The 56137-nt window shown below is 64.7% G+C and carries 53 protein-coding genes and 1 riboswitch (1 of these 54 cut by a window edge); of the genes, 23 read left to right on the forward strand and 30 right to left on the reverse strand.

Annotated elements, in window-relative coordinates; translation table 11 throughout:
• Positions 1-462: 462 nt before the first annotated feature.
• The 8 genes from PQR08_RS21820 to PQR08_RS21855 all read right to left on the reverse strand — a co-directional run bounded on the left by PQR08_RS21820 (position 463) and on the right by PQR08_RS21855 (position 8777).
• A complete protein-coding gene (locus PQR08_RS21820) occupies positions 463-1464 on the reverse strand; it encodes an ABC transporter permease (RefSeq protein ID WP_035502068.1) in 1002 nt (333 codons plus the stop codon).
• The gene (locus tag PQR08_RS21825) at positions 1461-2975 is read right to left on the reverse strand and encodes a sugar ABC transporter ATP-binding protein (RefSeq protein ID WP_313761196.1); all 1515 of its coding nucleotides are present in this window, start codon (positions 2973-2975) and stop codon (positions 1461-1463) included. Before PQR08_RS21825 ends, PQR08_RS21820 begins: the two co-directional genes overlap by 4 nt.
• 59 nt (positions 2976-3034) lie before the next feature.
• Complete coding sequence (locus PQR08_RS21830; protein WP_187608397.1) at positions 3035-4150, reverse strand: sugar ABC transporter substrate-binding protein; 1116 nt, start codon at positions 4148-4150, stop codon at positions 3035-3037.
• Positions 4151-4223: 73 nt separating this feature from the next.
• Positions 4224-4895, reverse strand: a complete 672-nt coding sequence (locus PQR08_RS21835; protein WP_250485820.1) for an L-fuculose-phosphate aldolase — start codon at positions 4893-4895, stop codon at positions 4224-4226.
• Positions 4892-5971 (reverse strand): S-methyl-5-thioribose-1-phosphate isomerase, encoded by a 1080-nt coding sequence (gene mtnA / locus PQR08_RS21840; RefSeq protein WP_250485819.1) that lies wholly within the window; start codon positions 5969-5971, stop codon positions 4892-4894. The genes PQR08_RS21835 and mtnA overlap by 4 nt, the downstream gene beginning before the upstream one ends.
• Before the next feature lie 11 nt (positions 5972-5982).
• Positions 5983-7248, reverse strand: a complete 1266-nt coding sequence (mtnK, locus tag PQR08_RS21845; protein WP_250485818.1) for an S-methyl-5-thioribose kinase — start codon at positions 7246-7248, stop codon at positions 5983-5985.
• 20 nt (positions 7249-7268) lie between these two features.
• A complete protein-coding gene (locus tag PQR08_RS21850) occupies positions 7269-7964 on the reverse strand; it encodes a GntR family transcriptional regulator (protein ID WP_238289916.1) in 696 nt (231 codons plus the stop codon).
• 198 nt (positions 7965-8162) lie between these two features.
• Entirely contained in the window at positions 8163-8777 is a 615-nt protein-coding gene (locus tag PQR08_RS21855; protein WP_250485817.1) for a DJ-1/PfpI family protein, read from the reverse strand.
• 82 nt (positions 8778-8859) lie between these two features.
• Between PQR08_RS21855 and PQR08_RS21860 the strand changes: the two genes are divergently transcribed.
• Positions 8860-10200, forward strand: coding sequence for an aminotransferase-like domain-containing protein (locus PQR08_RS21860; RefSeq protein WP_250485816.1), 1341 nt, complete (start codon positions 8860-8862; stop codon positions 10198-10200).
• Positions 10201-10204: 4 nt separating this feature from the next.
• Here PQR08_RS21860 and PQR08_RS21865 read toward each other — a convergent pair whose 3' ends face one another.
• Entirely contained in the window at positions 10205-11056 is an 852-nt protein-coding gene (locus tag PQR08_RS21865; protein ID WP_250485815.1) for a LysR family transcriptional regulator, read from the reverse strand.
• 107 nt (positions 11057-11163) lie between these two features.
• Between PQR08_RS21865 and PQR08_RS21870 the strand changes: the two genes are divergently transcribed.
• Genes PQR08_RS21870 through PQR08_RS21880 form a run of 3 tightly spaced genes read left to right on the forward strand, consistent with a single transcriptional unit; the run spans position 11164 to position 14846 of the window.
• Positions 11164-12042, forward strand: coding sequence for an SDR family oxidoreductase (locus PQR08_RS21870; RefSeq protein ID WP_250485814.1), 879 nt, complete (start codon positions 11164-11166; stop codon positions 12040-12042).
• Entirely contained in the window at positions 12014-12406 is a 393-nt protein-coding gene (locus PQR08_RS21875) for a hypothetical protein (RefSeq protein WP_250485813.1), read from the forward strand. The genes PQR08_RS21870 and PQR08_RS21875 overlap by 29 nt, the downstream gene beginning before the upstream one ends.
• A complete protein-coding gene (locus PQR08_RS21880) occupies positions 12351-14846 on the forward strand; it encodes a hybrid sensor histidine kinase/response regulator (RefSeq protein ID WP_250485812.1) in 2496 nt (831 codons plus the stop codon). Before PQR08_RS21875 ends, PQR08_RS21880 begins: the two co-directional genes overlap by 56 nt.
• Here PQR08_RS21880 and PQR08_RS21885 read toward each other — a convergent pair.
• The gene (locus PQR08_RS21885) at positions 14788-16728 is read right to left on the reverse strand and encodes a CaiB/BaiF CoA-transferase family protein (protein ID WP_250485811.1); all 1941 of its coding nucleotides are present in this window, start codon (positions 16726-16728) and stop codon (positions 14788-14790) included. The genes PQR08_RS21880 and PQR08_RS21885 overlap by 59 nt on opposite strands.
• 62 nt (positions 16729-16790) lie before the next feature.
• On the opposite strand from PQR08_RS21885, the gene PQR08_RS21890 reads away from it, so the two are divergent.
• On the forward strand, positions 16791-17690 hold the full coding sequence (locus PQR08_RS21890) for a LysR substrate-binding domain-containing protein (RefSeq protein WP_238210651.1): 900 nt from the start codon (positions 16791-16793) through the stop codon (positions 17688-17690).
• A 677-nt stretch (positions 17691-18367) separates the two neighbouring features.
• Here the strand turns inward: PQR08_RS21890 and PQR08_RS21895 are convergent.
• Positions 18368-19171: an enoyl-CoA hydratase/isomerase family protein gene (locus PQR08_RS21895; protein ID WP_250485810.1), complete on the reverse strand. Its 804-nt coding sequence runs from the start codon at positions 19169-19171 to the stop codon at positions 18368-18370.
• A gap of 16 nt (positions 19172-19187) precedes the next feature.
• Positions 19188-19943 carry an SDR family NAD(P)-dependent oxidoreductase gene (locus tag PQR08_RS21900; protein WP_250485809.1) on the reverse strand — a complete coding sequence of 252 codons (756 nt, stop codon included), beginning with the start codon at positions 19941-19943 and terminating at the stop codon, positions 19188-19190.
• Between the two features lie 201 nt (positions 19944-20144).
• Here PQR08_RS21900 and PQR08_RS21905 point away from each other — a divergent pair, with 201 nt between their 5' ends.
• Together PQR08_RS21905 and PQR08_RS21910 are read left to right on the forward strand one after the other, a co-directional pair.
• Positions 20145-21446 (forward strand): MFS transporter, encoded by a 1302-nt coding sequence (locus PQR08_RS21905; RefSeq protein ID WP_250485808.1) that lies wholly within the window; start codon positions 20145-20147, stop codon positions 21444-21446.
• Positions 21447-21479: 33 nt separating this feature from the next.
• On the forward strand, positions 21480-22652 hold the full coding sequence (locus tag PQR08_RS21910) for a thiolase family protein (protein ID WP_250485807.1): 1173 nt from the start codon (positions 21480-21482) through the stop codon (positions 22650-22652).
• Here PQR08_RS21910 and PQR08_RS21915 read toward each other — a convergent pair.
• On the reverse strand, positions 22633-23412 hold the full coding sequence (locus PQR08_RS21915) for a DeoR/GlpR family DNA-binding transcription regulator (RefSeq protein ID WP_238289814.1): 780 nt from the start codon (positions 23410-23412) through the stop codon (positions 22633-22635). The genes PQR08_RS21910 and PQR08_RS21915 overlap by 20 nt on opposite strands.
• Before the next feature lie 233 nt (positions 23413-23645).
• On the opposite strand from PQR08_RS21915, the gene PQR08_RS21920 reads away from it, so the two are divergent.
• From PQR08_RS21920 to PQR08_RS21935, 4 genes are read left to right on the forward strand one after another with little or no spacing between them, the layout of a single operon-like run.
• Entirely contained in the window at positions 23646-24644 is a 999-nt protein-coding gene (locus PQR08_RS21920; protein WP_238289812.1) for a 2-keto-3-deoxygluconate permease, read from the forward strand.
• On the forward strand, positions 24641-25924 hold the full coding sequence (locus PQR08_RS21925) for a four-carbon acid sugar kinase family protein (protein ID WP_250485805.1): 1284 nt from the start codon (positions 24641-24643) through the stop codon (positions 25922-25924). Before PQR08_RS21920 ends, PQR08_RS21925 begins: the two co-directional genes overlap by 4 nt.
• Positions 25921-26922: a 4-hydroxythreonine-4-phosphate dehydrogenase PdxA gene (gene pdxA / locus PQR08_RS21930; RefSeq protein WP_250485804.1), complete on the forward strand. Its 1002-nt coding sequence runs from the start codon at positions 25921-25923 to the stop codon at positions 26920-26922. The genes PQR08_RS21925 and pdxA overlap by 4 nt, the downstream gene beginning before the upstream one ends.
• A gap of 54 nt (positions 26923-26976) precedes the next feature.
• Entirely contained in the window at positions 26977-28356 is a 1380-nt protein-coding gene (locus PQR08_RS21935) for a CoA transferase (protein ID WP_250485803.1), read from the forward strand.
• Between the two features lie 24 nt (positions 28357-28380).
• Here the strand turns inward: PQR08_RS21935 and PQR08_RS21940 are convergent, their stop codons facing one another.
• Positions 28381-29004, reverse strand: a complete 624-nt coding sequence (locus PQR08_RS21940; protein WP_250485802.1) for an FMN-binding negative transcriptional regulator — start codon at positions 29002-29004, stop codon at positions 28381-28383.
• Between the two features lie 85 nt (positions 29005-29089).
• Between PQR08_RS21940 and pdxR the strand changes: the two genes are divergently transcribed.
• Both pdxR and PQR08_RS21950 read left to right on the forward strand, forming a co-directional pair.
• Complete coding sequence (gene pdxR, locus PQR08_RS21945) at positions 29090-30544, forward strand: MocR-like pyridoxine biosynthesis transcription factor PdxR (RefSeq protein ID WP_250485801.1); 1455 nt, start codon at positions 29090-29092, stop codon at positions 30542-30544.
• Between the two features lie 76 nt (positions 30545-30620).
• Positions 30621-32243, forward strand: coding sequence for a D-alanyl-D-alanine carboxypeptidase/D-alanyl-D-alanine-endopeptidase (locus PQR08_RS21950; protein ID WP_250485800.1), 1623 nt, complete (start codon positions 30621-30623; stop codon positions 32241-32243).
• 4 nt (positions 32244-32247) lie between these two features.
• Here PQR08_RS21950 and PQR08_RS21955 read toward each other — a convergent pair whose 3' ends face one another.
• On the reverse strand, positions 32248-33276 hold the full coding sequence (locus tag PQR08_RS21955; protein ID WP_250485799.1) for a MerR family transcriptional regulator: 1029 nt from the start codon (positions 33274-33276) through the stop codon (positions 32248-32250).
• 55 nt (positions 33277-33331) lie between these two features.
• Positions 33332-34435: an alanine racemase gene (gene alr, locus PQR08_RS21960; RefSeq protein ID WP_250485798.1), complete on the reverse strand. Its 1104-nt coding sequence runs from the start codon at positions 34433-34435 to the stop codon at positions 33332-33334.
• 175 nt (positions 34436-34610) lie between these two features.
• Here alr and PQR08_RS21965 point away from each other — a divergent pair, with 175 nt between their 5' ends.
• Positions 34611-35039, forward strand: coding sequence for a DUF6632 domain-containing protein (locus PQR08_RS21965; RefSeq protein WP_187608423.1), 429 nt, complete (start codon positions 34611-34613; stop codon positions 35037-35039).
• On the opposite strand, the gene mntP is transcribed toward PQR08_RS21965, so the two are convergent.
• Positions 35005-35574, reverse strand: a complete 570-nt coding sequence (gene mntP / locus PQR08_RS21970; protein WP_187608424.1) for a manganese efflux pump MntP — start codon at positions 35572-35574, stop codon at positions 35005-35007. The genes PQR08_RS21965 and mntP overlap by 35 nt on opposite strands.
• A gap of 8 nt (positions 35575-35582) precedes the next feature.
• Positions 35583-35754, reverse strand: a riboswitch (yybP-ykoY riboswitch).
• 114 nt (positions 35755-35868) lie between these two features.
• Here mntP and PQR08_RS21975 point away from each other — a divergent pair.
• Positions 35869-36315, forward strand: coding sequence for an ester cyclase (locus tag PQR08_RS21975; protein WP_035502114.1), 447 nt, complete (start codon positions 35869-35871; stop codon positions 36313-36315).
• Here PQR08_RS21975 and PQR08_RS21980 read toward each other — a convergent pair.
• A complete protein-coding gene (locus PQR08_RS21980) occupies positions 36312-36800 on the reverse strand; it encodes a hypothetical protein (protein WP_250485797.1) in 489 nt (162 codons plus the stop codon). The two genes, PQR08_RS21975 and PQR08_RS21980, sit on opposite strands and share 4 nt — an antisense overlap.
• Before the next feature lie 76 nt (positions 36801-36876).
• Positions 36877-38577 carry an outer membrane protein assembly factor BamB family protein gene (locus PQR08_RS21985; protein ID WP_250485796.1) on the reverse strand — a complete coding sequence of 567 codons (1701 nt, stop codon included), beginning with the start codon at positions 38575-38577 and terminating at the stop codon, positions 36877-36879.
• Between the two features lie 131 nt (positions 38578-38708).
• On the opposite strand from PQR08_RS21985, the gene PQR08_RS21990 reads away from it, so the two are divergent.
• The gene (locus tag PQR08_RS21990) at positions 38709-38843 is read left to right on the forward strand and encodes a hypothetical protein (RefSeq protein WP_284505905.1); all 135 of its coding nucleotides are present in this window, start codon (positions 38709-38711) and stop codon (positions 38841-38843) included.
• Between the two features lie 41 nt (positions 38844-38884).
• Here the strand turns inward: PQR08_RS21990 and PQR08_RS21995 are convergent, their stop codons facing one another.
• The 3 genes from PQR08_RS21995 to PQR08_RS22005 all read right to left on the reverse strand — a co-directional run bounded on the left by PQR08_RS21995 (position 38885) and on the right by PQR08_RS22005 (position 42199).
• Positions 38885-41401, reverse strand: a complete 2517-nt coding sequence (locus PQR08_RS21995) for a membrane-bound PQQ-dependent dehydrogenase, glucose/quinate/shikimate family (RefSeq protein ID WP_250485795.1) — start codon at positions 41399-41401, stop codon at positions 38885-38887.
• Between the two features lie 172 nt (positions 41402-41573).
• Positions 41574-41897, reverse strand: a complete 324-nt coding sequence (locus tag PQR08_RS22000; RefSeq protein WP_250485794.1) for a hypothetical protein — start codon at positions 41895-41897, stop codon at positions 41574-41576.
• A gap of 53 nt (positions 41898-41950) precedes the next feature.
• Complete coding sequence (locus PQR08_RS22005; protein ID WP_035502286.1) at positions 41951-42199, reverse strand: hypothetical protein; 249 nt, start codon at positions 42197-42199, stop codon at positions 41951-41953.
• Positions 42200-42322: 123 nt separating this feature from the next.
• On the opposite strand from PQR08_RS22005, the gene PQR08_RS22010 reads away from it, so the two are divergent.
• Entirely contained in the window at positions 42323-42706 is a 384-nt protein-coding gene (locus PQR08_RS22010) for a hypothetical protein (protein WP_238289746.1), read from the forward strand.
• Between the two features lie 3 nt (positions 42707-42709).
• Here the strand turns inward: PQR08_RS22010 and PQR08_RS22015 are convergent, their stop codons facing one another.
• A complete protein-coding gene (locus PQR08_RS22015) occupies positions 42710-43909 on the reverse strand; it encodes an amino acid aminotransferase (RefSeq protein WP_187608430.1) in 1200 nt (399 codons plus the stop codon).
• A 35-nt stretch (positions 43910-43944) separates the two neighbouring features.
• On the reverse strand, positions 43945-45345 hold the full coding sequence (locus tag PQR08_RS22020; RefSeq protein ID WP_250485793.1) for an amino acid permease: 1401 nt from the start codon (positions 45343-45345) through the stop codon (positions 43945-43947).
• 345 nt (positions 45346-45690) lie between these two features.
• On the opposite strand from PQR08_RS22020, the gene PQR08_RS22025 reads away from it, so the two are divergent.
• Complete coding sequence (locus tag PQR08_RS22025; RefSeq protein ID WP_187608432.1) at positions 45691-45954, forward strand: hypothetical protein; 264 nt, start codon at positions 45691-45693, stop codon at positions 45952-45954.
• Between the two features lie 87 nt (positions 45955-46041).
• Positions 46042-46194 (forward strand): hypothetical protein, encoded by a 153-nt coding sequence (locus tag PQR08_RS22030; protein WP_187608508.1) that lies wholly within the window; start codon positions 46042-46044, stop codon positions 46192-46194.
• Between the two features lie 63 nt (positions 46195-46257).
• Here PQR08_RS22030 and aroQ read toward each other — a convergent pair whose 3' ends face one another.
• The 3 genes from aroQ to PQR08_RS22045 form a co-directional block, all read right to left on the reverse strand.
• Complete coding sequence (gene aroQ / locus PQR08_RS22035) at positions 46258-46704, reverse strand: type II 3-dehydroquinate dehydratase (RefSeq protein ID WP_250485792.1); 447 nt, start codon at positions 46702-46704, stop codon at positions 46258-46260.
• Between the two features lie 36 nt (positions 46705-46740).
• Complete coding sequence (locus PQR08_RS22040) at positions 46741-47799, reverse strand: Gfo/Idh/MocA family protein (RefSeq protein ID WP_313761195.1); 1059 nt, start codon at positions 47797-47799, stop codon at positions 46741-46743.
• A gap of 96 nt (positions 47800-47895) precedes the next feature.
• A complete protein-coding gene (locus PQR08_RS22045) occupies positions 47896-49311 on the reverse strand; it encodes an MFS transporter (protein WP_187608433.1) in 1416 nt (471 codons plus the stop codon).
• 392 nt (positions 49312-49703) lie between these two features.
• Here PQR08_RS22045 and PQR08_RS22050 point away from each other — a divergent pair, with 392 nt between their 5' ends.
• On the forward strand, positions 49704-51278 hold the full coding sequence (locus PQR08_RS22050) for a sensor domain-containing diguanylate cyclase (RefSeq protein ID WP_250485790.1): 1575 nt from the start codon (positions 49704-49706) through the stop codon (positions 51276-51278).
• A 77-nt stretch (positions 51279-51355) separates the two neighbouring features.
• Complete coding sequence (locus PQR08_RS22055; RefSeq protein ID WP_187608437.1) at positions 51356-51571, forward strand: hypothetical protein; 216 nt, start codon at positions 51356-51358, stop codon at positions 51569-51571.
• A gap of 7 nt (positions 51572-51578) precedes the next feature.
• Here PQR08_RS22055 and PQR08_RS22060 read toward each other — a convergent pair whose 3' ends face one another.
• The 3 genes from PQR08_RS22060 to PQR08_RS22070 all read right to left on the reverse strand — a co-directional run bounded on the left by PQR08_RS22060 (position 51579) and on the right by PQR08_RS22070 (position 54612).
• Positions 51579-52259 (reverse strand): response regulator transcription factor, encoded by a 681-nt coding sequence (locus tag PQR08_RS22060; protein WP_035502148.1) that lies wholly within the window; start codon positions 52257-52259, stop codon positions 51579-51581.
• Positions 52249-54099: a PAS domain-containing sensor histidine kinase gene (locus PQR08_RS22065; RefSeq protein WP_250485941.1), complete on the reverse strand. Its 1851-nt coding sequence runs from the start codon at positions 54097-54099 to the stop codon at positions 52249-52251. The genes PQR08_RS22060 and PQR08_RS22065 overlap by 11 nt, the downstream gene beginning before the upstream one ends.
• Before the next feature lie 132 nt (positions 54100-54231).
• Positions 54232-54612, reverse strand: coding sequence for a response regulator transcription factor (locus PQR08_RS22070; protein WP_222946744.1), 381 nt, complete (start codon positions 54610-54612; stop codon positions 54232-54234).
• Between the two features lie 230 nt (positions 54613-54842).
• On the opposite strand from PQR08_RS22070, the gene PQR08_RS22075 reads away from it, so the two are divergent.
• Positions 54843-56066 (forward strand): MFS transporter, encoded by a 1224-nt coding sequence (locus PQR08_RS22075; RefSeq protein WP_250485789.1) that lies wholly within the window; start codon positions 54843-54845, stop codon positions 56064-56066.
• A 68-nt stretch (positions 56067-56134) separates the two neighbouring features.
• Positions 56135-56137, forward strand: partial view of a LysR family transcriptional regulator gene (locus PQR08_RS22080; RefSeq protein WP_408162306.1) — the 5' end (the start) only. Its footprint extends 963 nt past the window's final position; the window shows 3 of its 966 coding nt (coding positions 1-3); it begins with the start codon at positions 56135-56137; its stop codon lies off the right edge, out of view.

A 56137-nucleotide genomic window follows, 5' to 3' on the forward strand; every position in this document is an offset into this window, starting at 1 on the left:
ACAGGCCCAATCGGGCTTGGCTCGCGCACGGTCTGACACATCGCACCGCTTGCGTCACTGGTTCAGCACCAAATGGCTCCAGCCCGCTTCGCGGCCGACCGGTCAATCGGGTTTGCATGTGCTTCTTTGCTGATGCTTCCATCTTTTCTCGACGGTTTCCCTCGCATACCCAACGGCAGCGCGTAGCGCTGTGCCGAAGCTCTTTGGTGCTGAACCAGCGCGCTAAAACGTCTAGCTCGTCAGACCGTGCGCGAGCCAAGCCCGATAAGTCCTTCGAGGGCGACACTTAGGCGAGAGCCACCGCGGGCCGGCAAGCATGGCCAACGTGCGTGTGACCGCGGGCCTAAGCGAGCTGCTTTCTTTGGTTACTTTCTTTGCAGCAGCAAAGAAAGTGACCCCCGCCCCGGGGAGGGGCAGTGCTAATAGACCGACACGAAAGCAGGATTTCATAGAAGAAAGAGCTCAAACCTTCCTCCGCTGACTGAGCGCATCGAGCAACACGGCGGCGAAGATGACACCACCTTGAATGAACTGAGTCCAGAAGGGGTTCACGCCGAGCAGCGAAAGACCGACGTTGATGACGCCAATAAGCACCACGCCAATGAACGTACCGACAATCGACCCACGCCCCCCCGCCAGCGAAGTCCCCCCAATGACAATAGCCGCGATAACCTGCAACTCCAGCCCATTAGCCGCCGAAGGCAAGGCGGAATTCAGCCGCCCGGCGAGCACGATCCCGGCGATCGCCGCCGTAACGCCCGCAAGCATGTAAGTAAAAAACACCACACGCCTAACAGGAATGCCAGCAAGCCGCGCCGCTTCCTGATTCCCGCCGACGGCAAACACCTGATGCCCGAACGTCGTCTTGCGCAACAACACATGCCCGGCGACGAACACGACCAACATGACGATCATCGGCATCGGCAGACCCGCGACGGTCTTCGCACCGAACATCGTGAACGCGTTGGGAAAATCGAACTTCGTGCGGCCATCGGAAATGGCGAGCGTGAGGCCGCGCGCCATCGCCATCGCAGCCAGCGTGACGATGAAGGGCACGAGCCTGAGCCACGAAATCACGAGCCCGTTGAGCGCGCCCGCGAATGCGCCCACCGCGAGCGCGACGCCTAGCCCCGCCACGCCCAAACCGACCGCGCCCGGACTCGACCCTGCCATCACGGTCGCCGCCACCATGCCGCTCAACGCGACGAGCGAGCCGACCGACAGGTCGATGCCCGATGTGATGATGACGAACGTGCCGCCCACCGCCGCAATGCCCACCACGGACACCTGCACCATGATGTTCGTGAGCGTGCTCGTGGTGAGAAACTCGGGCGATGCGATCGACAACGCAATACAGATGATGACGAGCGCCGCGAACAAAGGCCCGATGCCGCTCCTCAATTGACGGATCACGCGGCGCGACAGCGCCTCCGTATCCGAACGATCGGCTGCCGTGGAGGTCATGCGCCTGCTCCTGTCGTTGCCCACTGAATGACCGTTTCCGAATCCGCCTTGTCGCGCGCGATCTCGGTCACGATGCTGCCGCGATACATCACCAGCACGCGATCCGACATGCCGAGCAACTCCGGCAGCTCCGAACTCACCATCACGACGGCCGCGCCCGCGCGCGCCATCGTCACCATGTGCGCGTAGATTTCCGACTTCGCGCCCACGTCGATACCGCGCGTCGGTTCATCGAGCATGATGACGACCGGACTCGTCGCGGTCGCGCGGCCTAAGATGACCTTCTGCTGATTGCCGCCCGAAAGCGTCCCCGTGATCTGCAACATCGACGACGCACGCACGCCGAAGCGCGCACTCGCATCCTGCGCGAGCTTGCGCTTCTTCGCGCGGCTCACGAAGCCGCCGCTCGCCAGCGCCTTCAGGCTCGACAACGCAATGTTCTCTTCGATGTTCGCTTCCAGCACGAGCCCTTCGAGCTTGCGATCCTCCGACGTATAAACGAGCCCGTGACGCACGCCCTGCGTCGGCGAATGATTGGCGATCTTCCTGCCCTTCACGAGAAGCTCGCCATTCGTCACCGGCAGCGCGCCGAAGATCGTCTTCAGCAATTCCGTGCGCCCCGCGCCCGCGATGCCCGCAATGCCCACTATCTCGCCCGCGCGCACCGAAAAGCTCGCATTGCGCAAGAGCGGCGCGCTCGCGAGATTGCGCACTTCGAGCACGACCGGACCATAGTCGCGCGGCTCCCACGGATAGAACGATTCGAGATTGCGCGCGACCATCGCCTGCACGAGATCCGCCTCGGTCCATTCGGACATCGGGCGCGCGCCGACGGTCGCGCCATCGCGCATCACGACAGCCGAATCCGCCAGCTCGAACACCTCTTCCAGATGATGCGAGATGAAGATGATGCCCATGCCTTCCGCGCGCAGCCGCCGCACCACCGCGTACAGATTGGCGATGTCATGGCTTTGCAGCGCGGCGGTCGGTTCGTCCATCACGAGAATGCGCGCATCGCGCGCGATCGCCTTCGCCACTTCGACGAGTTGCCGCTTGTTCAACGGCAGATCGCCGAGCCGCATCCACGGCGGCACGTTGTCGAGGCCGACGCGCGCCAGTGCCTCGCGCGCCATCGTGTTGGCGTCGCGCATTCTCACGAAGCCGTTGCGCGACGGCATGCGGCCGAGGAACAGGTTCTCCGCGACCGTCATGTCGTTGACGAGCGAAAGCTCCTGATAGATGACGGCCACGCCCGCATCGATCGCCGCATGGGTGCCGCGCGCGAGCGGCATGCCGTCGATGTCGATCGTGCCTTCGTCGGGTTCATACGCGCCCGACAGCACCTTCACGAGCGACGACTTGCCCGCGCCGTTCTCGCCGACGATCGCCACCACATGTCCCGCGTGCAGGTCGAGACTCACGCCGCGCAGCGCCTTCACGCCGGGAAAGCTCTTCACGATGCCCTGCATGCGCAACAACGGCGCTTCGGTTTCCACGTTCATGTCGTGCATTCCGTGTGCATTCCGTATGCGGGCCGCGCGTCGCTGGAACGCGCGGCCGCCGGTTGCCCTTACTGCTTCACTTCCTCGGACCACAGGCCGTACTTCTTCACCTCATCCGAATCGATGTTCGATTTGTCGATGAGCATCGTCGGCCATGCGTAGTTCGCGGGCACGTCCTTCTTCGCGTTGTAGTCCGCGATGAACTGCAGCGACTTCGCCGCCATCTGGATCGGGTTCTGCGAGATCGTCGCGTCCTGCTTGCCCGCGCGGATCGCGGAGAGCGCCTGCGCGGTGCCGTCGGCACCGATCACGAGAATATGCTCCTTGTCGCCGAGCGGCTTGTAACGGCCCGCGTTGTCGATGGCCTTTTCCGCGCCCACGGTGTTGTCGTCGTTCGCGCCGAAGACCGCATCGATCTGCGGATATTTCTGCAGGATGCTCGTCATCGCGTTGAGCGACTTCTCCTGATCGAACGCGCCTTCCTGACGCGCGACCACCTTGATGTTCGGGTACTTCGCGATCTCTTCGCTGAAGCCCTTTTCGCGGTCCGTCGCAGCCGTCGTGCCGACAAGACCGATCAGATCGACGACGTTGCCCTTCTCCTCGCCATAGCGCTTCTTCAGTTGCTCGGCAATCCACTTCGCGCCCGTCTGCCCGAGCGCGACGTTATCCGACGCGACGAACGACGTGACCTTGCCGCCATCCGAGCCGCGATCCAGCGTGAAGACCGGAATGTTCATCGAGTTGGCTTTTTCGACCGCGGGAATGATCGCCTTCGAATCGATCGGATTGAGCACGAGCGCGGTCACGCCCTGGCTCAGCAGGTTGATCGCATCGTTGACCTGCTGTTGCGCATCGCCGTTCGCATTGGTCTGCACGAGATCGAAGCCCTGATCCTTCGAGCCGCGCTCGACGCCCGCCTTCAGTCCGACGAAGAACGCGTTGTTCAAGGTCGCGATCGAGAAACCGATCTTGGGCTTGCCGCCCGCGGCAGTTGCGGCCGGCGCGCTCGCCGGAGCGCTTGCCGGTGCGCTCGCGCTCGCCGCCGAACTCGTGCTGCTCGTCGACGACGAGTTGTCGCTCTTCGAGCATCCGCTCAACGCGGCCGCCGCGCATAGCAATACGGCGCCGCTCGATTTGCCGAACGTTCCCCAACTGTCGAATCTTGCCGAACTCCAGGCCATGGCTGTCTCCGTTGTACGAGTTGTTCAATGCGATTTTTCGCTTCGATGAGGCTTCGCTTCCCGCCCACGCGTTTCAGCGATCCTCCGTGTTGCGCCTGCCGTAAGTCTTGAACTTCTCCAGCACTTCATCCATCTGTTCATCGGAAAGCAGGGGCGGCGCGCCGATCTGCAACGCCAGCAGATACTGCTTCGCCAGCACTTCCACTTCATGCGCGAGCCACACGGCGCGCGCGAGGTCCGCGCCGAGCGCGATCACGCCGTGATGCGCGAGCAGACACGCGCGGCGATCGTCGAGCGCGGCGAGCGCATGATCGGACAACTGCTGGCTGCCGAAGACCGCATACGGCGCGCAGCGTATCGACTTGCCGCCCGCCGCCGCGACCATGTAATGCAGCGCGGGAATATCGCGTCCATGAATGGCGAGCGCGGTCGCCGCGATCGAATGGGTATGCACGACGGCGTTGATATCGTCGCGTGCACGCAGGATGTCGCGATGAATGCGCCATTCCGACGACGGCCGCTCCATGCGCAGAAGCTCGGCATCGTCTGTGATGTCGAGCGGCAGCCACACGATCTGCTTCTCGTCGAGCTCGCGCGCGCTCACGCCGCTCGGCGTGATCAGCAAGCCTTCGCGATATCGCGCGCTCACGTTGCCCGACGTGCCCTGATTGATGCCGAGCCGCTCCATCTCCAGCGACGTCGCGACGATCGCGCGGCGCAGCGCGCTTTCATCGGCCGCGATCATGCGGCGTTCCCCTCTGCGGCGAACAGCGTTCTGAGCGAGCGTTCGAACGGCGCATGCACGATGCCGCGCTCCGTGACGAAGCCGCTGACGAGCGCATGCGGCGTGACATCGAACGCGGGGTTGCGCGCCTTGATTGCATCGGGCGCGATGCGTCGTCCTGCCAGATGCGTGACTTCTTCGGCATCGCGCTCCTCGATCTCGATGCGCGAACCGCTCGGCGTCTCTAGATCGAGCGTCGATGAAGGACAGGCGACATAGAACGGAATACCGTAGTGATGCGCGGCGATGGCGAGCCCCAGCGTGCCGATCTTGTTGGCGAAGTCGCCATTCGCGGCGACGCGGTCCGTCCCGACGATGACCATATCCACGAGCCCTTGCGACATGATCGACGCGGCGGCGCTGTCCATGATGAGCGTGACATCGACGCCCGCCTGCTGCAATTCGAACGCCGTGAGACGCGCGCCCTGCAGAAGCGGACGCGTTTCATCGGCATAGACCTTGAACGCGATGCCCGCGCGATGCGCCGCATAGATCGGCGCAGTGGCGGTGCCGATGCCGGTCGTCGCGAGCGCGCCCGCATTGCAGTGCGTGAGCACGCCGCATCCTTCGCGAATGAGCGGCATGCCATGCTCGCCGATGCCTTCGCACAGCGCCCGATCTTCTTCGTGTATCCGCTTCGCTTCTTCGACGAGCGCTTCGTAGAGCGTTGCGGCATCGTTCGTATCGACATCGCGTGAATGACGCAGCATGCGCCGCACGCCCCAGCTCAGGTTGACCGCCGTAGGCCGCGCCGTTTCGAGCCAGTTCGCGTGGCGTTCCAGCTCCGCGCGAAACTGCGCGACGGGCAGCGCGGTCGATCCGCGCATCGCGATGCAAAGCCCATACGCCGCCGCGACGCCGATCGCCGGTGCGCCGCGCACGCGCAACTCGCGAATGGCGCGCCAAACCGCTTTCTCATCGGCGACGTTCTCCACCACGATCTCATGCGGCAAACGCGTCTGATCGAGCAGCAGCAGATCGCCGTCGCGCCATTCGATCGTCGGCGGAAGCGTCGTGAACAAGGGCTGCGAAGCCATGAGGTCTCCTGTCACATCGTCGCGATGTCGCGCTGAATCTCGCGCGCGAGCGTCGCCACCTGTTCGATATCGCCGAGCGTGGCGCGCTCGACGAGCAGCGCTTCCGCGCAACGCAGACAGCGCACTTCGATATTCGCCCGCACTTGCGCATCCGGAATGCGCGTGATCTCCGCGACCTTCGCCATGCCGACGATGCGTCGAATCATCTTGCAGCCCGCGAAGCCGAGCGTATCGGCCAGGAGACGCCGCATGAAGTGCGCGCGATACGCCGTGAGCGCGCGGCTTTCCGCGTCCGCGCCGATGAAACGCCGCTTGCTGCGGCTCTCGTTGTCGCGCCATAGCTCGACGAATTGCGCGCTGAAACCGTTCCAGATGCGCACCATCTGTTCGAGCAGCCATTCCTGATACGCAACGGGATCGCGCCCGTCGATGCGTCCGTGCCAGTCGCGCGAGAAGAACGCGAGCAGCAGATTCGCGATCACCGCACCGACATCGAAGCCCATCGGTCCATAGAACGCGAACTCGGGATCGATCACGAAGGTCTCGTCTTCGTTGACCATGATCGAGCCGGTATGCAGGTCGCCGTGCAGCAAGGTCTCGGCGTGGTTCATGAAGGCCCACTTCATGTCGGCCGCCGCGATGCGCAATGGCTCGTGCGTTCTCAGCCTTTCGATTGCGCCCTTGGGCAACGCGGGGCTATAGACGTTCGACGGATGATCCTCGAACGGAAACGTGAACACGAGGTCCTCGGTGATCTTGCACAGTTCCCAGTTGACCGCCGCGCTCGCCGCGTGCTTCTTGATATCGGGCGCGAGAAAGAGATCGGAGCCGTAGAAAAGCGTGTGCGCGAGATAGGTCGAAAGATGATCCGCGAGACGCGGATACATCGCGCCATCCATCAGACCTTGCCGCAGGATGCGATGCGACGCGAGGTGCTGCATCACCACGAGAAAGCGCTTGCTGTCCGCGTGATAAACCTTCGGCACATGCCGCGGACACAGTGCGCCGAAGCGCCGCAACGCAGCGACTTCGTGCTCCATGCGCTGACACGAAAGCGGCCACGTCTTGCCGACGAGCCGCAGAAACGGCGGCGCCTGCTTGACGACGACGCTGCGCCCGGGCGCCTTCGCATTCGTCACGAAGTACACGTAGTTCAGATTGCCGTCCCCGACTTCGACGACGTCGAGATCGTCGGGATCGCCCAGCAGCGCGCGCACATCGGGCACGTCGCCGAGATAGGCGGCGAGCTCCTGCGCGGTGAAAGCTTCAAACTCCATCGGTATGTCTCCTCCGATGTTCAGCGACGCTTGCGCACCAGATCGAACTTGAAGATGCTCGTGTTGTAGTAGTCGTTGCTATAGCAAAGCGGCTCGCCGCTCTGATCGAAATCCACTTCGTCCAGCAGCAGAAAGAGGCCGAAGCCGTCGCCCAGTTCCGGCAGGTCGCGCGGCGTGAGAATGGTCGGCTGTATCGACGTATGCGTATGCGACAGCCGCCGCCCCGTGCGCGCGAACATGCCGAAGAGCGACTCGCCAAGCTCGCCCTCGGCGGCATCGAACACGTGCTTCGGAATCGTGTCGATGCAATACGCGGCGATGGCGTCGTCCGCGCGCCGCACGCGCTCGATTCTCACGCACGGATCGCCGCGCGCGATGGCGAGCTTTTCCGCGAGACTCTCCGAAGCCGCGACGGTCTCCATCTGAATACGGCTCGTCGACGGCACCGCGCCCACGCTGCGAATCATGTCCGTCACCGACATCAGATCATCGAGCCCGCCGTGCAGCTTCAGCGAAATTTGTCTGATGAAGGTGCCCTTGCCTTGCTGACGCGACAACAAGCCATGCGAGATCATCTGCGCGACGGCTTCGCGCAGGCTGGAACGGCCGACGCCGAGCAGCTCGCAAAGCTCTATTTCAGTGGGAATCTGATCGCCGGGCTTGAGCTTGCGCTCGCGGATCATGGTGAGAAGCGACTCCTGAATCTTGTCGCTCATCGATCGCTCGACGCTCAGGCGCATGAGGGTCTCTGGGATGGCAGTCCCTGAAATATACATCAGACGTCTGATGTTTCTGTAAGGACTTTCCCGAAGCGTTTAATGCTTTATGCGAGGGCTTTTCTTTATGCGGGTGCAGCACGAATGCGCCCGTCGCGCGCATCGCGACGGGCTTTGCAGTGCACTATTTTCTCGTCTTTACGCGAGCGTGGCGGCGTCGATAAAAGGCGTGATGTTTTTCATCGCGCGCTCGACGTAGATATCTTTTTCGCCGACAGGCGCGACGTAATGCATCGCACTGCGCGCCGCCTCGATGCCTTCGAGCCGCGCGATCACCCACGCCGCCAGATACTGGGATGCAAGGCATCCGCCCGCGGTCGCAACGTTGCCATTCGCGACGAAGGGTTGATCGAGCGTGCGCACGCCCGCTTCCTCGACCCAGGGCTTCGTCGTCACGTCCGTGCAGGCGGGCACGTCCCGAAGCAGGCCGAGCTTCGCGAGAATGAGCGTGCCGGAGCATTGCGCGCCGAGCAACTGGCGCGAGGGATCGAGCCTGATGCGCGCCATCAGCGACGCGTCGGCGACGACCTGGCGCGTCAGCCTGCCACTGCCGACGATCACGGCATCGGCGTTCGCGGCATCGTCGAGCGTGGCTTGCGCCTTCAGCACGACGCCGTTCATCGAACGCACTTCTTCCGATGGCGACGCGATCGACACCTTCCAGTCCGGCTTCTTCACGCGATTGAGAATGCCGAGCGCGATCAGCGAATCCAGTTCGTTGAAGCCCTCGAAGGTGAGAATGGCGATATGCATGTTGTGCTCCTTTCAGCGCATGGGTTGCATGTGCCCATGCTACGGCCCAGAATGAATACAATCAAAAAATTGTCATGAATACATGCCGAAACCGCCGCGCTACAAACAGATCGTCGACCGATTCGTCGAGGACATTCGGTCCGGTCGTCTGAAAGCAGGCACACGCCTGCCGACGCATCGTGAGCTTGCCGCGCGCGAGGGACTCGGCATCGTCACCGCGACGCGTGTCTATGCCGAGTTGAACGCGATGGGTCTCGTCAGCGGCGAAACGGGACGCGGCACCTTCGTGAAGGAGACGACGCTCTCGCGTGAGCTCGGCATCGATCAGGTCGCCATCGCCGCGGATACGGTCGATCTGAACTTCAACTATCCCGCGCTGGCCGGTCAGGCGGAGTTGTTGCGCAATGCGTTGCGGCAGTTGTCATCGGCGGGCGATCTCGAAGCGCTGTTGCGTTACCAGCCGCACGGCGGACGCGCGCGCGACCGGGCGACGGTCTCGCGTCATCTCGCGCGCCGTGGGCTCGATGTGGACGGGGATCGCGTCATGCTCGTCGATGGCGCGCAACATGGTCTCGCCACGACCGTGATGGCGCTGCTCAAGCCCGGCGACGTGGTCGCCGTCGATAGCCTTACCTATCCCGGATTCAAGCTGCTGGCCGAGGCGCATCGGCTCGAACTCGCGCCGCTGCCGGCGTCGGGCGCGGGCCCCGATCCCGACGCGCTCGATGCGCTATGCAAGCGGCGACGCGTGCGCGCCATCTACACGATGCCGACGCTGCACAATCCGCTCGGCTGGGTGATGACGGCGACGCGGCGCAGGCAACTGGCATCGCTTGCGCGCAGGCATGGCTTCTTCATCATTGAAGATGCCGCCTACGCCTTTCTCGCCGACGACGCTCCGCCGCCGCTTGCCGCGATCGCGCCCGAACTCACGGTGTACGTCTCGGGATTTTCGAAGAACGTGGCGACGGGTTTGCGCGTCGGCTATGTGGTCGCGCCGCTCGAATGGGTGCCGAAGATCGAGCGCGCTATCAGAGTGACGACGTGGAACACGCCCGGCGTGATGACGGCGATCGCGTGCGGCTGGCTCGAAGATGGCACGGTCGACAGGCTCGAAGCGGAGAAGCGTGCGGATGCGTCGGCGCGGCAGGTCATCGCGGCGAGCGCGTTGGGACGTTTGAAGCGCGTCGCGCATCCTGCGTCGTATTTCGTGTGGCTGCCGATGCCCGAGGAAGTACGCGCGGACCGTATCGCGGCGGCGCTGATGGAAGAGCGCATTTCGGTGTCGCTGGCCGAGCCGTTCTGTACCGCGGTGCAGGTGCCGCACGCGTTGCGGCTGGCGCTGGGATCGGTGGATGCGGGAACGTTGAGGGAAGCGTTGGGGAAGGTCAGAGAGATCGTCGAAGCGCACATCGACATATGACCACTCACGCCGCGCTTTGCAGCATGTCCAGAAACGCGCGCACTTTCGCACTCAGCAAACGCCGCGAACTGTAGAGCGCCCAGATTTCGACGGGCGGTCCCGCATCCAGGCCGAGCGCGACGAGCCGTCCCGCGGCGATCTCCGGCTCGACCAGCAAGCCCGGCAACAACGCCGCGCCCGCGCCTTCGAGCACCGCCTCGCGCGCCATCAGCAACGACGACAGGCGCAGCACCGGTTCGGGCGTGATCGTGCGCTCGCGGCCGTCGTCGCCCTGAATCCGCCATGCCACGCTGTCCGCACGCGCGAGCACGACGGCAGGCAAGGAAGATGCGTTGTCGTCGATCGTGAAGCCGCGCGCCGCGACCAGCACGCGCCGGTCGGTCGCAATGCGGCGTCCCACGAGAAGCTCGTCGGCATCGGGATTGATGCGGATGACGAGGTCGTAGCCGTCCTGCACCGGATCCGCGACACGATCTTCGGAGACGATCTCCAGCTCGACCTGCGGATACGCCGACGCGAAACGCGACGCGATGCGCGGCAACACGACGTGCGCGAACACGATCGGCGCACTCACGCGAAGGCGTCCGCGCGGCACGGGCGCGCGCGAGCGAATCGCTTCGGCGGCGTCGTCGATGTCGGCGAGCAGGCCGCGCGTGCGTTCGTGCAGCGCGCGGCCTTCCTCGGTCAGCCGCAGCATGCGCGAGCCGCGCTCGATGAGCCGCACGTCGAGACTTTGCTCCAGCTCCGCGACGCGTCGCGAGAGCGTGGCTTTCGGGCGGCCCGTGTTGCGCGCGGCGGGTCCGAAACCGCCGTGGAGCGCGACGGCGTTGAAATCGGTGAGTGCGGTGAGGTCCATTATTTTCGTTCCATCAGCGAGACGAAGCGTCTCGAATCATGGTCTTTCGGCTCGAAAGCGGAACGTCTATCGTAGGTGCTGTACTCAACGTATCCAAGGAGATCGACATGACTATTCTCGTGACGGGCAGCACCGGCGTGATCGGCACACAGGTTCTCGACCATCTGAAGGACAGCGGCGCGAACGTGCGCGCACTGACGCGTTCGCCGGAGCGCGCGAACTTTGCAGCGGGCGTGACGCCGGTCAAAGGCGATCTGAGCGAAATCGGCACATTGCGTGAAGCGATGAAGGACATCGACACACTCTTTCTGCTCGCGCCCAACGCCGCCGACGAGCTGACTCAGGCGCTGCAGGCGATGAGCATCGCGCGCGAGGCGGGCGTGAAGGGCATCGTGTATCTGTCGGTGTTCAAGGGCGATGTCTACACGGACGTGCCGCACTTCACCAGCAAGCACACGGTCGAGCGCATGATCGAGGATTGCGATCTGCCCGCGACGATCCTGCGCCCCGCGTACTTCATGCAGAACGACATCCGCCTGAAGGATGCGCTGCTGCATCACGGCGTGTATGGCATGCCGATCGGCGCCAAAGGCATTTCGATGGTGGATGTGCGCGATATCGGCGATGCCGCCGCGCGCGAACTGCTGCGCCGCGAACGCAGCGAAGCGCCCTTGCCGCGCGAAACTTATGAACTCGCCGGCCCCGACGCGCTGACGGCCGACAGCATCACGGCAATCTGGCGCGACGCGCTGCAACGCGAGATCCGCTACGGCGGCGACGATCTCGACGCCCTCGAAGCGCGCATGAAAGGCGCGGGCCCGGAATGGCTCGCCTACGACATGCGTCTCATGATGCAGCGCTATCAGCAGGACGGAGCCGTGGCTTCACCGGAGGAAATCGCACGCCTGACTTCGCTGCTCGGCCGACCGCCGCGCACATATCGCGATTTTGCCGCCGATGCCGCGCGCGAATGGATCACGCAATGACTCGACGTTAAAGCGAATTGAAAATGCCGGGCTCGATACAACGAAGCCGAAGTTACCGAAGCCCGGCGCGACACGCGAAATTCATACTCACGATATTAATCCGTACGACCAGCGCATATTTACGGCACACGCCGCCAACCTCAACGGCGGCGGCCTTGTCCGCGCATCCGGCAAAATCCACCTTCAAAAATCCCCGAAATGGCAAACGATTGCCGCTATATTTATGCTTCAATTGACGCGATTATCCGTCTTGCAAACCCCGATGCCTCCGCGATTCATCGTCGCGATCCATCGATTGGAAATAACCTATGCGGACTCAACACGAGGCGTCGAGCCCGGAAAATATTATCAAGGTGGAACATGAGCGTCTGGCGCATTTCCAGCGATGGTTCGCCACATTTGCGAGCCTCGCCCATGCGCGGCTTCCGCTGCCCGCCTATCTGCAAAAAGTCACCGACACGCTGAGAGAAGTCGCGGGCGTCGGGTCCGCCGTGGTGGAGTGGATCGAGGGCGAATCGCTCGTCTATCGCGCGGCGAGCGGTGCGGCGGCGGCGCACATCGGCGTGCGCCTGCCTACTGCCGGCAGCCTGTCGGGCCTTTGCATCACGCGCCAGCAGGCGCTCATCTGCCGCAATTCGGCGACCGACCATCGCGTCGACCGTGCCGCGTGCGAGGCGGTCGGCGCCGTGTCGATGGTCGTCGCGCCCGTCGTCTACGAAGGCCGCTCGGTCGCGGTGCTGAAGCTCATTTCCGGCGAAGTCGATCATTTCGGGCAAGCCGACATCAGCATTCTCGATGCGTTTTGCGCGTGCATCGCGGAGACCATCGCGCGCGAGGACATCGCGCAGGAAAACCGCAAGCTCTTGAAGGAAAACGCCAGCGTGTCGGCGGATCTCTCCGTCGAGTCGTCGCTGCGCATCGAGTACGAGAAAAAGCTCGCCGACGCCATGCGCCGCCGTCAGACCGTGCTCGACAACGCGCATGTCGCTTTCGTGTCGATGGACGAGGCGGGCATGGTCGTCGACTGGAACGAGGCCGCCGTGCTGCTCTTCGGCTGGAAGCGCGAAGAAGTGGCGGGCCGCGAACTCGCGTCGCATATCATGCCCGAGCGCTTTCGCGACGCGCATCGCGGTGGTCTCACGCGCTATCTCGCGACGGGCGAGGCGCGCATGATCAACCGGCGTTTCGAGCTGCCCGCGCTGCGCCGCGACGGCAGCGAGTTCGCCGCCGAGCTGACGATCAGCGAAGTCTGGTACGAAGGCCAGCGCCAGTTCGCGTGCTTCGTGCACGACGTCACCGACCGGCACGTCGCGACCGAGGCGAACGAGCGCCTGCGCCTGCTCATCGACTCGGTGAGCGACTATGCGATCTGCATGGTCGACCAGAACGGCTACGTGCGCTCGTGGAACGACGGCGCGCGCGCGATCTACGGCTTCACGGCGGCCGAAGCGATCGGCCGGCACTTCGCGCTCTTCTACACGTCCGACGAACACGGCCGCGACCGTCCCGGCGACGACCTCGCGCTCGCCGCCCGACGCGGCCGCGTCGAGCACGAAGACTGGCACGTGCGCAAGGACGGCTCCGAGTTCTGGGCGCACGTCATGCTGAGCGCGCTGCCCGGCGGCAACGGCGGCGAGCAGAGCTTCGTCAAGATCACGCGCGATATGACCGCGCGGCGGCGTCTCGAGGAACTGGAAGCGTCGAGCCGGCGCATGAACGAGTTTCTCGCGCTGCTCGGCCACGAACTGCGCAATCCGCTCGCGCCGATCCGCAACGCGGTGAGCATTCTCAAACTCAAGGCGTGCGACGATGCCGAGGTGACGCGCAGCCGTCAGATCGTCGATCGTCAGCTCGCGCATCTGACGAGGCTCGTCGATGATCTGCTCGAAGCCGGGCGCGTCAGCTCGGGCAAGATTCGCCTGACGACCGCGACCGTCGATATCGCCGATGTCGTGCATCTGAGCGTCGAGGCGAGCCAGCCGCTCTGCGACGAGCGCGCGCAACGCATCGACGTGAAGGCGAACGGCCAGCGGCTTTTCGTCAACGGCGATCCGACGCGGCTCGTGCAGGCGCTCAACAACCTGCTCAACAACGCGTCGAAGTTCAGCCCGCCGAACTCGACGATCACGCTCGAAGTCGGCCCGCGCGGCGGCTCGGTGCTGGTGCGCGTGACCGACGAAGGCCGCGGCATTTCCTCCGAAGCGCTCGGCACCGTGTTCGATCTCTTCGTACAGGAGCATCCGCCGGGCGCGCATCCGGACGAAGGCGGGCTCGGCATCGGCCTCACGCTCGTGCGCGCGATCGCGGAACTGCACGGCGGCCATGTCGAGGCGAAGAGCGGCGGCGCGGGACGAGGCAGCGCGTTTTCGCTCTGGCTGCCGCTCGCCGAGCCGCCCGCGAACGGCGCGCCGGCTGACGGAACACCGTCCGTCGTGGCGAGCCGTCAGCTCGACGTGCTCGTCGTCGATGACAACCGCGATTCCGCCGACAGCATGACGCTGCTCGTGGATATGCTCGGCCATCACGCGCGCGCCGCCTACGACGGACCGGGCGCGCTCGATTCATTCGAAGCGCATCGCCCGCAGGTCGTGCTGCTCGATCTGTCGATGCCCGGCATGACGGGCTTCGACGTGATCCGCCGTATGCGTGACGATGGCAATCGCGTGATCGTCGCGGCGATGACCGGCCTCGGTTCCGACGAAGACATCGCCCGCACGCGCGCCGCCGGCTTCGATGCGCATCTCGTCAAGCCGGTCGATCTTCCGGAACTGGAGCGCGTGCTGGCGCTGGCGGCGCGCGTCTGACGATTTCGGGCGCGCCGGGAACCGCACGCACCCGCGCGGGCGTTTTAGCGAGTCGATAAGGCACCTTCAGCACCGGCCAGAACGCGCCGTTCGCGTCGCGGGCGACGGAGAGGACATCGGCGAGGAAGTCGCTGTCGTCGAGCAGTTCGTCCACGCGCATCACCGGCACGGCTTGCGCGATGCTGCGAGCCGCCGCGATTTTCGGCTGCGTGATGCAGCGCGCGCGCTCGGTGTCGGAGACATCGCCTTCGATCCAGATATGGCCGTCGAGGCAGGCGAGCGTCTGTCCGCGCGACGCGCCCTTGCCCGCCGCGAACAACGCGCACCACGCGGCGACGTCCTGCATCGAAATTTCGATGAAGGTGCCCGCGTCCTCCGACGGCATTGCGAGCCGCGCGACGATCGCGAAAAGCGCGGCCTGTCCGCCGAGAATGTCCGCGGCCGATGCGCCGATTTTCACCGGCGCGCCATCGCTTTTCGTGAGATCCATGAGGCCGCCCATCGCCTGAATGACGGTGTCGAACGCCGGCCGCGACGGATACGCCGACGCGATGCCGAAGCCCGATATCGAACAATAGACGAGGCGCGGATTGATCGCGCCGAGCGTCTCGCGCGTGAAGCCGAGCTTCGCGAGCGCGCCGGGACGCAGATTTTCGACGAGCACGTCGGCGTCTTCGAGCAGCGTGCGCAGATGGGCGCGATCGGCTTCGTGCTTGAGATCGAGCGCGATCGTCTGCTTGTCGGTGTTGTTGAGCGCGAAGAAATAGCTGGTGCCGCCCTGCCCCGGCGTCCACGAACGCGCGACCTCGCCGTCGGGCGGCTCGATTTTCACGACCTCGGCGCCGAGCGCCGCGAGATGCTTGCCGACGAGCGGCGCCGTAGTGTACTGGCCGATCTCGATCACCCTGACGCCCGCGAGCGGCGCGGTGTCGCCGTCGCGCTTGCGTATTTCCGGCTTCGCGACGACGGGCGTGTCGCTCAACGCAGACGTTTCGAAGATCGAGACCTGCCGATAGGTTTGCCCATCGATGCCGTTCGCTTCGATCAAGCGCGCGGCCTGCGGATGACGCATGCGGAAATTCGCCTCGTCGTGCAGATCCGCGATGCCGACGATCGGCCCCGCCGCCACGCCGATGCGCTCGCAAATGCGCGTGCAGTCTTCCGTGGCGAGCGTCGTCGTCCAGGTTTCGATGAGCGCGTCGAGTTCATCGACATGACCGACGCGATCGGCGAGTGTCGTGAAGCGCGCATCGTCGAGTGCGGGCACGCGCGCTTCCTGCCGCAGCTTGCGCCATTGTTCCTCGGTGCTCGTGCAGATGAGAATCCAGCCGTCTCGCGTGCGATATGCGTTCCATGGCGCGCACGCCGGATGACGATTGCCCACGCGTGCCGCGCTGCGCCCGGCGAACGCGGCGGGAAGGAAGGTCGTGAGCGCGCTCGCGGCGCAACCCATCAGCGTGACATCGATGTTCTGCACGATGCCGCGCAGGCGCTTCACGCGCACCGCCGACGCGATGGCCGCCGCCGCATAGAGCGCAGCCGATATCTCCGTCAGCGCAATGCCGATGCGCGCGGGCGCGCCGTGCGCGAAACCTGTCGTGTCCATGAGGCCGCTCATTGCCTGGATTTGCGCGTCGGTCCACGGCGTGCCGGCGCGCGAGTCTTGCGGGCCTGTCGCGGTGATATCGCACACGATATGCATGCGCGATGCTTTCCAGTCAGCCGCATGATCGACATCCGACGATACGACGATCACGTCGTAATCCACCGAATTCGCCGCTTCGAAATCCACCGAAGCGCCTGCCCGTTCGAGCAGCGTCGCGCACAGCTTCACCGCATCGCGCCCGCCGCAAGCCAGTACCCGCAAATCTTCCAGCATCATCGTCTCCTTCTTTCGTATTTCCACGGCTGGCGCGTCTGCGCCCGCGTTGCTAACATCGTTCGATGCGAACCCTTCCGTCACTCAATGCGCTGCGCGCCTTCGAAGTCTGCGGGCGGCTGCTCAGCATCCAGCTCGCCGCCGACGAGCTGAACGTCACGCCCGCCGCCGTCAGCCGCCAGATCAAGCTTCTGGAAGATCAGCTCGGCGTGCTGCTCTTCGAGCGCGGACATCGTGCGATCACGTTGACGCCGATGGGCTCGCGCTATCTCGCCGACGTGATCCGCAGCTTCGACACCTTGCGCACCGCGACCGTCAATCTCACCGAGGCGAGGAAGCGCCGCACGCTGAAGATTCGCGCTTACACGACCTTCTCGATGAACTGGCTGCTGCCGCGTCTCTCGACGTTCCATCGCGACCATCCGGACATCGAAGTGAGCCTGACTACATCGCTGCAACCGGTCGACTTCAACACCGAGGACGTCGATGCGGCGATTCGTCTGTCGCACGCGCCTTCGTCCGATCTCGGGTTCGACCGGCTTGTGCCGAATGAACTCGTGCCGGTGTGCAGCCCTTCGTTTCTGAGCGCGCATCCCGATCTCAACGATGCGACGCCTGGTTCTCTTCGCCACGTTCCGTTGCTGCATTCGCTCGCGCGCCGCGAAGACTGGGCGAAGTGGCTCGATGCCGCTGGCGTTCATGGCGTGAATCCGCTCGGCGGGCTTAGTTACGAAAGCTCGATCCTCGCGTACTTCGCGGCGACGCAAGGGCATGGCATCGCGATGGCGCAACGTGTGCTCGTTGCGGATCAGTTGAGCGCGGGCTCGCTCGTTATGCCTTTTTCTTTCGTGCTTGATCTTGGGGCTTTTACTTACTACCTCATCTATCCGCCTGCGCATCTTTCTAGTCCTGAGTTTGCGGCGTTTCGTACTTGGTTGCTTTCTACCGGTGAAGCCTCTTCGTGATGGGTTAGTGGTCGTTCGGTCGGGCTTCTATGGAATCCTGATTTCATGTCGGTCTATTTGCTCTGCCCCTCCCCGGGGCGGGGGTCACTTTCTTTGCTGCTGCAAAGAAAGTAACCAAAGAAACAGCTATCCCCAGCCTAAGCACTTCACACCGGCCGCGGCACAGACAATTGGCCTAATGGCCCGGCAGTAGCGAGTGCCCTCGAAGGTCTCGCGGGGCTTGGACCGCGCACGGTCTGACTCATCGCACCACACAAAAAACTGGTTCAGCACCAAATAGCTCCGGCCCGCTTCGCGGCCGACCGGTCCATCGGGTTTGCATGCGCTTCTTTGCTGATGCTTCCATCTTTTCTCGACGGTTTCCCTCGCATACCCAACGGCAGCGCGTAGCGCTGTGCCGAAACTCTTTCGTGCTGAACCAGCGCCCTGAAACGTCTCGGGCGGCAGACCGTGCGCGAGCCAAGCCCGGTTGGGCCTGTGGGGGCGACACTTAGGCGAGTGCCACTTCCGGCTGGCAAGCATGGCCAACGTGCGTGTGACCGCGGGCGATGAGAAGCTGCTTTCTTTGGTTACTTTCTTTGCAGCAGCAAAGAAAGTGACCCCCGCCCCGGGGAGGGGCAGTGCTAATAGACCGACACGAAATCGGGATTCCACGAAAGCCCCCGCAAAAAGCCAAACTACCGCCCCCTATACCGAGGCTTACGCTTCTCGGCAAACGCCTTGCGCCCTTCCACACGATCTTCCGACTCCCTCATCGCGCCCCAGGCGAGTTCAGTAAACTCAAGCGCCTGTGTTAAAGGCACATTCGCACTAGTCTCGATGACCTTCTTGATCATCTGCACCGCGAGCGGTCCATTCGAAGCGATCGTGCGCGCGAGTTCCAGCGCATCGTCCATCAAGGCCTCAGGCTCGCAGATATCCGATATCAATCCAACGCGATACGCATACTCCGCATCAACCTTGGCACCGGTAAAGAGCATCTTCATCGCGATAGCCGACGGCACCGCGCGCTGCAACGCCTGAATGCCGCACACGGCAGGAATGCTCGCGACGACCGCTTCGGGCAAGCCAAAAACCGCACTCCTCGACGCGATACGCAAATCGCACTGCAACGCGAGCTCCAGCCCGCCGCCCAGGCAATAACCGTTGATCGCGCCGATGATCGGCTTGAAGATACGCAACGAGCCAAGCTCCATCAGCCGCACGTAGATGCCTTCGGCGCCCGCGCGATCGATCGACTTCACGAACGACGATCCGAACGATGTCGACGGCGGCAGCGTGCGCTTCAAATCCGCGCCCACGCAGAACGACTTCGCGCCCGCACCGGTGATGACGATCACGCGAACATCATCGTCGTCGCGGGCATCGGCAAGACGCGCGCGCAGTTCGGCGAGCGTGTCGATATCGAGCGCGTTGAGGGCTTCGGGCCGGTCAAGCGTCACGACGGCGACGTGATCGGAGACGGTGTAGCGAATGGTCATGATGTCCTCCCTTCGCTCAGACGCTCGGCGACGACAGCGAGCGCCCGCCGCACACATAAAGCGTCTGCCCGGTGATGTACGACGCCTCGCGCCGCGCGAAAAAGCGCACCGCCTCCGCGATATCCTCCGGCGTGCCGATACGCTGCACCGGCACCGACTTCTTCAGCTTCTCTTGCAACGCCGCGTCGAAAGCCTGAAAGAGCGGCGTATCGACGATGCCCGGCGCGACCGCATTCACCGTGATGCCGTCCTTCGCCCATTCGAGCGCGAGACTGCGCGTGAGACTCACCACGCCGCCCTTCGCCGCCGAATAGTTCGCCTGCCCCACGCCGCCGAGCCACGCACGCGACGAGATGTTCACGATGCGCCCGTGCTTCGCCGCGCTCATGTGCGCAAGCACCGCGCGGCAGCACAGGAATTGCGACTTGAGATTCACGTCGATGACCGCGTCCCAGTCGTCGTCGCTCATGCGCGTGATGCGCTTGTCGCGCACGATGCCCGCATTGTTCACGAGCACGTCGATGCGCCCGTAACGCTCGATCACCGCATCGACCGAGCCGTTCACCGACTCGCTCTTCGTCACATCGACCGGCAGCGCGATCACTTCCGCGCCGGATGCGGCGAGCGTCGTCGCGGCTTCGTCGAGCGCGGCGCGATCGAGATCGAAAAGCGCGATGCGCTTGCCGTCGCGTGCCAGCGTCCGAGCGATACCGAAGCCGATGCCCTTCGCGCCGCCCGTGACGATCGCGACTTCCTGTGATGAAGCATTCATTGCTGTCTCCTTGAACGAATGCCCCGATGCTAGGCCGCTCCATGCCGCGCCTCAAACGACATTTTTTGCGCCGTCGATTGAGTTTTCGTGCGCGCGTTTTCGATTGATAAGAAGTCAATCGAGCACGCAAAAAATGTCGTTTGAGCGCGCGAAAAGCCAAACCTACGATGCGTCCATCACAAACACACACGGAGACGCATCATGGACACCACGCTTCCCAACGTAGCCGAGCCGGCCGCAACGCCGCTCACCGGCGCACAGCGAAAAGCGATCGTCGCGGCGACGCTCGGCACCATCGTCGAGTTCACGGACTGGATCATCTATGCGACGTTCGCGTCGCTGTTCTCGCGGCAGTTCTTTCCGGCGAACAACGCGAGCATCGCGCTGCTCGCGGCCTTCGCCGTGTTCGCGGTCGGCTTCGTGATGCGGCCCATCGGCGGCGCGCTGCTCGGCGCGTATGCCGACCGTCACGGACGCAAGAACGGCCTCGCGCTGTCGGTTGCGCTGATGGCGGGCAGTTCGCTCGTCATCGCGGCGTGTCCGGGCTATGCGTCCATCGGCATCGCGGCGCCGCTCGTGCTCGTCGCCGCGCGGCTCGTGCAGGGTTTCGCGGCCGGCGGCGAGTTCGGCTCCGCATCGACCTTTCTGATGGAATCCGCATCGCCTGCGCGGCGCGGCTTCGCGGGATCGTGGCAACACTTCGCGGTGAACGGCGGCGTGCTCGTGGCGGCGTCGATCGGTGCGCTGCTCACATCGATGATCGATGCGCCCTCAATGGCCGCGTGGGGCTGGCGCATCGCGTTCACGATCGCCGGACTGATGGGCTTCGTCGCGCTGTGGTTTCGCCTGGCCGTTTCCGAAACCGATGCGTTCAAGAAGAACGTCTCGTCGCGTCAGCACATGCGTCATCCGGTCGCGACGATCCTGCGCGAGCATCGGCGCGCCGCGTTGCGCGTGATCGGCATCGCGATGGCGGGCAATCTCTGCGTCTATCTCTGGCTCGTGATGTTCCCGACGCTCGCCCACATGCGCGGCCTGCCGCTGCGCGATGCGTTCAGCGCGAGCGTCGTCTCGATCGTCGTGTCGCTCGTCGCGATTCCGCTGCTCGGCATGTTGTCCGACCGCATCGGCCGCAAGCCGGTGCTGATCGCGTTCGCCGCAGGTTCCGCGCTCTTCGCGTATCCCGCGCTGCACTTTCTCACCAATGACTACTGGAGCGCGACGGTCATCGTCAGCATCGGCATGTTGCTGTCGTCGGGATTCGCCGCGACCTGCGCGACCGTGATGGCCGAGCAGTTCCCCGCGCATGTCCGTGCGACGGGCGTCGCGCTGCCTTACGCGGTCTCCGCCGCGCTCTTCGGCGGCACGCTGCCCACCATCGTCACCGCGATGAACAGCGCCGGTCTCTCGCAATACCTCTGGATCTACGTGGCCGCCGTGTGCGCGGCGAGCTGCATCGTCTATGCGCGCATGCCGGAAACGCGCGGCAAAACGCTGGATTAAGGCTTTCTTTTATCTAATGCAATGGAGACAACCATGCGCAAAGTAGTGATCGGCGGCGTCGGCATGACGCCCTTCGGCAAGTTTCTCGAACGCAATCTGAAGTCGCTCGCGGAAGAAGCAGTGTCGCTCGCGTTGAAGGACGCGCATGTCGGCGTGAACGATGTCGACCGCGTGTTCTTCGGCAACGCGGCGGCGGGCGTCGTCACGGGACAGGAAATGATTCGCGCGCAGTCGTCGCTGCGTAACACCGGGCTCGACGGCAAACCGATGTTCAACATCGAGAACGCCTGCGCGTCCGGCAGCTCGGCGCTGAATCTCGCGTGGCTGTCGGTGGCGTCGGGGCAGGCGGAAACGGCGCTCGTCGTCGGCGTCGAAAAGCTGTCGCACGAAGACAAGGCGGTTTCGTTCGGCGCGTTCGCGAAGGCCGTCGATCTCGATGAGCCGCTGCCCGAAGGCGTGACGACCGGAACCGGCTCGCTCTTCATGGACCTGTACGCCGCGAAGGCGCGCAAGTGGATGGAAAAGACCGGCGCCGAGGCGAGCGATTTCGCACGCGTCGTCGTGAAGAGCCGTCATGCGGGCTCGCTGAATCCGCACGCGCAGTTCCGCAAGGAAACGAGCGTCGAGGAGGTGTTGACGAGCCGCATGGTCAGCGATCCGCTGACGCTCTTCATGTGCTCGTCGATCGGCGACGGCGGCGCGGCCCTGTTCATCTGCTCCGAGGAATTCGCCGCGAAGCACGACATTCGCCCGGTGTACATTCGCGCGAGCTCGATCGTATCGGCGAAAGCGGATGGCTCCGGCGAACTCGTCGCGGTGCGTGCGGCGCGCGCGGCGTATGAGGAAGCGGGCATCGGACCGGAGGATGTGCATGTCGTCGAATTGCACGATGCCTCCGCGCCCGCCGAACTCATTCACTACGAGAACCTCGGTCTGTGCGCACCCGGCGATGCACCGAAGCTGATCCGTTCCGGCGATACCGGCATCGGCGGAAGGATTTCGGTGAATCCGAGCGGCGGCCTGCTGTCGCGCGGGCATCCGGTCGGCGCAACGGGCGTCGCGCAGATCGTCGAACTCACGGAGCAGTTGCGCGGCCGGGCCGGCGCGCGGCAACGTCCGGGCGCGAAGGTCGCGCTCGCGGAGAACAACGGCGGTCAGCTCGCGGGCGATTCGGCCGTCGCGCTGGTCACGATTCTTTCGACGTAAGCTCGGCGCATTCCACCGTCACATTCCCCCGCTCCTCGAAGCGCGCGAGAACCGGCGCTTCGGCCAATGCATCGGTGACGAGCGTCCAGTCGCGCTCCAGCGGCGTCCAGTGCTGCTGGTTCGCGCGTTCGAGCTTGTTGGACGTGACCAGCACGAACACGCTCGCCGCCTGGCCCGCGATGCACTCCTTCAAAAACGCCTGCTCCGCCGTCGCTTCGCAGAGTCCGCGTCCCGCGACGACGCCGTCCGCGCCGAGAAAAGCCTTGTCGAACGTGACGCGCGTGAGCGCCACCTGCGCGATGGGCCCGAGCGTGCTCATGCTCGATGGCCGCACGTCGCCGCCGATCAGCGTCACACGCACGTCCGCCGACGCGAGCACATTGACCGCGAGCAGATTGTTCGTCACGACGTGCACTTCCGAGCGGCCGGCGAGCGCGCGCGCGAGCGCCGCGTTGGTCGTGCCGCCGTCGAGGAAGATCGTGTCGCCGTCCTGCACGTGACGCGCCGCCGCGCGCGCGATCGCTTCCTTTTGCTCGCGAAAACTCTCGCGCCGCGTATCGAGCGATTCTTCCGGCTCGTGCATGCCCACCGATGCCGCGCCGCCATACGTGCGCACGATGCGCCGCTCGTCGGCGAGCGCGCGCAGGTCGCGGCGCACCGTCGCCTCCGACATGCCGAAGTGATCGCACAGCGCGGCGACATCGTTCATGCCGGAGAGCACGGCCCTGAGCATGGCTTCGCGGCGTTTCTCGACTTTCATCCTGTTCCCTGAGTTCTTTTCGGTTCTGACGGCGACGCACAGTGTAGCGAACCGGCCGGGTCCGTCCGATGCTTGCGGTTATTCGAGCGTATCGCGATCGATTTGATCGATTCGATCAGGATAAACACGCACGACGACCGGTTTGCGCAAAACGAACCGGAGGGCTACACTCCGAATTGCCCGGTTCAATCACTTTATGATCGAACCGGGCAGAAACCACTCTGGAGACATGTATGGCTCAGATTCATATCAAGCGCGCCGTCGAGCGCGTGCCCGGCGGCATGATGATCGTCCCGCTTCTGATCGGCTCGCTGATCGCGACGTTCGCGCCGAACATGCCGAAGTTCTTCGGTTCGTTCACGAACGCGCTCTTCACCGGATCGCTGCCGATTCTCGCGGTGTTCTATGTCTGCATGGGCGCAAGCATCGACGTGAAGGCGACGCCCTATCTGCTCAAGAAAGGCGGCGCGCTGTTCGCGACGAAGGTCGGCACGGCGATCGTCGCGGGCATCGTGCTCGGGCATTTCCTCGGCGAGCAGCCGGTCACGTCGGGCCTGTTCGCGGGCATCTCGACGCTGGCTGTCGTCGCCGCGATGAACGACACCAACGGCGGCCTCTACATGGCGCTGATGGGCCAGTACGGCCGCTCGGAAGACGTCGGCGCATACACGATCATGTCGCTCGAATCCGGCCCGTTCCTGACGATGGTCACGCTCGGCGTCGCGGGCCTCTCGGCGTTTCCTTGGCCGACGCTCGTCGGCAGCATTCTGCCGCTCGCGGTCGGCATGCTGCTCGGCAATCTGGATCGCGAGATGCGCGAGTTTCTCGGCCGCGCCGTCCCGGTGATGATTCCGTTCTTCGCGCTGGCGCTCGGCGCGAGCCTCGATCTGCACAAGGTCTGGCAAGCCGGTCTGCTCGGCATCGGCCTGGGCTTCGCGGTCGTCGTCGTGACGGGCATTCCGCTGTACTTCGCGGATCGTCTGACGGGCGGCACGGGCGTGGCGGGCGCGGCGGCGGCGAACACGGCGGGTAACGCGGCCGCCGTTCCGGCGCTGATCGCGGCGGCCAATCCGGTTTATGCCGACGCGGCGAAGTCCGCGACGCTGCTCGTCGCGGCATGCGTGGTCGTGACGGCGATCGTGTCGCCGATCCTGACGGCGTCGATTGCAAAACGCGTGAACGCGCGGCTCGATGCGCGTTCGTCGTCGAAGACACGCGAGGCCACGCAATGAAGAGCTTGCTGATCGTCGCCGACGATCTGTCGGGCGCGGCCGATTGCGCGATCCCCTTCGCGGCGGCCGGCCTGCAAACCGTCGTCTCGCTCGATGCGGATGCATCGCACGCGAACGCGACGGTCATCGCCGCCGACACCGACACGCGACGCCTCACGCCCGCCGACGCCGCGAAGCGCACGGCGAGCGCATGGCAGACGCTGCGCGCGCCGGGCCGGCGTCTCTACAAGAAGATCGATTCGACCTTGCGCGGCAACTGGACCGCCGAAGTCGCGGCGCTGACGCGCATCGCCGGACCGGCGATCGTCACCCCCGCGTTCCCCGCGACGGGCCGCACGGTGCGCGATGGCCGCGTGTTCGTGCGCGGCGTGCCGCTCGAAGACACCGAAACGTGGCAACTCGAAAACGCCGGGCAGAACGCGGGATTGCGCGGAATGCTCGACATGGTGGGCCTGCGCGTTGCGCATGTGTCGCTGGATTCGTTTCGCGCCTCGCCGCAGGATGTCGCCGCGATGGTCGCGTCGGCGGCGGCATCGGCGCATGGCATCGACGCGATCATCGTCGATGCCGAAACCGGCGACGATCTCGCCGCGCTCGCACGCGTGACCGCGTCGATCGACGCGCCGTTTTTCTGGGTCGGCTCGGGCGGGCTCGCGCGCGAACTGGCCGCGTTGCCCGATCTCTTCGATGCCGATGCTTCTCCGCATCCGGCAAGCTTGATTGACCCGGCGCAAGGCCCGATCCTCGCGCTCGTCGGCAGCCTCTCCGCGATTTCCGAGCGTCAATGCGCGCTGCTGCGCGCCGAAGCCGGCGTGCGCGAAATGATCGTGCCGCCCGCCGTGTTGCGCGATGGCGCGCGTCATCCGCAATGGCTCGCGTGGCATGAACGGATCGGCGATTCGGTGCGCGACAGGCAGGACGCGATCGTGCGCATCGGCCGCGACGACGCGTTCGATCCCGCCGAAGGCGCGCTGCTCTCGAACGCGCTCGCGGCGCTCGTCGCGCCTCACTTCGACGCGCTCGGCGGACTGATCGCGACCGGCGGCGAAACCGCCCGCGCGATCCTCGCCGCCGCGAACGTCGGCAGCCTCGAACTCGTGCGCGAAATCGAAGCGGGTGTCGCGCTCGGCCGGCCATCGGGCGGCAAAGGCCCCTCGATCGTCACGAAAGCGGGCGCGTTCGGCAGCGAGCACGCACTGCTCGGCGCTTACCTTCATTTGCGCGGCGCGGATATTCCCATCGCGCGCCAGCACACGACATCACCAGACGAAAGATCATGAACAACACTCTCCCCGTTATCGGCATCACGATGGGCGACGCGAGCGGCGTAGGCCCGGAAGTCGTCGTCAAGAGCCTCGCGCACGATGCCGTTTATCAGCAGTGCCGTCCGCTCGTGATCGGCGATGCGCGCCGTCTCGAGCGCGCCAACGCACTCGTCGGCGGCAAGGCGAAGGTGCGGCGCATCGCGGATGCGACCGAAGCGCGTTATGAGCCGGGCGTGATCGACTGCATCGATCTCGGCCTGATTCCCGACGATCTGCCCTTCGGCGAACTGTCCGCCGTCGCGGGGGATGCGGCGTATCAGTACATCGCGCGCGCCGTTGAGCTGGCGCAGGCGCATCAGATCGACGCGATCTGCACCGCGCCGCTCAACAAGGAAGCGCTGCACGCGGGCGGCCACAAGTTTCCCGGCCACACGGAGATGCTCGCGCATCTGACGGGCGTCGACGAAGTGTCGATGATGCTCGTCGCACCGCAGTTGCGCGTGATTCACGTGACGACGCACATCGGCATCATCGATGCGATCCGCAAGATCGAGCCGGGTCTCGTGCAGCGCACGATCGAACGCGGCAACGCGACGCTCGTGAAGGCGGGCATCGAGAAGCCGCGCATCGGCGTGTGCGGGATCAATCCGCATGCGGGCGAGAACGGGCTGTTCGGCTATGGCGAGGAAGAGGAAAAGATCATTCCGGCCGTGAAAATCCTGCAGGAACGCGGGCTCGATGTGACCGGCCCGCTGCCCGCCGATACGCTCTTCTATCGCGCGGGACGTGGCGACTTCGATCTCGTCGTCGCGATGTATCACGATCAGGGGCACGGTCCCGTGAAGGTGCTCGGCCTCGAAGCGGGCGTGAACGTGACGGTCGGGCTCGATGTGATCCGCACGTCGGTCGATCACGGCACGGCGTTCGATATCGCGGGCAAGGGCATCGCCGATGAAGGCAGCATGCTCGAAGCGCTGCGTCAGGGCGCGGAACTGGCGACGCGGCGCCATTGAATGCGGTTGGCGCGATAATGGGTGCTCCACACGAAGCACGCGCGCCGACCGACCATGACTTCCTCCCTCGATACGCTGCACGACATATGGCGCATCGCCGGCTTGCCCGACGATGCGCTTTCTTTCATCGACCTTCCGGGTCGCGATCCGGTTTTTCCTTCCAGCTTTGCGATCGGCGCGGCGGCGCAGGCGACCATCGGCGCGGCGGCGCTCGCGGCTTGCGAGCTCGGCGCGCTGCGTGGCGTTGAGCGGCAGCGCGTGTCGGTCGACATGACGCATGCGGCTGTCGAATGCACCGGAGCGTTCACGGTCGATGGCAAGGAGCCGGAGACGTGGGGACGCTTTTCCGGGCTGTATCGATGCGCCGATGGCTACGTGCGCATCCATGCGAACTTCGAGCATCATCAGGATGGCGCGCTGCGACTGCTCGGGCTCGATCCGCAAACGGCGACGCGCGAGGATGCCGAGCGCGCGTTGCTCGCATGGCGCGGTCGCGATTTCGAAAACGCGGCGGCGGAGCGCGGGCTCGTCGTCACGATGCTGCGCACGTTCGACGAATGGGATGCGACGCCTCAGGCGCAAGCCATCGCCGCGCAGCCGTTGATGACGATCACGCGTATCGGCGATGCGCCGCCGCTCGCATTGCCGCCCTTGTCCGCCGATGCGCGTCCGCTCGACGGCCTTCGCGTGCTCGATTTCACGCGCATTCTCGCCGGGCCGGTCGGCGGCCGGGCGCTTGCCGCGTTCGGCGCGGACGTGATGCTCGTGAACGGGCCGCATCTGCCGAATATTCCTGCAATCGCGGATACGAGCCGGGGCAAACGCTCGGCGTTGCTCGATCTTCGCTCGCCTTCGGATCGCGACACGCTCTGGCGTTTAATCGACGATGCGCATGTGTTCGCGCAGGGGTATCGGCCGGGCGGGATCGCGTCGCTGGGTTTCGGTCCGCAAGAGGTGGCGGAGCGCAGGCCGGGGATCGTTTATACGTCGCTGACCGCGTACGGCACGGATGGTCCGTGGGCCGAACGGCGCGGCTTCGATTCACTCGTTCAAACTGCGATGGGATTCAACGCAGCCGAAGGCGAAGCGGCGGGCGAAAGCAAGCCGCGTCCATTGCCGATGCAGATGCTCGACATGGCGAGCGGCTTTCTGATGGCGTTCGGCGCGGCCGCCGCGCTATGGAAGCAGCAGCGCGAAGGCGGAAGCTGGCATGTTCAGATATCGCTCGCGCAGACGGGGCATTGGCTGCGTGGACTGGGGCGCGTCGAGGATGGATTGAAGACGGCGAAGCCGGATTTCGCGCCGTATGTCGAGCGGTATGAATCCGGCTTCGGCGAATTGATGGCCGTGCGGCCGAGCGCGCAACTGACGCGAACGCCTGCGGGCTATGCGCGCGATTCGGAGCAACCGGGGACATCGGCGGCGCGGTGGTGACGAGCGTTTGCTAAAGCGCGATCGTCACCCGGCGCGCGACATCGCCTGAGCCAGTTCTTCATTTCCGCGCGCCTGCAAAGTATCGGCGGCGTTGATGCGATCGCGCGTCTCCTTGTTCTGGCTCAGCTTCGATTTGCCCACGATCGACGTCACGGCAATCTCGATGCCCACGATATTGCGCAGCATGCCATCGATGAAGTCTGGCTCCGAGTCGCCCATCTTCCACGGCTTCGGCTCGCTCGCCTCATGCCGACGCGTCAGACGCGCGACGAGTCCGCGCACGAACGGTTCGTCGTCGCGCACGGTGAGCACGCCATGCGCATGCACGACTTCGTAGTTCCAGGTCGGCACCTGCCGATGCGCCTCATGTTTGCTCGGATACCAGTTCGGCGAGATATAACCCTCCGCGCCGCGAAAAATCACCATGACCGGCGTGCCGGTCGGGCACCGCTGCCAGATATCGTTGGCGCGCGCGACATGCGCCGTGAGCAGTCCGTGCGTGCCTCGCTCGGGATCGAATTCGAACGGAATGTGATTGGCGTCCAGACCGGCGTCGTCATGCGTGACGAGTATTCCGAGCGCATGCGCGCGAATGATCCGATGGAGTTCTTCGGGACGAGTCTCTGCGAAGTGCGGCGGGATATACATCGTGAATGCTCGGCAAAGGTGACGGAACTCCGTCACTATCGCCCGAAACAGGCACAATAAGAAGATCCAGTTTCGGTTGTTTTTCATGGTCCAGTTGAACAGAGCCGGCACGGGGCAGCGCATCTACGATCTGCTGCGCGCCCAGATTGCCGACGGCACGCTGCCCGCGGGCGCGTCCGCGCCATCGACGCGCGCGCTGGCCGCCGATCTGGGCGTCTCGCGCACAACCGTCACCGCTGCCTTCGAACAACTCGCCGCCGAAGGCTTCCTCGTCACATCGGCGGGCCGCGTCGCGCGCGTCGCCACGCCGCCGGTGCCGCTCGCGCCGCCCGGTCCGACGCGCGTTGCCCGCACCGCGCCCGCATTATCCGCATACGGCGAGCGCGTTTCGACGCTGCCCATGCCCGTGCTTCATCAGACGAAGCAGGGCAGCGTCAACTTCCTGTACGGCGCGGTGTCCTCGCGCGACTTTCCTTCGCTGATCTGGAAGCGGGCGTATCAGGCCGAGCTACTGCATCAGCCGGACAGCCTCTACTACGTCGCGCCCGAAGGCGATGCTTCGCTGCGGGGCGCGTTGCAGGCGTATCTGGGACGTGCGCGTGGGCTCGTCTGCGACAGCGAACAGATCGTCGTGGTGAACGGCACGCAGCAGGCGCTCGATCTATGCGCGCGCGTCCTGCTCGATCCCGGCGATACGTTCGCGTTCGAAGACCCCGGCTATCTGATCGCGCGCCATTGCTTCGAAGCGTCGGGCGGCGTGCCGCTGCCTGTTGCCGTCGACGAACATGGTCTCGACACGCGCCGTCTCCCCGCCGATGGCCGCGCGCGGCTCGCTTACGTGACGCCCTCGCATCAGTTTCCGCTGGGCGGCGTGTTGCCGGTCGGACGCCGGCTCGAATTGCTCGAATGGGCGCAACGGCACGATGCCTGGATCATCGAGGACGACTACGACGGCGAGTTCCGTTACGGCCAGCGCCCGATCGATGCGTTGCAATCGATCGATTCGAATGGCCGCGTGATCTACATCGGCACATTCTCCAAGGCGCTTTCGCCGCATCTCCGGCTGGGCTACATGATCCTGCCGCACGATCTCGTGCCGGTGTTCCGTCAGGCCAAGAGGCTGAGCGACCGGCATTCGGCGGTCATCGATCAGCGCGTGCTCGCATCGCTGATCGAAGGCGGCGCGTATGAACGTCATGTGCGGCGCGTCCGACGCGAATACGAACGGCGTCGCGCGGCGTTGCTCGATGCCATCGCGCATCTTCTGCCGCAGAGCGCGCAGGTGACCGGCACCGCCGCCGGGCTGCATGTCACGCTGTGGCTGCCGTTTCTCGATTCGAAGGATGAGGCCGCGCTCGTCGCCGCCGCGCATGCGAAGGGCGTGGGCGTCTATCCGGTATCGCAGCTTTATGCCGCGCCGACCGTCGATGCGCGGACCCGGCCCGCCGGTCTGATTCTCGGTTATGCGAGCGTGCCGGTCGATAAGATCCGCGAGGGAATTCAGATTCTCGCCGGCGTGATCGGCCAGTCGAAGCGTTGAGCCGACGCTTTCGCTTTGTATTCCGAATCCGCGCGTCCTATGCTGATTCTCGGTAAATAACGAAGGGAACAAGACCATGCGCGCGCGAATCCTGGCTGTCCCGTTGTTGATCGCATCCAGCCTTCTCGCCGCGAGTTGCGGCGGCGGTTCGTCGGACGATCCCATCGATCAGGTGATGAAAAAGCCGCGCTACACGAGCGCGAACTCGCAATGGTCGATGGTCGTGATGGACGCCACCACCGGCGAAACGCTCGCCGCGCTGCAACCCGACACGCTCTCGTTCACCGGCTCCGTGCGCAAGCTCTACTCGGTGGGCAGCGCGCTCAATATCATTGGCGCGGATCATCGCTTCGAAACGCCGGTCTATCGCAACGGCACGCTCGACGCATCGGGCAAGCTCACGGGCGATCTCATCCTGAAGGCTTCCGGCGATCTCACCTTCGGCGGGCGGCAGAAACCGGACGGCACCATCGATTTCACCGACTTCGATCACAACGAGGCGCGCGCCTTCGACGGCGCGATCCTGACGCCGGAAGATCCGCTGACCGCCATCAACCAGCTCGCGCAACAGGTCAGGGCGGCGGGCATCACGTCGGTCAGCGGCGATGTCATCGTCGATGACAGGCTCTTCGATGCGTTTCGCGTGCCCAACGGCAACGTGCTCATCTCGCCGATCCTCGTGAACGAAAACGTGATCGACGTGACGCTCGCGCCGACATCGGCCGGACAGCCCGGCCAGCTCGACTGGCGCCCGCGCACGAGCGCGATGACCATGCAGGGCGCGACGCTCACGACGGCGGCCAATAGCGCGGCGGACATCGTCACATCGGGCGATGCGCTCGACGATGGACCGCTCAGTTGTCTCGCCGCGCCCGGCTGTCACGGCACGATCTCGGGCGCAGCGAGCCTCGCCGCGCCCGCGACGATCCCGATGGGCTACACGTCGCCGCTCGTCGGCAACAATCTGTATGTGAGCAACCTGCGTGTGGAAGATCCGCCGTCGTTCGCGCGCACCGCCTTCATCGACGCATTGACGCGCGCGGGCGTCAGCGTCTCGGCGCCCGCCGTTCAGCCGAATGACCGAAGCAGGCTGCCATCGGCGCAAAGCTATTCGAGCGCGACGCAGGTGGCGAGCTTCACCTCGCTGCCCTACTCCGAAATCGCCAAGCTGATCCTCAAGGTAAGCCTGAACACCGGCGCCAATCTGAGCCTGATGTATCAAGGTCTCGCGCAAGGCGCGCGCACGGTCGATGCCGCGCTCGTCGCCGAACGCCGGTATCTGACGGGCACGCTCGGGATCGACGGCGCGGGCTTCGACTTTCCGACGAACGGCAGCGGCTCGCCCGACAGCCGTGCGAGCGCGCGCACGACCGCGACGCTGCTCACCGTGATGAGCCGCCTGCCGATCTATCCGGTGTATCGCGACGCGTTGTCGATTCTGGGCATCGACGGCTCGCTCGCGGCCATCGGCCGGGATGTCGTCGGCAAGGAGCACATCAGGGTGAAGAGCGGCGCGACCGTGACCAACGGCCAGATGGTCGCGATGAACATGGCGGGTTACATGGACGCGAAGAGCGGGCGGCGCCTCGCCTATGCGCTTTTCGTCAACCACGCCGGACCCGTTCAAGCGCTGACCGACACGCTCGAAGTGTTCGACGACGAAGCGACGATACTCGGCATCGTCTGGGCGCGGTATTGAGGCATTACTCGGTGCTTTCGAGACGCCTCATCGCGTCGCGCATGAAGCCGAGCAACGCCTCGTTCGTCCACGATCCCCTGGTCAGCTCCGGCTCGTTTTGCAACGCATGCCGGATCTTCGCGTGCGTCGCGCGATCGTCGCCCGCGTAGCTGCGAAAGAGCGCCATCCAGCGTCGCGCCAGATCCTGCGCACGCGGCGAATCGGGCGTTGTGCCTTCATCGATCGCATCGCGGACATCGGCCATCAACTCCGGCCACGCCATCGCGTGCCTGCCGTAGCTCTCGCGCAGGAAGTGGAACTCCGCCGGGGACAGATAGCGCTCGTAGATCGCGATCTTCGTCGCCGAGAAAGCGCGGATCACATAGTCCCGCAATTCGGGCGATATGCCGATGCTCGCCTGCATCGACGGTTCGTTGTCGTGCATGCGGTTCAGCTTTGAAAGCAGGCGCGGATCGTCGTTCGTATCGCGTGCGAGCAGCGTCATCCAGCGGTCGGCGAGCGCGCGGGCACGCGCGTCGTCGGCCGGCACGCCCGCGTCCATCAGCGCGCGCGCATCGGCGATGAGCGCCGTCCATTCGGATGACTGCGTGTGCGTGTTGCGGTACATAGGCAGGCGATCGAGTTCTTCGGGCGAAAAGTAGCGGTCGAACATCGTCATCAACTCCAGCGTATTGAGCCAGTCGGCCAGCTCGGGCTCCTTGCCGTCGATCAGCATGCCGCGCAGATTTCCCAGGCGGTCGCGCAGACGCGCCGCCTTCTCGATCTGATGATCGAGCATGACGATCTGCCGCGCGATGAGTTCGGCAAGAGGCGTATCGGGCTGGGAGAGATAAGCGCCGATGTCGGCAAGCGAAAGGCCGAAACCGCGCAACGCCTGGATCCGGTGAAGCCGGGCGATGTCGTCGCGGTTGTACAGGCGGTAGCCGTTATCGGCGCGCGCTGAAGGTGTGAGCAGGCCAATGGCGTCGTAGTGATGCAGCGTGCGGACGGTCAGTCCGCTCTTCTTCGCCAGTTCTCCTGTTTTCAACAGCATGCGAGCCTCCGTTCAGTGCGCACGAAAGAGGCTAGAACCTTACGCTACGTGAGGGTCAAGCGGAATGTGCTTCCGGCTCGTTCGTCACGCCGGCGTCGATGCTCACCGGCACGCGCCGCGCGAGCGCGCATACCAGCTCGTAGCCGATCGTGCCGGACGGCTCGGCCACTTCGTCCACCCTGACGTGTTCGCCCCACAGCTCCACCGACGAGCCGATGCCCGCCGCCGGGCACGGCGTCAGATCGACGGTAAGCATGTCCATCGACACGCGTCCGACGATGCGCGTGCGCACGCCGTCGATCATCACGGGCGTGCCGGTCGGCGCGTGACGCGGATAGCCGTCCGCGTAGCCGCATGCCACTACGCCGATTCGCATCGCGCGATCCGCCGTGAAAGTGCGGCCATAGCCGATCGTCTCGTTCGGCGCGAGCGTCTGCACGCCGATGATGCGGCTTTCGAGCGTCATCGCCGCGCGCAATGCGAAGCCTTCGATGTCGCGCGCGCGGCCCGTCGGCGATGCGCCGTAGAGGATCGTGCCGGGCCGCACCCAATCGCGATGCGCGCGCGGATGCCACAGCACCGCCGCCGAATTCGACAGCGAGCGCGTGCCGGGAAGATTGCGCGTGGCGACATCGAATTCGTCGGTTTGCCAGTCGATCGCGCCATCGTCCGCGTTGGCGAAGTGGCTCATCAGGCCGATCGAGCCGACCGCCTCGATGCCCGACGCACGTTCCCACGCGGCCTCGAACTCGCCCGGCCGAAAGCCGAGCCGGTTCATGCCCGAATTCATCTTCAACTGGATGTCGATGCGCTCGCGCGGCCGCGACGTTTTCAGCAACGCGAGTTGCTCGTCGCAATGCACCGTCACCGTGAGGCGATGACGATCTGCCGTCTCGACGTCCGCGGGCTCGAAAATGCCTTCGAGCAGCAGGATCGGCTTTTCCCAGCCGAGTTCGCGCACGCGCACGGCTTCGTCGAGATCGAGCAGCGCGATGCCGTCCGCTTCCGCGAGCGCCGGATAGATGCGCTCGATGCCGTGACCGTAGGCATTCGCCTTGATCACAGACCAGACGCGCGACGACGGCGCCAGGCGTTTGACGAGTTGGAGGTTCTGACGAACGGCGTCGAGATGAATGCGCGCGGAAATCGGACGTGGCATGACGTGCTGGACAAAAGTTCGAAGGCAGTGAATAGATGAATCGTATCGGCCAAATGGCAGTCGTTGTTATTTTATTTACGCCGTTTTTTGGTGAATACATCTGCCGACCGCAACGCCGTCCGGGCGCACTTCGCGGTATCGTGCGCTCATGTTTCGCGCCGCCGAGGATTTCGCCATGAACGACGCCCGCCGTCTCGCTTGTCTGCGCATCGTGCTCGTCATCGTCGGGCTGATCGCGTTGTTCGGCGTCTTTCCGCTGATGCTGCTCTGGCCTTCGGGATGGGCGTGGGAAAGCGCCCACGAGGGCCGCTCCGAATATGCGCTGATGATCGTCGGCATCTATGCGACGCTCGGCGTGTTCCTGCTGATCGCGTCGCGCGCGCCGATGCGGCATCTGAGCCTCATCTGGTTCACGGTCTGGTCGAGCGTCGTGCATGGCGCGATCATGGCCGTGCAATCGTTCGGCGGCGCGGGTCATCTCGGTCATCTGGCGGGCGATGTGCCCGCGCTTTTCATCGTCGCCGCCGCGCTCGCCGTCTTCACGCCGCGCGGCGACAAGGCGCGCAGGCTCAGCTCAGATAGCCGAGATGCTCGGCCAGAATGACGCTGCCGACGCCGATCAGAATCAGCCCGCCGACGATTTCCGCCCGCTTGCCGATCGTCGCGCCGACGAGCCGCCCGACCATCACGCCGATCGTCACCATCAGCATGGTCGCGAAGCCGATGGTCGCGGCGGTCGAGAAGATATCGACATCGATGAACGCGAGGCCCGCGCCGACCGCCATCGCGTCGATGCTCGTCGCAAAACCGGTGAGCGCAAGCACCCAGAACGAATGCGAGTTGGGCTTTTCCTCGTCGTGGGGCGCTTCGCTGAAGCCTTCGCGGATCATGCGCGCGCCGAGCACGAACAGCAGGCCGAACGCGATCCAGTGATCCCAGGCCGTCACGTACTGCGCCGCCGCCTTGCCGAGCGCCCAGCCGACGAGCGGCGTCAGCGCCTCGATCACGCCGAAGATCACGCCGGTCTTCAACGCTTCCGCGATGCGCGGCTTGTGCAGGGTTGCGCCCTTGCCGACCGCGGCGGCGAATGCGTCGGTGGACATGGCGAAGGCAAGGAATATTGTGGAAGCGAGATTCATCGGGTAGCGCTCTGGTCGGGCAAGATGGAACGACAGAACGCGCGCCCGACCGGTCGCGAATTCTGTCGATGGTCTTGCCAACCTGTGATGGTTGCTCATGCCACGGTCCGAACGACCGAGCGTGTTGACATGAGCGCCTTTCCATTGCGGAAAGGCCGGCTACTCCCCAGCGAAGAAACGAAAGCTTAACACGGCTTAATGACCGTTCCTGCGTTTATGGGATGCGTTGAGGTACAGTGAGCGGGCAATGCCGCCGTTCCCACCTCGTGCAGACAGCACCGTGAAGGAGGCACCATGCCGGCAGCTCACCTGACTCAATCGGCCGCGCGCGAAACGGTCGAGCGTCTCTATCGCGCGTTTTCCACGAAGGATGTCGCGCTCTTGCGGCAGGCCGTCACGCCCGACTGGCAGTACATTCCCGAGCCGCCTGGACAGAAGCCCGGTCCGGATCAGATGATCCCCATCTTCGAAGATCTCGCCAACGCGCTGCCCGACATGCACATCGAGATTCTCGACATGCTCGTTCAGGACGATCGCGTAGGCGTGCGCGCCGAAGTGAGCGGCACGCAATCCGGGCCGTTGCTGGGCATCGCCGCGACCGAGAAGCCGATCCGCTTCGCCATTCATTCGTTTCACGAACTGCGCGACGGACTCGTGTCGAAAACCTGGCATCTCGAAGACTGGCTCAGCGTGTTCCGGCAACTCGACGCCGTGCCGCCGAGAGTCAATCCCCCGGTCTAGCCGCGCCGGATTCGCGTCTTCGCGCCCGGCAACGCGTTCGCGCGCAGGACATGCTCCACGCACAATCCGACGAGCGTCGCGTCCAGCCGCTCCAGCGCGCTCGCCGCGGCGCGCAGTGCGGGCACATCCGTGCCAAACGAATCGAAGAAAAGCCATTCGCGCTGCCGCGCCGCGACCCGCGCCTCTTGCGCTGCCGCGCACAACTCGCGCATGCGCGCGAATCCCGCGGCGCGCGCCTTTTTCTCCAGCATGCCGACGAGCGCTTCGAGGGGCTCGCGCGCGTCACGGGCGACGCTCGTGCGTGCGTCGTCGAAGAGCGAAAGAAAACGCAGCACGCTGCCCTGCAAACGCCGATGCGCATCGACGAGATCGCGTATCGATTCGGCCCGCTCGTGGTCGCGCGCCGCCTTCACGGTGATGATGGTCGCGCCGTAGCCGCCGTCGGCCACTTCGCGGCCCGGTGCGTCGATAGATGGAGTCGCCATGATGCCCCGTAACCCGATGCAGTCCGTTATATCTACAAGAATATAACGCATCGTGATTCCGGTGCGCGATCTCTCCTTATTTCGGCAATAACCCGAACACGGCGACAGCGTTTTTCGTGCCGACATACACCTTGCCGTTCGCGATCATCGGCGTGATGAACTTGTTGCCCTGACCGAACTGGTCGCGCGCGCCCGCATCGTTGCTGCTGTAGAGCTGGCGGCCGAGATTGGTCGCGTCGTACGCGCGCAGGGCGCCCGTCGTGCCGTTCTGCGCAACCCACAGGATGCCGTTGGCCGTGCCGTTCGCGGAAATGCTCGGCGTCGCGCCGGGAAAGGCGAACGCGTTCGATGTCTGGCTCGTCGGCGTTCCCGAAAGCACGGCGTTCGTCACCGAGAAAGCCCTGATGCTGTCGCCGACCGCGCCGAAATAGACCGAGTTGTTGAAATATGCGGGTGCGCCGAACATCGGCCCGCGAATCTGGCCGACGAGTTCCTGGTAGATGTGATCCGCGTTCGAATCGAACTTGCCCATCGAAAGACGGTTCACGACGTAGATGGTCGCGTTCTTGCCCGCGCCGATCGCGAGATGGCGGACCGTGCCGCTCGCATCGGCGAAATCGGGCAGAACCATCGCGCCGCCCGAGCCCAGATCCTCGTCCTGATTCGATTCCTGCACCGTGTTCGAGGGCTCGAAATAATCCTGCACCCTGAGTGGCGACGTGTTCAGCCTTAAAAAACCGTTGCCGAAATTGCCGTTGATCGGCATTTCCTGCGCGTTTTGCGTCGGGTCGAAGGTGCCATTCGCGTCGAGGAAAAAGATCGCTTCGCCGTCCGATGCGAGGCCCGCGCCGCTCATCCAGATCGAGCCCATCTGGCCGTTCGGCGTGACGTTCAGCACGCTCGCCTGTTGCAGCGTGTTCGCGTCGTAGCCCATGACCCAACCTGTGTACGGCATGAAGTCGCAGTGCGAGGTCCACGAGGTGTACACGACGCCGTTGAGCAGGAGCAACGACGCGCGCTCCGCGTACTGGCCCGGATCGAATGTGAGCGTGCCGTTCTGGCTGCCCGCGCCGTTGCCGGGATACGTCGCGCGGATTTCGGTCGGGCCGTTGAAGAGTTCGGCGCCTGTCGCGATGTCGAGCGCGTGGATGCGCTGGTGATAGCCGCCCGACGCGTCCTTCGACATGCCGACGACATACATCGCGCCATTCGGTCCGCGCGAACGGTCGATGACCGGCGTCGCCGTGACGCCGATGGTCGGCGTGATCTGCGTGCACTTGTGGTCGTCGCTGGGCGACTCGCCGTTGCCGAGCGTCGAGACTTTCCAGAGCACGCTGCCAGTGTCGGCGTCGAAGGCGTACACGCTGGCGTTCTCCGTCGCGACATACACGACGTTGTGCGTGCCGCCCGCAATCGGGACGCCCGCGAGAAAGAGCGGCTGGGCATCGACGGCGCCGTCGACGGGGAAGGTCGCCAGCTTGCCGAAGCTGGCCGAATTGACGTTCGCGGGCGTGAGGACGGTTTCCGCGAGTTGTTGCCCAGTGCGGGCGATGTCGTTGTGCCAGGTAGCGACGTCCATCGGAGACGCGGCAGCAGGCGCCGATGCGCCCGACGGACTGGACGCGCCGGAAGGACTCGACGCCGCAGCAGGCGCGCTGCCGCCGGTTGCCGCAGCCGTGGTATCGCCGCTGGAACCGCCGCCGCTGCATGCACCGACGATCGCTACAGCGAGCGCAACGCCGGCTGCGGCGGCCAAAGTCAGGAACCGCGTATTCATCTGCATGCTCCTCTACGGTGAGACACAACGCCACGGCGATCCACTTCACGCGCAAAGAATTTGTTGCAATGCGTCACAATGTGCTAACCTAGGGTTATTACCTAGTTAGTAACCCTAGTACGGAGTCCACCATGGGAATCATCGCCGCTACCCCGATCGCCCTCGTTTCCTTCATCGCCGCCAAGCTCCGCGCCGCCATGCGCGATGCGCTCGTCGCACGCGCCAAGGTCAGCGCGCTGATGGCCGAAGCCTACCGTCGTTCGTAACGCGCAGGCGCGGGAGAATATTCCCGCGCCTTCTTCATCGCTCATTGCAGCGTGTAGGCGATCACGTAGTCGCCTGCCTTCGTGCCGAGCGAACCGTGACCGCCCGCCGTCACGAGCAGATACTGCTTGCCGCTCGCATCGGCATAGCTCATCGGCGTCGCCTGACCGCCAGCCGGCAGGCGCGCTTCCCACAGCTTCTTCCCGTCGCGCACGTCGTAGGCGCGGACGTACCGGTCGAGCGTGCCCGTCAGGAACGCGACGCCGCCCGCCGTCACGATCGTCCCGCCGAGGCTCGGCACACCGAGCGGCATCGGAATCGGCAGCGGCGCGCTGTCGATGATCGTGCCGTTCTTGTGCATCCACGCGATCTTGTTCGTGCGCAGATCGACGCCCGCCATGTAACCCCACGGCGGCGCCTGACACGGAATCCCGAGCGGCGACAGAAACGCACTGATCTCATAGGCAAACGGCGTGCCGCGCGCCTGCTTGATGCCGCTCGTCTCGCTCGTGCTCGTCGCGCCTTCCTGGAGCTTCTCGCGCGGAATCAGTTTCGACGTGAACGCCATGTAATCCGGATTCGCGATGAGAATCTGCCGCACCGGATCGACCGAAATCCCGCCCCAGTCGAACACGCCGAAATTGCCCGGAAACACGAGCGTTCCCTGCTCCGATGGCGGCGTGAACGGCCCGTCGTAGCGCAGACTCCTGAACTTGATGCGGCACCAGAGCTGATCGAACGGCGTCGTGCCCCACATGTCCGCTTCCTTCACGTGCGGCGGATTGAAGTTGAGCGCGGAGACCGCCTGCGTCGGTGCGCTGTGGTCGCCCTTCGCCGCGCCCTGCGGCACCGCCACTTCGCTGATCGGCACGATCGGCTGCCCGGTTTCGCGATTCAGCACGTAGATGCTGCCCTGCTTCGTCGATGCGATCACCGCCGGCTGCATGCCCTGCGCCGTTTGCAGGTCGACGAGCGTCGGCTGCCCGCCGACATCCATGTCCCACAGATCGTGATGCGTGAACTGGTAGTTCCAGCGCACCTTGCCCGTCGCGGCGTCGAGCGCCACGAGGCCCGCCGCGTACTTCTCGGCCTGCGGCGTGCGCTCGCCGCCCCACTGATCGGGCGTCTGATTGCCCATCGGCAGATAGATCATGCCGCGCTTCTCGTCGACGCTGAACATCGACCACATGTTCGGCGAATTGCGCACATAGGTGCCGCCCGCCGCGATCGGTTCGGTGGCGTCCGGATTGCCCGGATCCCAGTTCCAGACGAGATGACCGTCGTTGACGTCGAACGCGCGGATCACGCCGGACGGCTCGTTGTTCGATTCGTTGTCGGTCACGTGGCCACCGACGATCACGAGGTTGCGGAACACGGCCGGCGGCGACGTCGAGTAATAGCCGCCCGGCGTGAACGGGCCGATGTTGGCGCGCAGATCGATCGCGCCTCCCTTGCCGAAACTCGCGCAGGGTTTGCCGGTTTCCGCGTCGAGCGCGATCAGGCGGGCGTCGGCGGTCGGAAGGAAGAGACGGCGCGGGCATTCGGCGAGCGCCGTGGTTTGCGCGGGCGTCTGCACCGGCGCGGCGGGCTCCGATGCGGCCACGGGCCCGGAAGCGGCCTGCGCCTCGGTGTCCGATGACGCGACCGGCGCGCTCGCCTCGACCGGCGCGGAAGCCGTCGCGGCTTCGGCGGGCATCGGATGCATCGCCGTATCGTAATAAGCGACGCCGCGGCAAGTCATATGCTCCCAATGCTTGAAGCCGATCGGACTTTGAATCTGCGGATCGAAGCGCCACTTTTCCTTGCCGCTCGCCGCGTCGAGCGCGATCACTTTGCTGTGCGGCGTACACAGGAAGATCGTGTCGCCGACCTTGAGCGGCGTGTTCTCGTCGGTGGTCTCGGTCGGATCGTCGGGGCCGGGCATGTCGCCGGTGCGGTACGTCCACGCCACTTTCAACTGATGCGCGTTCTCCGGCGTGATCTGCGCGAGCGGCGCGTAACGCTGCGCGAGCGGCGAGCCGCCATAGTCGATCCAGTCACCCGGCGCGCGGCCGGTCGCGGCGTTGGCATCGGCCTGATTCGCGTCGGCGGCCACATTCACGTCGATGCGTCCCGGCCGGTCGTGCGGATCGATGAAATACGTGCCGATGCCGAGCAAAAGCGCGAGCACGATCGCAGCGGCGAGCGGCGTGCGCGCTGCGCGCGCGGTCGAAGGCGGACCGAACAGCGCGCCGCGATGCACGAACGGAATCAGCAGCCAGATCCCGAGCAGCAGCCAGATCCACAGGCGCGGCATCAGTTGCCAGAAGTCGAAATGCACTTCGAACACGGCCCAGACCGTCGAGCCGAAAAGCACGAGCGCGAAGAGCAGCAGCGCGGAGCGCCGCCGTATCAGCAGCAAAAGCCCGGTCAGAACGATGGCCCCGCCCGCGATCGCGTAGTACCACGATCCTTTCAACGTGACGAGATACGCACCGCCCGCCGCCAGCAACGCGCCGATGACGATGAACACGACGGCCGTGAAGAACGTGAGCGGATGAAGTCTTCCGTTGCCAGCCATGCTGAAACCCTCCGTGACGATGAATGGCGGAACACGGCCGATGCGCGGTCGTGGTTCGGACGCTGTCGCGTCGTGGGTAGGAGCAAACGCTGTGCCGTTCGGCGGGAGAGGACGCGTGCGACGCGTGCTTACAGAAGACTTGCCCTGGAAAAGGCGCGTGCGCGCCTGCGGATCAGCGCGGCCGCGGCCAGAGTCCGCCGCACGCATTCGCCGGCATCACGCCGGAGACGAACGCCGCCTTCAGATCGGCGCGTTCGGAGAAACGCGGTGCATCCATCCACATCAGGAATTCGTCGCCCCAGTTTCCCCACGCGTTTTCGTCGAAATCGAAATCCTCGTCGATGCGGCCGTTGTCGCGCAGGTACGCGCCGACCACTTGCGTGCCGTTCCAGTACGCGACGGCGACGTCGGTGAGATCGGCGGTCATGCCGCGCGGCAGATCGCGCAGCAGCATCGCGACATGCGCTTTGAACGAGTTGAATTCAGTCGGTCTCATCGCGTGCTCCGCTTCAAAAAAGTGCGTGAAAAAACTGCCTGCGGCGTGCCCGTTCAGCCGAACACGCCTTTGTTCAAATCCTTTTCGAACGCCGCGGTCCATTCCGTGCCGTGTCCGATGCGATATTCGCGTTCCTTGAGCGTGGAACGTCGCGTGATGGTGACGACGCCCTGCAACGGATAAACATCGTCCACGATGTCGGACGCGCCGCCTTCCTGCACGAGAAAATCGCTTTCATCGAGCCGATGGCGCGCGAGAATCGCGAGGAATTCCGTTCTTTCGTCCGGTGCGATCACAGTCATGAGACCCTCCATGATCGAAGCCTGTCTCCATTCAAAGTAGCACACGCGCGGAGGAACGTCGGCGCATATCTTGCGACGAGCGCGGGACGGCGCACGCGCCATTTTTAAGCAAGGAGTCGATCGATGATGAAACGCGCATCCAACACGATTCGCGCCGGCGCGCTCGCGGCGCTGGTCGCGTGCACGCACGCGCACGCCGACGATGCCGTCTGCGGCACGCTCGAAAGCGCGACGAACGGGCAGGACGGCATGATCGCGCTGCGCGAAGGAGAAAGCGTGAATTTCTGGCGGGGCGGCGCCGTGCGGCACGGCGCGCTGCACGTCTACAAGGACGGCGAGGTGTATCGCGTGTACTGGCAGCCCGAGGGAAGCGGCGACCTGTACGTGCTCGCGAATGAAAGCGCGACGAGCGCGCGGCTCATCCTGACGCCGCCGCGCGGCACGAAGGTCGATACGGGACCGGGCAGCCTGCCGCCGCAGAAAGTGCTGTCCTGTCCCGCGCTGTAACGATTATTTTGCGGCGAGCACCTTGCCGATCGCATCGGCGACGGTCTGCACGTTGCTGTCGTTCAGACCCGCGACGCACATGCGGCCCGAGCGCAGGATATACACGCCGAACTCCTCCTTGAGCCGATCCGCTTGATCCGCGACGAGACCCGTGTACGTGAACATGCCGCGCTGCTTGATGTAGCGCGTGAGCATTTCGCCGCGCACGTGATCCTTCAGGCCGTCGTGGATCGCCTGACGCATGCGCGCGATGCGCTGGCACATCGACGCGAGTTCCTGTTCCCACGAGCGCTTAAGCTCAGGCGTATTCAGCACATGCGTGACGATCTTCGCGCCGTGCGTCGGCGGATTGCTGTAGTTCGCGCGCACCGCGCTCGTCAACTGGCCGAGCACGCGGTCGGCTTCGGCGGCGTCGTCGCTGATCACGTGCAGACCGCCGCAACGCTCGCCATACAGCGAGAAATTCTTCGAGAACGAATTCGCGATGAACGCCGGCACGCCACGGCGCGCGAGTTCGCGCACGGCGAACGCGTCGTCGTCCAGACCTGCGCCGAAGCCCTGGTATGCCATATCGACGAACGGCAGCAGATCGCGCTTTTGCAGCACGTCGATGATCTTCAGCCATTGCGACTGGTCGAGGTCGACGCCCGTCGGGTTATGGCAGCACGCGTGCAGCAGAACGACGCTTTTCGCGGGCAATTTGTCGATGGCTTCGAGCATCGCGTCGAAGCGCAGGCCGCCGGTGGCTTCGTCGTAATAAGGGTACGTGTTCACCTCGAAGCCGGCGCGCTCGAAGATGAAGCGATGGTTCTCCCACGTCGGGTCGCTCACCCACACTTTCGATTGCGGGAAATAGCGCTTGATGAAGTCCGCGCCGACCTTGAGCGCCCCCGAGCCGCCGAGCGTCTGCACGCTCGCGATACGGCCGTCCGCGCGCGACGGGCTGTCGTTGCCGAACACGAGCGACTGCACCGCGTCGCGATAATGCGCGAAACCGGCCATCGGCAAATACGGCTTCGGGCCGAGTTCCTTCAGGATCGACAGTTCCGCTTCGCGCACCGCCTGCATCACGGGCAGGCGGCCTTCGTCGTCGAAGTAAATGCCGATGCTCAGGTTGACCTTGTTGGTGCGCGGGTCCTTCTGGAAATTTTCGTTCAGCGACAGGATGGGATCGCCGGGGTAGGCATCGATATGTTCGAACATGGTGTCGGTATCAGGACGAGAGTCAGGACGAGAGATCAGCGGGATTGCAGGCGGTTGGCGCGCTTCGCGTCAGCGCCCCTTTTTTTGAGATAGTAGCCGATTCCGAGAACGGCCAACCAGACGGGGATCAGGTAGACGGACAGGCGCAGGTCCGGAATCTCGTACATGACCCACACGATGCCCACGAGAAACGCGAGCACGATGTAGTTCGTGAACGGATGGCCGAAGCTCGGAAACGATGTTGTTTCGTTGCTCGCGCTTTTCTGCCGGCGGAACATCACGTGGATGATGCTGATCATCGCCCAGTTGATGACGAGCGCCGACACCGCGAGGCCCATCAGAAGGCCGAACGCGCGTCCCGGAATCACGTAGTTGATGACGACGCAGGCCGCCGTGACGGTCGCCGACACGGCCAGCGCCGCGAGCGGAATGCCGCGCCTGCTGACACGCAGGAGCGCGCGCGGCGCGTTTCCCTGTTGTGCGAGACCGTAGAGCATGCGGCTATTCGCATACACGCCGCTGTTGTACACGGACAGCGCGGCCGTCAGCACGATCACGTTGAGCACGTTGGCGACGAGCGTGCTGTTCATCTCGCGGAAGATCAGCACGAACGGGCTGCCGCCGGTCGCGACCTTGTCCCACGGATAAAGCGCCAGCAGCACGCCGAGCGCGCCGACATAGAAAATCAGAATGCGATAGATGACCTGATTGGTCGCACGCGGAATGCTGCGCGACGGATCTTCCGCCTCCGCCGCCGTGATGCCGACGAGTTCCAGCCCGCCGAACGAGAACATGATCACGGCCATCGACATCACCAGCCCGTGCACGCCGTTCGGAAAGAAGCCGCCGAGCCGCCACAGGTTGGTGACGCTCGCCTCCGGCCCGGCCTTGCCCGACGCGAGCAGATAGCCGCCGAACAGGATCATCCCGACGATCGCCGCCACCTTCACGATCGCGAACCAGAACTCCGTCTCGCCGTAGGACTTCACGCTCGTCAGGTTGATCGCATTGACGATGACGAAGCACCCCAGCGCCGATATCCACGTCGGCAACCCCGGCCACCAGTACTGCATGTAGATGCCGATGGCCGATAGCTCCGCCATGCTCACCAGGATGTAAATGGCCCAGTAGTTCCAGCCCGAGATGAACCCGGCGGCGTGGCCCCAGTACTTGTCGGCGAAATGGCTGAAGGAGCCTGCGACCGGCTCGTCGACGATCATCTCGCCGAGCTGACGCATGATGAAAAACGCCATCAGACCCGCGATCGCGTAGCCGAGCAGCACGGACGGCCCGGCGAGCTTGATCGTCTGCGCGACGCCGAGAAATAGCCCGGTGCCGATCGCGCCGCCGAGCGCGATCAGCTGGATATGGCGGCTCTTGAGTCCGCGCTTGAGTGTTTCGTGTTGGGGTGCGTCGTTCGTCCTGCCTGAAACCATGTCGATGCCTGCCTGAACCGCAAAAATTACCGCTTTCGTATGACCGAACGATCGACCGGGTCGTTTCGTCCGACTTTTGACGCGTCTCTTGAAATGAAAACTGTTGTTTTTTCGTGCGGACGACCCCACAGGGCGCTGCAAAAAAGGCCGATTATCTGTGCACGGATCTGCGATTTTACCGCCCGGCGACCCGAGAAGCCTTGATGGGCGGACCTACCGCAGTACGCGTCCGATCTTCAGAACCGCACAACAATCGATTTGAGGCTGGAATCAGGTGTTGTTCGGAGGATTGACAAGGGCGCGTCGGCGGGAGAATCGCATCATCCACTCACAAACGGGGTCGCCATGTATCAGACGATGGAAGGAAACGCCAGGCCGCATCGCACGGCAGAGTGTTTCATCGAAGGATCGCAGGTCGGCGCAGCAGCGACGCAAGCTGAATTGCTGCAAGCGCTGCAGTCGGCGTCGGACAACATCATGCGCCTCGCGGGCAAGCTGCGCGGCGAGCGCGATGCCACCGCCGACGATGCCGAGACCATCACCGAGCAGCATGCGCTCGCGCAAGAGCTGATCGGACGTTTGCTGGCGCTGCCCGCGTCGCAGGCGTAACGGACCAACAGGGCTAACGGAAGGCGGGCAGCGGTGACGGCACGAGCCGCCCGCGCCCGGAGCATCGGGGAGAAGGAAATGAGCTACTTGACGATCATCGCCGCGGTCTGGGGCATTTGCGCGGTCTGCGCGGTGCTGTTCATCCGCGGCGCGGCGCAGCGCAATCCGGAACCGTTGCGCGTGCAGCGCGACCACGAACCGGTGCGGCATGCATCAAAGGATTTCGGTCGTTCGGTCTGACCCGGTGCTACCGGCGAGACTCTCAAACGCCTCGCCGGAAAACAACGCAGTGCCCGTTCCGCTTTACTTGCCCGCGTTGATCGCAGCGACCGCCGCGCGCAAGCCCAGCAGATAGCTATCCACGCCGAAGCCCGAAATCTGCCCCTTGGCGATTTCCGCGAATACCGATTTGTGGCGGAACTCTTCCCGCGCGTGAACGTGCGACATATGCACTTCGATGACCGGCGCCGTCAGAATGGCGAGCGCATCGCGGATCGCATAGCTGTAATGCGTCCACGCGCCGGCGTTGATCACGATCGCATCGATCTTTTCCTCGAACGCGCGATGAATCCGCGAGCACATCTCGCCTTCGATATTCGTCTGGTAGCACTCCACCTCCACGCCCAGCTCCTTGCCCAGCGCGGCCATTTGCTCGTCGATTTGCGCGAGCGTCGCCGTGCCGTACTGCTTCGGGTCGCGCTTGCCGAACATGTTGAGGTTGACGCCGTGCAGCGTCAGGATCTTTGCCATGTGATTTCCTTGAACGGGATGGGGAATTGAAAAGATTCAGGCGGTCTCGACGATCTTGCCGCTCGTGGCGGCGAGCACGATGGCCTCGGTGATCCGCAGATTCTGCAGCCCGTCGCGCGCGCTGACAATAGGCTCGGCCTCGCCGCGCGCCACGCGCCCGAAATGTTCCATCTGATGCGCGAGCGGATCGTCGCGCTGCATCGGCACGATGCTTTCCTCGAACGGCTTCCACCATGAGCGGTCTTCCGCGCGGCCGTAGGACTTGAGCCGCATCGTCGGGACGGAAAGCGAGCCGAAGGTGCCCGCGATCACGTAGCAGTCTTCGTCGGGATAAGTCGAGTACGCCTTGTTCTCCTGCGAGGTCTGCTCCCAGCTGCGCGGGGACGCGGCCGTGTCGGAGAGCATGAACGTGCCGAGCGCGCCGCTCGCGAAGCGCAGATTGATCGCGACAGTGTCCTCGACGGGAAAGCCGCGCGTCGCATGCGAAGCGAACGCCTGCACCGCGACGATATCGCCGCACAACATGCGCAGGTTATGCACTTCGTGGATCATGTTGAGCAGGATCGGGCCGCCGCCCGGTTCGCGCCGCCACGGCGCGCTCGCGTAATACTCGTCGGGCTTGAAGAACACCGCGCTGCCCATCACCGCGACGAGCTTGCCGAGCCGTCCTTCATCGATCACCTGCTTCGCGCGCGCCATGATCGGGCTATGCGCGCGATGATGGCCGATCAGCACCTTGACGCCCGAACGTTCGGTTTCGTCGACGAGCGCCTGCGCTTCCTCGACGGTCGGCGCGATCGGCTTTTCCAGCAGCATCGGCACGCGCGCCGCGAGACAGATGCGCGCGTGCTCCACATGCAACTGGTTCGGCGTCGCGAGCACGATGCCGTCCGGGCGATCCTTCGCGAGCAGTTCGTCGAGCGTCCTGTAGAGCGGCACGCCCGCTTTCTCCGCGATGGCCGTCGCCGCCGGCGCGGGATCGACGATGGCGGAAAGCGTGCATGTCGCACTCGCCTGCGCGACGCCCATGTGCGCCTGGCCGATATAGCCCGCGCCCGCCACCGCGATACGTGTCTTGCCTGAGTCAGTGTTCACTTGAATTCACCAGATCGATAAAAAGTGCGCGCGCGAAGGCACGCGGACGGCGCGGACCACGCGCCGCCGTGAGGACAACAAAGGGGAAGATGAAGCCTAGGAAGCGCGGGCGTTCGCGACCGATTCCGCGCGCAGGCGCTCGTACTCGGACTTCTCGACCGGCCGCGCGTCCTGCTCGCCGAGCTGGCTGAGCGGAATGCGATACGTCTCCCGCGCGCTCCACGCGGCGATGGCGGAGATGATCGTGACGGCGAGCGTGATCGAGCCGATCGTGAGCGGAATGTTCGTCGATCCCGGCGGCGCGACGGTCGCGAAGAGCGCGGGCAGGAGCGCGGTGATCGTCGTGCCGACGTTCTGCGAGATCGCCATCGCGGACACGCGCGTGCGCGTCGGAAAGAGCTCGGGATAGAAGCTCGGGAAGATCGCGTTATAGCCCTGATAGACGACGCCCCACATCAGCAGCGACGCGACGATCGCCATGCCGACGCTATGAATGCTGATCGCGTAGAGATACAGATAGGACAGCAGCCCCGACGCAATCGCCCCGACGATGATCGGCGGCTTGCGCCCGATCTTGTCGGAGAGATTGCCGACGAGCGGAATCACGACCACGGCGAGTATGTTGCCGACGACCGGAATCCACAGATACACGCTCTTGTGAAAACCGACGCCGTAGGCGGCCTGCACCGCGTACGCCGCGCCGAAGATCGTCGCGACCACGGGGATCACGTTCATCAGCGCCATGCAGACGACGCGGAACATGTCGCCGAGGTTGTACTTGAAGGCATCGACGATCGGCGAGCGCGGCACGGCGCCCCTCTCGCCTTCCTTCTCGAACGCGGGCGTCTCATGCACTTCGCGGCGGATGATGTAGCCCGCGACCAGCACGAACGCCGAAAGCAGGAACGGAATGCGCCAGCCCCACGAGTTGAACGAATCCTCGGGCATGTAGTACGCGAGCGGCAGGAACACGGCGGCGGCGAGAATCTGTCCGGCCTGCACGCCTTGCAACGTGAAGCTCGCGAAGTAGCCGCGCCGTCCGAATGGCGAGTGTTCGAGAATCATCGAACTGGCGCCCGAGATTTCGCCCGCGACCGCGAAACCCTGCACCAGCCGCAGGATCACGAGCAGCGCCGGCGCGAGCATGCCGACGCTGTGATAGGTCGGCAACAGGCCGACGGCCATCGTCGAAAAGCCCATCAGGAACATGCACAGCACGAGCACGTTCTTGCGGCCGTGCGTGTCGCCAAGATGGCCGAGCACGAACGCGCCGATCGGCCGCGCGACATAGCCGACGCCGTAGGTCGCGAGCGACGCGACGATCGCCACTTTCGGATTGCCCGATGGAAAGAAAAGCTGCGGAAAGATGAGCGCAGCGGCCTGCGCGTAGATGAAAAAGTCGTAGTACTCGAGCGCGGAGCCTATCCAGCCGCTCGCGGTGGCTTTCTTCGTCTGCTTCCGGTGCTCGGCGTGCGACTCGCCGTTTGCACCCGAGAGAGAGTTCGTGTCCATGACGTCTCCATTTATGTTCGCACGACGGTTTCTGTGGCCATCTTTACGACGATACTGCTTTTTCGTTCTTCGCCGACGACGTCCGCGCCGGGTCGCGCGCAGGACATCTCTTCATGATCGCCCCTGAATCGAAAGCTTTCGATGAGGCAAAACCCGCGCGCCGGCGTCTGGCTGAACGCTGTGAGCGCAAGATTACTATGTCGGCGGAAAAGCATAATTCGGCGCGGAGGAAAGTCAGAATGCGCTCGGAGAGAATAATCGTCAGCGACCGGCCTAAACGGAATCAGGGTCGTGCCTAAAGTATGGGCAGCCGCGGCCGTATACACGAGTACCGGCGGTGACGGCATCGCCGTCGCCGTGTTTTCGTCCTCTCGCTGGCCCCGGTCTTCCGTATGTCAGGCAATCCGTCCTTGATCGATTCGATTCTGGCCACGCCGGCGACAGAGAACGGGCGCATCACGGCCGCGATTCGCGCATCGTTGCTGTCGACGCTCGTCGAGGACCTGCACCCGCTCCTGCTGTCCGGCATTTCCAGCGCGTTCGTCGCGATGATCGCGCTCGGGCGTCAGCAGGCGCTCTGGGCAATGCTCTGGGTCGCCGCCGACCTGCTCCTGCTCGCCGTGCGTCTCTCGATCGTGTGCCGCTATCGCGCGCTGAGCCGTCCGAGCGCGCCGCATCCCGGACCGTGGGCCGAGCGCTACGCGCCGTTCGCGCTCCTGACGTGTCTCATGTCCGGCCTCGGCACGATGGCCTGCGTGATTTCCGGCGATGCCGTGCTCGCGTCGCTCGCGATCATGGTGACGGCGGGCCTCCTCGGCGGCATCGCGTCGCGCAACGCGGGCACGCCGCATCTGGCGATCGCGCAGGTGTGCCTCGGCGCACTGCCGATCGGCGTCGGCGGGCTGTTCGGGCCGGCGGGCTACTGGATTCTCGTGCCGCCGCTCTTTCTCTATATCGGCGCGATGTGCGCAGTCGTGCAGCGCCACTATCGCGGCCTCGTCGCGCTGATGACCGCCGAGCAAGGTCACGCCGAAATCGCCGCACGCTTCGACGCGGCGCTCGCTCACATGCCGCACGGTCTCTGCACCGTCGATGCGTCGGGCAAGGTGGTGATCGCGAATCGCAAGGCGGCGGAGCTGTTCGGCGCGACCGTCGAAACGCTGCGGCTGAACGTGTCCTTGCCGGAATTCATCGGCTATGTCGGGCTGTCGAAGTTCGGCGAGACGCTGCGTGCGCAGTTCTCCGAGCGTTGCGCGCAATGGCTCGAGGCGGGCAATCTGCCGCTCGATCTGCCGCTGCGTGACGGCCGGCATCTCGAACTGAGCCGCAACCCGGTGCCGGACGGCAGCGCGGTGATCATCATCGAGGACGTGACGGAGCGCCGCAAGGCCGAGGCGAAGATTCTGCACTGGGCGCATCACGATTCGCTCACGGGCCTGCCGAACCGGCGCTATCTCGGCGATCACGCCGGGCGTCTGATGGCGGGCGGCGCCGGCCGCGAAAAAGTGATGGTGATGTATGTCGATCTCGACGGCTTCAAGCGCGTCAACGACACGCACGGCCACAACGCGGGCGACGATTTGCTGAAGCTCGTCGCCGACCGCCTGCGCAACGCGATGCGCCGCGGCGAACTGGCCGCGCGTCTCGGCGGCGACGAATTCGCGATCGTCGCGACGTACATCGCGGATGCGTCGAACGCCGTGTTCGCGCGCAAGATCATCCGCGAACTGTCCGCGCCCTACACGCTCGCGTGCGGACAGACGGTGCGCGTGGGCGTGAGCGTCGGCATCGCGCTCGCGCATCCGGGCGAAGTGTTCGAGAGCGCGTTGAAGCGCGCCGACGCGGCGCTCTACGAAGCGAAATCGGAAGAGCGCGGCAGCTATCGGTTTTCCGATCGCGATGGCGACGCGCTCATGAACGACGAGCAGGCCGTCGCCGCACTGGGCGAGCGCGGCCGCGCGTGGTAGCGCATCACACGTTGGTATGAGCGCGCCGAGCCGTTCGTAGAATGGTCGGCGCGCGTGCGCTTCTCTAAGCTGACGTCATGGTCACGCACTGGGAGCGCATCATGGGCGATACATCGACACGCGTGTTGTTATCGGGTTGCGCCGCCGTGCTGGCGTTCGGAACGTGGTATTCGGTGAGCGCGCCGCATGACTGGAGCGCGCTCCATCGCGCGGGTTACGACACCGAGCTGCCGCTGGAGCGGATCGCGCTCGACGAAGAAGCGGCATCGTCCGTCAGAACGCCGCACCGATAAACCCGCCCTACGGCCGCTGCGCGCGCGACGGCGTCGATGCGCCCTGCGGCATCTTCACGCCGAGCGCCTCCGCCTTCAGCACGAGATCGGCGAGCGAACGCGCCGCCATCTTCTTCATCGCCTGGCCGCGATGAATCTTCACCGTGATCTCGCTCAGATTCATTTCCGCCGCGATCTGCTTGTTCATCAGGCCCGACACGACGAACGCCATCACCTCGCGCTCACGCGGCGTCAGCGATTCGTACGAGCGCCGCAAATCCGCGACGGAGCGGCTCGCCGCGCGCCGTTCCTCGTCGGCCTCCAGCGCCTGCGCGACGGCATCGAGCATGTCCTGATCGCGGAACGGCTTCGCGAGAAAATCCCTGGCGCCCGCCTTCATCGCTTTCACGGTCATCGCGATGTCGCCGTGCGCCGTCATGAAGACGATCGGCAAGCCCAACTGACTCGCGGCCATCTGCTCCTGCACGGCGAGGCCGCTTTGCCCTTTCAGACGCACGTCGAGGATCAGGCAACTGGGCACCTCCGGCATGTCGTACGCAAGGAATTCGTGCGCGGACGCGAACGTCGTCACGTTCAGGTCGACGGAACGCAGCAGCGAGCGCAGCGCGTCGCGCATCGATTCGTCGTCGTCGACCACGTAGACCATCGCGGCGTTCGTCTTCGTGTCCGCGTCCTTGTCAATGCTCATCGTCTGCCCCCTGGTTTTCGGGCAGCACGAAGCGCAAGCGCGCGCCGCCTTCATCGGGCGATTCCGCCCATATCCTGCCGCCGTGCGCCTCGATGATCGAACGGCAAATCGACAAGCCCATGCCCATGCCTTCGGCCTTCGTCGTGAAGAACGCGTCGAAAAGACGGCGCGCGTTGTCCACGCTGATGCCCGTGCCGGAATCCTGCACGGTGATCTGCGCGTAGCCTTCGTCGCTCTGGCTCTCGCCCGTCGCGATGCGCAACACGCGCGGCCCGCTCACGCCGGACATCGCCTGCGCGGCGTTCATGAACAGGTTGATAAGCACCTGCTGCAACTGCACGCGATCGCACTGCACGATGGGCGACGGCGTCGCGAGTTCCGTGCGCACATCCACGCGATGACGTCCGAGCTCGCGCCGCACGAGTTCGATGGTCTCGCCGACGATCTCGTTCACATCGAGCGTCGCGGGCTGGCTGTCGCGCTTTCGCGCCATCGCGCGAATACGTGCGATGACCTCGCTCGCGCGCTTGGCGTCGCGAATCATCTGCGAGATGGATTGCTGCGCTTCCGCGATTTCCGGCTGCGCGCGGTTGAGCCAGCGCAAGCCGGCGTCGCCGTTCGTGACGATCGCGGCCATCGGCTGCGTAACTTCATGCGCGATGGATGCCGCGAGTTCGCCCAGCATCGTGACGCGCGTCACGTGCGCCAGCTCGGCGGTCGAGCGCGCGAGCGCTTCCTGCGCGAGCTTGGTGTCGGTGACGTCCATCAGCGCGCCGACGTATTCGTCGCCGTCGGCTTCCGTCGATGCGCGATGCGCGACGAAATGCACATGCTTCACCGAGCCGTCCGGCAACGAAAGCCGATGCTCCACGTCGATGTCGCACGCGCCGCCGATCGCCGATTCATGCGCGCCGCGCACGATGCCGATGTCGTCGGGATGCGTGCGCGCCAGAATCGCGTCGATGGACGGCTCGACATCGCGCGGGTAATCGAAGATGCGGTACGCCTCGTCGGACCACCACATCGTGCCGGCGGGCAGGCGCGTCGCGATGCTGCCGGTGCGCGAGAGGCGCTGCGCGTCGAGCAGGAACGCCTCGCTGCGCTTGAGCGCGTCGCGCTGGCGCTGCAATTCCGCTTCCATGCGCTTGCGCTGCGTGATGTCGTTGCTCGTCGCGAGCACGGCGCGCGGCAGGCCGTTCGCGTCGCGCAGCAATGCGGCGCGGCTCGCGATCACGATCTCGCCGCCGTCGTGCCGCACGCGCGTGATCTCGCCGTCCCAGCGCCCCGAGCGCAACAGTTCCGTTCGAATCTGCGCGTGCGGCACGGGCGAGTTCGACTGCGTCATGCGATGAATCGGCTGGCCGATCGCCTCTTGCGCCGAATAGCCGTAGAGCGCTTCGGCGCCGCGGTTCCAGAACGTGATGCGGTCGTTCATGTCGTGCGCGACGATCGCATCGTGCGCGAGATTGAGCAGTTCGAGCTGCTCCTGCATCTTGGTCGTCGTGGACTGATTGCGCAGCGAGAGGATCCCGGTCGTGCCGATCGCGAGCAGGCTCACGGCACAGCGCGCGAGCGCCCCGCCCGACACGTTTTCGTCGTGCGAGAGAATGAAGCCGATGAGCGTGAGCACCACGCAGCCCCACGCCGTCGTGATGGTCGCGGTGCGATTGCCGGTCGACGCGACGAGCAGCACGACGATCACATACAGCACCGCGATGGCGATATCGAGCGGCGTGAGCGCATCGATCAGGAACACGACGAGCGCGATGGCCGCCGCGAGCATCCACACGATGCGCACATCGTGACGCACCGCGCGCGGCGCGCTCTGGAATGTCTCCATCACGGCCGGACGGACGCCGGCGAATGGAAACGAACGACGAACGAAGCAAGCGGCATGGTCATTGAGCGTTCGAAAAGGCGTTCGTTGGAAAAATCGCGGCCCGCGCGCGCCGGCCGGATGACGCAATGAATTCTAATCCTTCCAAAAGCCTTGCCTGATGCGTTCCAGGCAATCGGCGACGGCGGTTCCATCGACGGGCTTGCTGAGAAAACACACCGCGCCGCCGTCGAGCGCCTGACGGCGTGCGGCGTCCGATGCGAACGCGGTGATGAACATGACCGGCACGTCCGGCTTCAGTTCGTGCAGACGCTGTTGCAGTTGCAGGCCGGACATGCCGGGCATGTTGAGATCGGTGATGATGCACGCGAGGCCGTCGAGCGGATCGGCGTCGAGAAACGACTCCGCCGACGGATACAGGCTGACCTCCCAGCCGAGCGAGCGCAACAGGCTGGAGGAGGCGACGCGGACGGATTCGTCATCGTCGATCACGGAGACTCTGGAAGGCGATTGCAAGGGCGTTGTCCTGGACCGTGCGTGAATTTCGGCGGGCATGGGACTGGTCCACCGCTTGGATGGAACTCATCTTACGCACGCGGCGATTGCCGCGAAATCATATGTACGTATAGGTTTGAAGCGTTCGCTTTCATTCCCGCATTCGTCCGACAAAGCAGCGCGCACGGGCGTGTCGAGCGCGTTGCGCGCCAAAACCGTATAGTCCCGTTCTGCCACTCCGGGAAAACCACATGTCGACTCCAACATCGACCGCGCTCGACGGCGGCAAGCACGTCGAGCTCACGCGCGGACTGATCGCGCTTTTCGCGTTCTGCTGCGGCGCGATCGTCGCGAACCTGTACTACGCGCAGCCGATCATCGAGCTCATCGCGCCCGATCTGCACATGGCGGGCGGCACGGCGAGCCTGATCGTGTCGCTCACGCAGATCGGCTACGCGCTCGGCCTGTTTTTCATCGTGCCGCTCGGCGATCTGCTCGAAAACCGCAAGCTCATGATCGCGACCGCGCTCGTGTCGATCGCGAGCCTCACCGCCGCCACGTTCACGCACACACCCGGCTGGTTTCTCGTGATCTCGCTTCTGATCGGTTTTTCGTCGGTGGCGGTGCAGATCCTGATTCCGCTCGCGGCGCATCTCGCGCCGGACGAATCGCGCGGCAAGGTGGTCGGCACGATCATGAGCGGACTGTTGCTCGGCATTCTGCTGTCGCGTCCGATATCGAGCCTCGTCGCGGGCCACTTCGGCTGGCGCGCGATGTTCGGCGTCGCCGCCGTGCTGATGATCGGCATCACGACCGTGCTGGCGCTCACGATTCCGCGCCGCCAGCCGAGCCATCAGGCGACGTACTTCGAATTGATCGGCTCGCTCGGCCACCTCGTGCGCACGATGCCGGTGCTGCGTCATCGCTCGCTGTATCAAGGGCTGATGTTCGCGTCGTTCAGCCTCTTCTGGACCGGCATTCCCGTCGAGCTGACGCGCCATTACGGACTCTCGCAGACGGCCATCGGCATCTTCGCGCTCATCGGTGCGACGGGTGCGACATCCGCGCCGATCGCCGGGCGTCTCGCGGACGCGGGCCATACCGTGCGCGCGACGTTCATCGCGCTGATCCTCGCGGCGCTCGCGTATCTGCCGGTCGTGCTGCATCCGGCGTGGGGCGTCGGCGCGCTCGTGGTGACGGGTGTCGTGCTCGATTTCGCCGTGCAGATGAACATGGTGCTCGGTCAGCGCGAGATCTACGCGCTGCATGCCGCGAGCCGCAACCGGCTGAACGCCGTGTACATGACGAGCATCTTCGTGGGCGGCGCGTTCGGCTCGGCGCTGGCGAGCCCGCTGTACGAGCGCGGCGGCTGGACGCTCGTCGCGACCGTCGCCACGGTGTTTCCGCTCGTCGCGCTGGCGCATTTCATCCTGATCGGCCGCCGTCACTCGGCCCGAACCTATACGCAAGGATAGTCGGCCTGTATCCACGGCTGATGGCGTGAAGCGTTTCGCGAACGTATCTTGATTGCATCGATGACACGATG

Source organism: Caballeronia jiangsuensis (assembly GCF_046030135.1).
GTDB classification, from domain to species: Bacteria; Pseudomonadota; Gammaproteobacteria; order Burkholderiales; family Burkholderiaceae; genus Caballeronia; species Caballeronia jiangsuensis.

Coding starts and splice junctions, on each gene's coding strand:
- PQR08_RS21820 (WP_035502068.1), bottom strand. CDS start 1,464: ATGACCTCCACGGCAGCCGATCGTTCGGATACGGAGGCGCTGTCGCGC.
- PQR08_RS21825 (WP_313761196.1), bottom strand. CDS start 2,975: ATGCACGACATGAACGTGGAAACCGAAGCGCCGTTGTTGCGCATGCAG.
- PQR08_RS21830 (WP_187608397.1), bottom strand. CDS start 4,150: ATGGCCTGGAGTTCGGCAAGATTCGACAGTTGGGGAACGTTCGGCAAA.
- PQR08_RS21835 (WP_250485820.1), bottom strand. CDS start 4,895: ATGATCGCGGCCGATGAAAGCGCGCTGCGCCGCGCGATCGTCGCGACG.
- mtnA (WP_250485819.1), bottom strand. CDS start 5,971: ATGGCTTCGCAGCCCTTGTTCACGACGCTTCCGCCGACGATCGAATGG.
- mtnK (WP_250485818.1), bottom strand. CDS start 7,248: ATGGAGTTTGAAGCTTTCACCGCGCAGGAGCTCGCCGCCTATCTCGGC.
- PQR08_RS21850 (WP_238289916.1), bottom strand. CDS start 7,964: ATGAGCGACAAGATTCAGGAGTCGCTTCTCACCATGATCCGCGAGCGC.
- PQR08_RS21855 (WP_250485817.1), bottom strand. CDS start 8,777: ATGCATATCGCCATTCTCACCTTCGAGGGCTTCAACGAACTGGATTCG.
- PQR08_RS21860 (WP_250485816.1), top strand. CDS start 8,860: ATGCCGAAACCGCCGCGCTACAAACAGATCGTCGACCGATTCGTCGAG.
- PQR08_RS21865 (WP_250485815.1), bottom strand. CDS start 11,056: ATGGACCTCACCGCACTCACCGATTTCAACGCCGTCGCGCTCCACGGC.
- PQR08_RS21870 (WP_250485814.1), top strand. CDS start 11,164: ATGACTATTCTCGTGACGGGCAGCACCGGCGTGATCGGCACACAGGTT.
- PQR08_RS21875 (WP_250485813.1), top strand. CDS start 12,014: ATGCCGCGCGCGAATGGATCACGCAATGACTCGACGTTAAAGCGAATT.
- PQR08_RS21880 (WP_250485812.1), top strand. CDS start 12,351: ATGCGGACTCAACACGAGGCGTCGAGCCCGGAAAATATTATCAAGGTG.
- PQR08_RS21885 (WP_250485811.1), bottom strand. CDS start 16,728: ATGATGCTGGAAGATTTGCGGGTACTGGCTTGCGGCGGGCGCGATGCG.
- PQR08_RS21890 (WP_238210651.1), top strand. CDS start 16,791: ATGCGAACCCTTCCGTCACTCAATGCGCTGCGCGCCTTCGAAGTCTGC.
- PQR08_RS21895 (WP_250485810.1), bottom strand. CDS start 19,171: ATGACCATTCGCTACACCGTCTCCGATCACGTCGCCGTCGTGACGCTT.
- PQR08_RS21900 (WP_250485809.1), bottom strand. CDS start 19,943: ATGAATGCTTCATCACAGGAAGTCGCGATCGTCACGGGCGGCGCGAAG.
- PQR08_RS21905 (WP_250485808.1), top strand. CDS start 20,145: ATGGACACCACGCTTCCCAACGTAGCCGAGCCGGCCGCAACGCCGCTC.
- PQR08_RS21910 (WP_250485807.1), top strand. CDS start 21,480: ATGCGCAAAGTAGTGATCGGCGGCGTCGGCATGACGCCCTTCGGCAAG.
- PQR08_RS21915 (WP_238289814.1), bottom strand. CDS start 23,412: ATGAAAGTCGAGAAACGCCGCGAAGCCATGCTCAGGGCCGTGCTCTCC.
- PQR08_RS21920 (WP_238289812.1), top strand. CDS start 23,646: ATGGCTCAGATTCATATCAAGCGCGCCGTCGAGCGCGTGCCCGGCGGC.
- PQR08_RS21925 (WP_250485805.1), top strand. CDS start 24,641: ATGAAGAGCTTGCTGATCGTCGCCGACGATCTGTCGGGCGCGGCCGAT.
- pdxA (WP_250485804.1), top strand. CDS start 25,921: ATGAACAACACTCTCCCCGTTATCGGCATCACGATGGGCGACGCGAGC.
- PQR08_RS21935 (WP_250485803.1), top strand. CDS start 26,977: ATGACTTCCTCCCTCGATACGCTGCACGACATATGGCGCATCGCCGGC.
- PQR08_RS21940 (WP_250485802.1), bottom strand. CDS start 29,004: ATGTATATCCCGCCGCACTTCGCAGAGACTCGTCCCGAAGAACTCCAT.
- pdxR (WP_250485801.1), top strand. CDS start 29,090: ATGGTCCAGTTGAACAGAGCCGGCACGGGGCAGCGCATCTACGATCTG.
- PQR08_RS21950 (WP_250485800.1), top strand. CDS start 30,621: ATGCGCGCGCGAATCCTGGCTGTCCCGTTGTTGATCGCATCCAGCCTT.
- PQR08_RS21955 (WP_250485799.1), bottom strand. CDS start 33,276: ATGCTGTTGAAAACAGGAGAACTGGCGAAGAAGAGCGGACTGACCGTC.
- alr (WP_250485798.1), bottom strand. CDS start 34,435: ATGCCACGTCCGATTTCCGCGCGCATTCATCTCGACGCCGTTCGTCAG.
- PQR08_RS21965 (WP_187608423.1), top strand. CDS start 34,611: ATGAACGACGCCCGCCGTCTCGCTTGTCTGCGCATCGTGCTCGTCATC.
- mntP (WP_187608424.1), bottom strand. CDS start 35,574: ATGAATCTCGCTTCCACAATATTCCTTGCCTTCGCCATGTCCACCGAC.
- PQR08_RS21975 (WP_035502114.1), top strand. CDS start 35,869: ATGCCGGCAGCTCACCTGACTCAATCGGCCGCGCGCGAAACGGTCGAG.
- PQR08_RS21980 (WP_250485797.1), bottom strand. CDS start 36,800: ATGGCGACTCCATCTATCGACGCACCGGGCCGCGAAGTGGCCGACGGC.
- PQR08_RS21985 (WP_250485796.1), bottom strand. CDS start 38,577: ATGAATACGCGGTTCCTGACTTTGGCCGCCGCAGCCGGCGTTGCGCTC.
- PQR08_RS21990 (WP_284505905.1), top strand. CDS start 38,709: ATGGGAATCATCGCCGCTACCCCGATCGCCCTCGTTTCCTTCATCGCC.
- PQR08_RS21995 (WP_250485795.1), bottom strand. CDS start 41,401: ATGGCTGGCAACGGAAGACTTCATCCGCTCACGTTCTTCACGGCCGTC.
- PQR08_RS22000 (WP_250485794.1), bottom strand. CDS start 41,897: ATGAGACCGACTGAATTCAACTCGTTCAAAGCGCATGTCGCGATGCTG.
- PQR08_RS22005 (WP_035502286.1), bottom strand. CDS start 42,199: ATGACTGTGATCGCACCGGACGAAAGAACGGAATTCCTCGCGATTCTC.
- PQR08_RS22010 (WP_238289746.1), top strand. CDS start 42,323: ATGATGAAACGCGCATCCAACACGATTCGCGCCGGCGCGCTCGCGGCG.
- PQR08_RS22015 (WP_187608430.1), bottom strand. CDS start 43,909: ATGTTCGAACATATCGATGCCTACCCCGGCGATCCCATCCTGTCGCTG.
- PQR08_RS22020 (WP_250485793.1), bottom strand. CDS start 45,345: ATGGTTTCAGGCAGGACGAACGACGCACCCCAACACGAAACACTCAAG.
- PQR08_RS22025 (WP_187608432.1), top strand. CDS start 45,691: ATGTATCAGACGATGGAAGGAAACGCCAGGCCGCATCGCACGGCAGAG.
- aroQ (WP_250485792.1), bottom strand. CDS start 46,704: ATGGCAAAGATCCTGACGCTGCACGGCGTCAACCTCAACATGTTCGGC.
- PQR08_RS22045 (WP_187608433.1), bottom strand. CDS start 49,311: ATGGACACGAACTCTCTCTCGGGTGCAAACGGCGAGTCGCACGCCGAG.
- PQR08_RS22050 (WP_250485790.1), top strand. CDS start 49,704: ATGTCAGGCAATCCGTCCTTGATCGATTCGATTCTGGCCACGCCGGCG.
- PQR08_RS22055 (WP_187608437.1), top strand. CDS start 51,356: ATGGTCACGCACTGGGAGCGCATCATGGGCGATACATCGACACGCGTG.
- PQR08_RS22060 (WP_035502148.1), bottom strand. CDS start 52,259: ATGAGCATTGACAAGGACGCGGACACGAAGACGAACGCCGCGATGGTC.
- PQR08_RS22065 (WP_250485941.1), bottom strand. CDS start 54,099: ATGGAGACATTCCAGAGCGCGCCGCGCGCGGTGCGTCACGATGTGCGC.
- PQR08_RS22075 (WP_250485789.1), top strand. CDS start 54,843: ATGTCGACTCCAACATCGACCGCGCTCGACGGCGGCAAGCACGTCGAG.